Here is a 57323-nt window from a genome sequence, read left to right as displayed (position 1 = left end):
GCTGATCGCCCGGCCCGACGCGTGGGAGCCCCGCTGACCCCCGGCGGGGTCGGACCACACTGAACGCGCCCGGCTGGCGCACCACCGGCGCGCCGGCGGGGTCACGCCGCGCTGAACGCGCCCCGGTGGTGCACGGGCGGGGCACCGTCCCGCCCCGCGCCGAGGGCCAGCGGCGTGGCGATGACGACGGCGTGGTCGCCCGCCGGCACCCGGTGGGCGACGCGGCAGAGCAGCACCGCGAGCGCGCCGTCGACCAGCGGCACCCCGAACGGGCCGGGTGACCAGCCGGGGCACGCGGCGGACCGGTCGGGGCCACCGGCGGCGAGGGCGCGGGCCACGCCCTGCTGGCCGGCGGCGAGCAGGTGCACGGCCACGTGCTCGGCGCGGGCGACGGCGGGCCAGCTCGACGACGCCGTGCCCAGGCAGAACGAGACCAGTGGCGGCTCCAGCGAGACGGCGGTGAACGAGGTCGCCGTGAACGCGGCCGGGGACAGCGCGGGCCGGCCCCGGCGGGCGGGGCGGCCGGGCGTGGTGACCACGGCGACCGTGGCCGCCTGCGGGTGCAGGAGGGCCCGGAGCAGGTCGGTGTCGACCGGCCGCAGCTCGGTGGGCCCGGTCGCGGGCCCGTCCACGGTGGTCATGCCGGCCGCCGCGCGGGACGCCGCCGGTCGGCGTGCCCGCTGAAGAGCCCGTCCCGCTGCGCCATGACCCCATGGTGCCGCCGCCTCCGGCGACCGGTCAACGCCCTACCACAGGATGAGATGCGCGTCGCTTCCCGCTCGTGAATCCGTTTCATGCAGCGTAAACAAGATCCGAACGCCCATCTGTTGACTAGGGATTCTCGATCGGGCCGGGTCCTGCGGCGGCGTCCAGTGCGGACAGACGTGGGTTTCCCGGATCGGCGTTGCGGGCATGTTCGAGTCCGACACGGCAGGGAAGGTCACGAAGGGAGCCCGCGATGGGTCTGATGTTCCGCAAGCGCAAGAAGTACGGCCCGATCATCCTGAACTTCACCGAGAACGGGTTCTCGTCCTGGAGCATCAAGATCGGCCGCTGGTCGTGGAACTCCCGCGCCAAGGCGCACCGCGTCGACCTGCCCGGCCCGCTGTCGTGGAAGCAGGACAAGTCCCGGGCGTGACGTCCCGGGGTGGAACGGGGTGCCGGTGGTCCACCGGCACCCCGTTCCGTGTCTGACCCCCCGCACCCCGCCGGCACGACGGGCGGCCCGGGTTGGCCGAATCGCCGCCGGGGCCCGGAAAGGCGGCGGAGAATCGCCGCATGACGGGGGACGGGACACCGGAACGCACGGGAGAAGACTCGCCGAGACGCCAGCGCCGGGTGGCGACGTTGGCGTCCCTCCTGCTGCTGGGTGCCTACTTCGTGGTGCCCGTCGAGCAGGACCCGAACGGGCTGCGGCTGGCCGCGCGCAGCGTCGCCACGGTCGCGTTGGTGGCCGTCGACGCGTGGCTGGTCACCCACCTGGTGCGCCGGCAGCTCGCCGTGGCCGACGACCCCGAGCAGGTGCAGGTCCGCTCGCTGCTGCAACTCGCGGTAGCCCTGATCGGGGGCCTGCTCGCGTTCGCCCTGGCCGACTACGTGATCGCCCGCAGCGCCCCGGGCGAGTTCGTCAACCTGACCACCCGGATCGACGCGCTCTATTTCACGCTGGCCACCCTCACCACGGTCGGCTACGGCGACGTGCACGCGCAGGGCCAGTTCGCCCGGGTCGCGGTCTGCGTGCAGATGGTCTTCACCATCGGCGTGGTCACCACGGGGGTGTCCATCGTGGTCAGGCAGCTGGCCCGCCAGGCCGGACGGCGCTGATCAGCACGTCCCCGCCGAGCTTGCCGTGCTCCGGGTCGCGGGCCACCGCGCCCGCGTCGAGCAGGTCGGCCACGGCCCGGTTGGCGTCCGCCGCCCGGTAGACGGTCGAGGTGAGGGCGAACCGGCGCAGCTCGGTCACCGTGCGGGGGCCACGGGCCAGCTCGGCCAGGAGTTCCCGGCCCAGCGGCCCCGGGTCCACCTCCGGCCCGACGTCGACGGCCCGCCCCTGCGGGTCGGCCGGGTCGCGGTAGCGGACGCCGGTGGGCCCGTCGGCCGCCCACAGGGCGTCCTTGAACGCCTGGAGGCTGCGGTCCGACCCGGTCGCGAACGCCAGCCGCAGCCCCTCGTCGCCAGCGGAGCCCGGCGGGGGCGGCGCGGCCAGCAGGTCGACCTCGGCCACCAGCGGGAAGCCGGCGGCGTCCAGCGCCGGCCGCAGGGGCGCGTCGGGCGCGGTGACCAGCAGCAGGTCGGCGGGGCGGCCGGACCGGGCGGCGGCCAGCAGCGCCGGCGTCGGTGCCGCGCCATGGGCCAGGGTCAGCAGCGGCGCGCCGGCCGCGCCGGCCGCCTTCAGGGCCACGGGCAGCCGCGCCGGGTCGCCGGGCACCACGTGCACGGCCACCTCGGCGGGCAGCGTCGACTCGACCGCGCCGAGGCGGGCCGGGAGGGTCTCGTCGCCCTCGGCGAGCACGAGGACGGTCAGCCGGAACCCGCGCAGCCGGTCGGCGTGCTCCCCCACCACCCGCAGCGCGGCGTCCGCGCCACCAGCGTCGGTCCCGGCGTACGCCAGGGCGAGGGTGGCCCGCCGCGCGCGGTGCAGCGCTGCGGGCAACCAGGCGTCGAGCTGTCGGACGAGCAACTCGCGGAGGACGGCGTCGGTCGGCATCCTGCCGTTCTACCGCACCGCCCGCCGCGCGGGTGCGGCGATCCCGGTGTCGGCGCGGCGGTCAGGCCGGGACGGAGATCCCGACGCCGCCCCGGGTCTGCCCGCCGTAGCGCTGCCGCTCGCGGTCGAGGTCGAGGCGGCCGATCCGCTTGCGGGCGGTGAGCGCGGCGTCGTCGAGCAGGTCGGCCGGCACCAGCCAGACGATCTCGAACTCCAGCCCGTCGGGATCCTTGCCGTAGAGGCTCTTGGTGGTGCCGTGGTCGGAGCTGCCGGCCAGGGCACCGGCGGCGGCGAGCCGCTGGGCGGTGACGGCCAGCTCGTCGAGGGTGTCGACCTCCCAGGCCAGGTGGTAGAGGCCGACGGTGGCCCGGCCGGCGGTGGAGCGCCCGGCGGCCCGGCCGATCTCGAACAGGCCGAGGTCGTGGTCGTTGGTGGAGCCGGGGGCCTGGAGGAACGCGGCGCCCCGGAACCCGTCCGGGGTCATCGGGATGGCCCGGAAGCCGAGGACGTCGCGGTAGAAGGCGACGCTGCGCTCCAGGTCGCTGACGTAGAGGACGGCGTGGTTGAGGCGGTGGATTCCCATGACCCCACCCTAGCGCGATTTAGTTGAGCGCTCAACAATAGCCCGTATGATGGTGGTCATGACCCGCTGGCTGAACCCCGACGAGCAGCGCACCTGGCGGGCGTACCTGGCCGCCTCGCGGGCGCTGATGGAGAAGCTCGACCGCGAGCTGCAGCGCGACGCCGGCATGCCGCACGCCTACTACGAGATCCTGGTCCGGCTCTCCGAGGCCCCCGACCGGCGGCTGCGGATGAGCGACCTGGCCGACGCCACCGGCTCATCCCGCAGCCGGCTCTCGCACGCCGCCGCCCGGCTGGAGGCGTCCGGCTGGATCCGGCGCGAGGACTGCCCCACCGACCGGCGCGGGCAGATCGCCGTGCTCACCGACGCCGGGTTCGCCACGCTGGCCGCCGCCGCGCCCGGCCACGTCGAGGGGGTGCGCCGGCACCTCTTCGACGCGCTCAGCCCCGCCCAGGTCGACCAGTTGCACCGGATCAGCGAGACGATGCTGGACCACCTGACCGAAGGATGACCGAATCGCGATCGTCGGGGGGTTGTACTTATTGTCGCGGTGCGGCCACGATGGGGCGTGTCCCCCGCCTTCGGTGAATTGACCGGCCAGGCGCACCAGCTGGTGTCCGCCGGCGACCTGGCCGGCGCGCAACAGCTGCTCTCCGATGCGCTGAGCGACGCCGACCCCCGCCCCGACCACGCCTCGCCCGAGCTGGCCGAAGCCGCCGGCCTCCAGGCCCGCGTGCTGGTAGCGCTGGGCGAGCCGCACTCCGCGCGCGGCTGGGCCGCCTTCGCGTACGCGGCGGCGACCCGGCTGCACGGCCGCGACGATCCGCGCACCGTGGCGGCGGCGGCCACCCTCGCGGCGGTGCTGCACCGGGTCGGCAGCTACGCCCGCGCCGCCCGGCTCTACTCCGACGTCATCATCGAGTTGACCGCGTCCGACGGGCCCGAGTCGCTGCGGGTGCTGGCCGCCCACGCCGACCTGGCCACGGTGGAATACGCGCGGGGCCAGTGCGAGGTGGCCCGCGAACGCCTCCAGGACGCCTGGGAGCTGCACCGCGAGGTCTACGGCGACGGGCACCCCAGCGGCATCAAGATGCTGGCCCGGCTCGGGTCGATGCAGCGCGACTGCGGGGAGTTCGCCGACTCCCACGACACCCTGACCCTGGCCCGGGAGCTGTGCCGGCAGCACCTCACCGCCGACGACCCGCTCGCCGCACAGGTGGCGGCCCTGGCCCGCGCCGCCGCCAACCCGGACCACGTCTGCGGGCGCGCGCCCGCCGCCGAGCGGGAGGCCCCCGCCCCCGAGCCCGAGGTGCCCGTCGCGCCCACGGTGCCGGCGGCCCGCGAGGCGACGGCCGCCGAGGGTCCCCCGACGTACGAGCCGGCGTGGCCGCCCCGGGAGGAACCCCGCCCCACCACCACGTGGCCGTCCTACGAGGAGCCCCACCCGAGCGACGACGACGCTCCGGCGTACCGGTCGGCGTGGCCGGCGCAGGAGTCGTGGCCGGCGGAGGAACAGCCCGCCCCGCCCGTGGTGCCCGCCCCCCGGCTCCCCCCGGACGACGACCGCTGGGCGGGCGGGGAGGCCGGGCCCTGGGCCGACGACGACCCGTGGATCCGGCAGCACGCCCGCCCCGACCCGGCGTACGCCGATCCGGGGCCGACCCACGCCGAGCGGGACGACCGGTGGCCGCAGGAGCCGGCCCGGCCGGCGGAGGGCCCCGTGCCGCCCGCGGTGCTCGGCCTCGCGGGCACGGGCGCGGACGCCCCCGCCGGGGTACGCGCCGTGGGCCCGCCCCCGCCCGCGCAGGACCGCGCCCGGCTGCTCCCGGTGCTGGTCCCCCGCCCGCCCGCGCCCCCGCCGCGCCGGCTCACCCCGCTCGTGGTGCTCGCCGGGGTGACCGTGGTGGTGCTGGGCACGGCGGCGGTGGTCGCCGGGGTGGCCCGCGTCGGCGGCACCGAGCCGGAGCCCGGCCCGTCGCCCTCGGCGACCGCCCCGCCGCAGCCCGACCCGTCCGGCGCGGGGCCCTCGGGCCGGTCCCCCGGCGCGAAGCCGTCCGGCAGGTCCCCCGGCGCGAAGTCGTCCGGCAGCCGGTCGGCCAGCCCCCGGGCCGCCGCCTCCCCCGGCAGCCCGCCGGGCGGGGTGAGCCTGCGGGACAACCGGGAGAACATCGCGCTGCGCTGGACGTACCCGGCCGGGGCCAGCGGGCCCGTCGTGCTCGCCGGGGCACCGTCCGGGCGGCAGCCGAACGCGTTCGAGACCCTGCCGGCGGGCACCACGAGCTTCCTGGTGCACGGGCTGGACCGCACCAACGACTACTGCTTCACGGTCGCGGTGGTGTGGTCGGCGGACACGGTCGGCCGCAGCCGCCAGGTCTGCACCCGCCGCCGCTGACCGCCCGGCCGGGCGGGAGAGGCCGGAACCGGAACCGGGCGGGGTCAGGCGCCGATGGCGGCCAGGAAGGCGTCCGCGATCACCGCGTGGCCCGGCAGTCCCGGGTGGACCCGGTCGTCGGCCCAGCGGCTCGACGGGCTGTGCGCCAGCACCCGGTCAAAGGCCGCCTGGGTGGCGACGTGCACCGCGTCGAAGTCCTTGGCGACGGCGGCCACCACCGCCGCGTAGCGGTCGGTCTCGGCGCGCTGCGGCTCGTCGACGTCCGCCTCGATGAGGAACGGGTCGGCCAGCACCAGGCGGCACCCGCTGGTGGTCACGGCCCGGCGCAGCAGGGCGCGCAGGGTGCGCTCGTATTCGTCGATCGGCACGGCCTCGGCCTCCCGGCCGGGGCTGAACCCGCGCCAGATGTCGTTGATGCCGACCATCACGCAGAGCCAGTCGGGGCGCTCGGCGACGGCGTCGGCCTCCCAGCGGGCGGCGAGGTCGCGCACCGTGTCGCCGCCGATGCCCCGGTTGACCCAGGTCAGCCCGAGCTGCGGGTGCCGGGCGTCGACGAACGCGCGGACGAGGCTCATGTAACCGTCGCCGTAGGGGGCGGCGTGGTCGCGCCGGCCGCAGTCGGTGATGCTGTCCCCGATGAACACGATCCGTTGACCGGCACCCAGCAGCATGCGCGCGACTCCGTCCCGACCCGTGGCGCAGCGCCGCCCCGATCGCTTGGCCGGGGGGTCGCCGCGCGGTATCTTTGGCAATTCAGGCACAAAAAAGGAACGGCGTGCAGAATGCCGTTCCTGACGCAATTCTAATTATTAGGGAGAAGGCTTGTCAAGGCACTCCGCGGGTCCCGACGAGCTGCGCAACGACGACGAAACCGGCCACGCTGACGAAACCGGCCACGCCGACGAGATCGGCCACGAGCAGGAGTACGTCTCCATGCTCTACGACCGGCTGGACGGCCTGCGGGAGCAGTCCGCCCGGCGGCTCGCCGAACAGCTACGCGACGGCGGCGGCACCCAGCAGGCCCGGTCCCAGCGCGACAGCGCCGTGAAGATGTACGCCGAGCAGGTCGAGCAGTACTCCGCCGTGGAGAACGGGCTGTGCTTCGGCCGGCTGGACACCGACGACGGCGCCCGCCACTACATCGGCCGGATCGGGATCTTCGACACCAGCGGCGACTACGACCCGCTGCTGATGGACTGGCGGGCCCCCGCCGCCCGCGCCTTCTACCTGGCCACCGCCGCCAACCCGCAGGGCGTGCGGCGACGCCGGCACCTGCGTACCCGGCAGCGGAAGGTGGTCGCCCTCAACGACGAGGTGCTCGACCTGGCCACCGCCTCCCCCACCGCGCACGAGGAGCTGACCGGCGAGGCGTCCCTGCTCGCCGCGCTCAACGCCGGCCGCACCGGCCGGATGCGCGACATCGTCGAGACCATCCAGGCCGAGCAGGACCGGATCATCCGCGCCGACCTGCCCGGGACCCTGGTCGTGCAGGGTGGCCCCGGCACCGGCAAGACGGCCGTCGCCCTGCACCGGGCGGCGTACCTGCTCTACACCCACCGGCGGGAGCTGGCCACCCGGGGCGTGCTGCTGGTCGGCCCGAACGAGACGTTCCTGCGCTACATCTCCCAGGTGCTGCCGGCGCTGGCCGAGACGGGCGTGCTGCTGCGTACCCCCGGGGACCTGTTCCCCGGCGTCAGCGCCCGGCGGGCGGAGCCGGCGGCCACGGCGGCGCTCAAGGGCCGGGCGGAGATGGTGGAGGTGCTGGCCGCGGCCGTGCGGGACCGGCAGTGGGTGCCCGACGAGCCGCTGGAGATCGAGGTCGAGCGGGAGGTGCTGCCGCTGGCCCCGGAGACCGTGCGGGCCGCCCGGGACCGGGCCCGGCGCTCCGGACGGCCGCACAACCTCGCCCGGGCGGTCTTCGACGTCGAGGTCGTGCACGCCCTCGCCGCCCAGGTCGCCGAGCGCATCGGCGCGGACCCGCTCGGCGGGGCCAACCTCCTGGAGGAGGCCGACGTCGCGGAGATCCGCCGGGAGCTGCGCGAGGAGCCCGGCGTGCGGGCCGCCCTGGACCAGCTCTGGCCGGTGCTCACCCCGCAGCGCCTGCTCGCCGACCTCTACGCCGACCCGGACCGCATCGCCGCCGCCACCCCCGGCTGGAGCGACGCCGACCGGGCGGCGCTGTGCCGCGAGCCGGGCGGCTGGACCCCGGCCGACGTGCCGCTGCTGGACGAGGCCGCCGAGCTGCTCGGCGAGGACGACCGGGCCGCCGAGGCCCGCCGGGCCCGCCTGCGCGCCCTGCAACGCGAGTACGCCGAGGGCGTGCTGGAGATCGCCCGGGGCTCCCGGTCGATCGACGTGGAGGACGAGGCGGAGGGCGGCGAGATCCTCGGGGTGGCCGACCTGCTGGACGCCGACCGGCTGCTGGAGCGGCAGCAGTCCAGCGACGGGCTGACCACCGCCCAGCGGGCCGCCGCCGACCGGAGCTGGGCGTTCGGGCACGTCATCATCGACGAGGCGCAGGAGCTGTCGCCGATGGCCTGGCGCCTGCTGATGCGCCGCTGCCCCAGCCGGTCGATGACGATCGTCGGGGACGTGGCGCAGACCGGCGCGCTCGCCGGCACCCCGTCGTGGGGCGAGGCCCTGGAGCCGTACGTGGCGCAGCGGTGGCGGCTGGAGGAGCTGACGGTCAGCTACCGCACCCCCGCCGAGATCATGGCGGTGGCGGCCGGGGTGCTGGCCGAGATCGACCCGCACCTGCGTCCGCCCCGCTCGGTGCGCCGCAGCGGGGTGCCGCCGTGGGAGCGTACGGTCGCCGCCGACCGGCTGGCCGGCGAGCTGGCCGACGCCGCGGTCACCGAGGCCGCCGACCTGACCGACGGACGGCTCGGGGTGATCGTGCCCGCCGGCCGGGTCGACGCGCTGGGCGCGGCGCTGGTGGCGGCCCTGCCCGAGGCGGCCGTCGGCGACCACCCGGAGCTGGAGAGCCGGGTGGTGCTGCTGACGGTGGCCCAGGCCAAGGGGCTGGAGTTCGACACCGTCCTGGTGATCGACCCGGACGGGATCGTCGCCGAGTCGCCGCGCGGGCACAGCGACCTGTACGTCGCGCTGACCCGCGCCACCCAGCGCCTCGGCATCCTCCGCCCCGCCTGACCCGCCCCTCCGGCGTCCTCCGCCGCATGGGCCGGCACTTTGGCGTCCTCCGCCGCGTGGCCCGGCCCCTTCCTTTCGGATCTTGGACAGTTACCGTCTACAACGGACGGTAACTGTCCAAGATTGGCGTGGTGGAGGAGCTTGCGGCGCGGCGTCAGTCCTCGGTGAAGTTGCCGACCTGGCTGGCGCTGCTGGACTGGTCGCTGGTCGCGCCGCCCGCCGGGGTGCTCAGGCCACCCGTGGTCGCGTCGCCCGTCGTGGTCGGGGCGACCTTTCCCGGGTGCCGCTCCGGCTGCCGGGCCACCCGGCGGGTGCTCGCGGGCCCGGCCGTGCCGCCGGTCGTGGTGATCGCGCCCTGGCCCCGGGTGGGGCCGCCGTCGCGCAGCACCGCCGGGTCGATCCGCACGTGCGCCGGGTCGTCCGGGTCCTCGTCCTGGATGACCCGCTGCACGTCGGTCTGCGGCACGGTGACCTCGTCGAGGGCCCCCTCGCCGTAGACGCCGCCGGTGATCCGTTCCTCGGCCTTGCGGGCGGACTCCCGCATCCTGTCGTCCTCACGCACGTCCATCACCTCGCAGAAGTGTCGGAATCTTCCTGCGTGCCCGGCCCGGGGGCGACCAAACGTGCCGGGGCCGCGCGCACCGGCCGCCAGGCCGGGCCGCACCCCGAGCGACAGGCCAGGTCGCACAGGCCCGCACAGGCCGCCCGCGAGCTGCTGCTATCCGGCGACGGGAGGGTGTTACCTCGCCGGGTCGGCCGGGTAGTCGGGGGGTGCCCCCGCCACGAACGTGAACCGTGCCGTGGCCGAAACGCGGTAGCGGGGCGAGGGAGCGCAGTAAGGACTCATCGCATCCTGAGGAGGACAAGATGAGCACGCAGGCTGCATCCACCAGGCCGATGAACCGCACGCAGGAAGCCCCGAACCGGGCGATGAACGACGTGCCGAACCGCGCGATGCAGGAGGCACCCACCCGGCCGATGCCGATGATGCACGACGGGCACCGGGAGCCGATGATGGCGCCGGGCACGGAGACCAAGCAGGCCTTCGCTACCACGGAGTTCTGGGTCTACGTCGCCTCCGTCATCGGCGTGCTCGCCGCGTCGTACCTGGTCGGCAAGAACTCGGTCGGCGTGGACATCTTCCGCGCGCCGCAGGCCTGGTTCTTCATCACGCTGCTGACCATCGGTTACCTCGGTAGCCGGGGCCTGGCCAAGGCCGGCAGCAACTTCCGCAGCGGCGCGGAGCGCAAGGCCCGGCACTGACGCCGGACCAGCTCCGAGCAGCACGGTGGCCCGCCGGGATTCCCGGCGGGCCACCGTCGCGTTTCTTCGCGTACGTGCGGAACTACTCCTCGCCGAAGCCCCAGTCCTCGGCGAAGTCGCCCTCGACGGCGTCCTCGATCATCTCGCCCGCGACCATCCCGCCGACCGCGCCGAGCGCCGCCCCGGCGACGATCCCGCCCATCCCCGGCCCCCGGCTGTGGCCGTGACCGTGGCCGTGCTGCGTCGGGTAGCCGTGCGTGGGGTAGCCGTGCTGCGGCGGGTAGCCCTGCGGGGCCCCGAAGCCCTGGGCGCGCAGGCCGCCGTAACGCGACGTGGTCTCCTGCAGCCAGCCGTCGACCACCTGCGCCCAGTCGACGCGGTCGGCGTCGGCGTGCGAGACGGTGTAGCGGCCGAAGACGTCGTGGCCGGCGCTGAGGAAGCCGCCCCGCTTGTCGCACTCCAGGATCACGTCGATGCCCTGCTGGCTGGTGACGAACGTCAGCTCGACCTCGTTGATGACCTGCGCGTACTGCGGGGCCGCGAAGTATTCGATCTCCTGGTAGAAGGGCAGCGTCTGGTGCACCCCCCGGATGTGGCCGCGCTCCAGGTCGGCGCCCTTGAAGCGGAAGCCGAGCCGGGCGAACGCCTCCAGGATGCGCTCCTGCACCGGCAGCGGGTGCACGGCGACCTGGTCGAGGTCGCTCTTGTCGACGGCCCGGGCCACCGCCACCTCGGTGCGCAGCCCCATCGTCATGCCGTGCAGGCGCTGGCCGTACACGTCGGTGATCGGGGTCTCCCACGGCACCGGGAGCTGGAACGGGATTGACAGCTGCTGCTTCGGGGCGAGCTCGAAGGCCCCGCTGACCGGCATCCGGTGGAACTCCATGATGCCCGCGTACTCGCTGTCGCCGCTCTCGATCTCGACGCGGGTGACCAGACCGACGGCGATCTGCTCGATGGCGGCCGGGGCCTCCCCGCCGACCAGGTTGACCCGGCCGTCGAGGGCCAGGCCGGGCCGGGTGTTCGGGTTCGCCAGGACGGTGTCCACGGTCGGACCGCCCACCCCGAACGCGCTCAACATCTTCTTGAAGACCATCGCCACTCCCGCAGGTGCGCGCTCCACCCTGGAGCGTCGCAGCTCACCGGACCGACCCTAGCCTGCACCGCTGTGAGATGCCTGGGAACACCCCGTACGCCCTGCTCGGCGGCGCCCAGACCCGGGCGCGACTCCCAAGCGCGTGGCCAGGGCGTGAGAAGGGGACCCTTCTCTACCGTATGCGTTAACAAGGGGCCCTTCCTTACACCTCCACCACGACCAGGTCGCCCACCTGCTCGGCGAGCGGGGCGCGGGCGGCCGGGTCGAGCCCCGCGTCGGTGATCAGCACGTCCGCGTCGGCGAGCGGGGCGATGGTGGCGATGCCGATGGTCTCCCACTTGGTGTGGTCGGCCAGCACCACCAGCCGCCGGGCGGCGTGCACCAGCCGCCGGTTGATGCCGGCTTCCAGCAGGTTGGGGGTGGTGAAGCCGGTGCGCGGGCTCATCCCGTGCACCCCGAGGAAGAGCACGTCGACGTTGAGCGTGCTGACGGCGGCCTCGGCCACCGGCCCGGTGAGCGCGTCCGACGGGGTGCGGATGCCGCCGGTGAGCACGACCGTGCGGTCGGCGCGCGGGTCGGCGTAGAGCGCGTCGGCGACCGGGATCGAGTTGGTCACCACGGTCAGCCCCCGCACGTCGGCGAGCAGGGTCGCCAGGGCGGCCGTGGTGGTGCCGGCGGAGAGCGCGATCGCCATACCGGGCTCCACCAGGGTGGCGGCCCGCTCGGCGATGGCCCGCTTCTCGTCGCGCTGGCGGATCGACTTGGCGGCGAAGCCGGGCTCCTCGGCCGAGCCGGGCCCGGCCAGGGTCGCCCCGCCGTGCACCTTGTCGATCAGCCCGCGCTCGGCGAGCGCCTCCAGGTCGCGGCGGATGGTCATGTCGGAGACGCCGAAGCGGGTCACCAGGTGGCTGACCCGCACGCCGCCGCGCTGCCGGATCAGCTCAAGGATGGCGCTCTGCCGTTGCTGGGCGAGCATCGGAGTCCTCCTCCCGGACCACGGCCACCTCGCCCGGGGCGACCTCCAGCTCCCCGGCGCACCGGCCGCCCGCAAGCAGCTCGGTGCCGGTGGCGGCGATCCGGGCCGGGCGGTCGGTGTGGTTGACGACGAACAGCCAGCTCCGCCCGTCACCCCGGCGGCGGACCACCTCCACCCCGGGCGGGGCGTCGGCGGCCGGCCGGACCCCGGCCTCGGCCAGCAGCCGGGCCACCAGGCGGTCGGTGGCGGCGTCGTCGAGCCGGGTGGCCGCGTACCAGGCCGCGCCGGCGCCGACGGCGTTGCGGGTCAGCGCCGGGACCCCGGGCAGGGGCCCGTCGGCGTACGCGGCGACGACCTCCGCGCCGGCCGGGTGCAGCCACTCGGTCCACACGTCGGCGGCGGAGCCGTCGTCGAGGGTGACCCGCTCGCCCTCGCGCAACGGGAAGAACTCCTCGGTGCGGATGCCGAGCAGCTCCCGGAACGCGCCGGGGTAGCCGCCGAGCCGGACGTGGTCGTGCTCGTCGACGATGCCGCTGAAGTAGGTCACCAGGGCGGTGCCGCCGGCGGCGACCCAGCCGTGCAGGGCCTCGGCGTCGGCGTCGCGGACGAGGTAGAGCGTCGGCACCAGCACGAGGCGGTAGCGGGACAGGTCGGTAGACGGGTGCACCACGTCGGCGGTGACGCCGGCCCGCCAGAGCGCGCCGTGCAGGGCGGCGAGCCGGTCGGCGTACGTGACGTCGACGCTGGGGTGGGAGTCCAGCTCGACGCCCCACCACGCCTCGTAGTCGAACAGGATCGCCACGTCGGCGTCGACGCGGCTGCCGCGTACCTCGGCGAGGGCCTTGAGGTCGGCGCCGAGCCCGCACACCTCGCGGAAGACCTTGGTGTCCGCCCCGGCGTGCGGGACGAGCGCCGAGTGGTATTTCTCCGCCCCGGCCCGGGAGGCCCGCCACTGGAAGAACAGCACCCCGTCGGCGCCCCGGGCGACGTGGGCGAGGCTGTTGCGGCGCAGCTGCCCGGGTGCCTTCGCCACGTTGCGGGGCTGCCAGTTGACGGCGCTGGTGGAGTGCTCCATGAGCAGCCACGGCGCGCCACCGGCGACGCCCCGGGTGTGGTCGGCAGCCAGCGCCAGCCCGACGTGCGACTGCGGGTCGGCGGCGGTGAGGTAGTGGTCGGTGGCGACCAGGTCCACGTCGGCGGCCCAGGAGTGGTAGTCCATGTGCTTGCTCATGCCCACCATGAAGTTGGTGGTGACGGGCTGGGCGACGATCCGCTTGAGCAGGTCGCGCTCGGCGCGCAGCTGGGCGCGCTGCTCGTCGGAGGAGAAGCGCAGGAAGTCGAGCTGCTGGGTGGGGTTGGCGAAGGTCGGCGCGGCGCGCGGCGGGTTGATCTCGGCCCAGTCGCCGTAGCGCTGGCTCCAGAAGAGGGTGCCCCACGCCTCGTTGAGGGCCGCCAGGTCGCCGTAGCGCTCGCGCAGCCAGCCCCGGAACGCCGCCGCGCTCACGTCGCAGTAGCAGTGCACGTTGTGGCAGCCCAGCTCGTTGGAGACGTGCCACATCACCACGGCGGGGTGGTCGGCGTAGCGGGTGGCGACGGCCTCGACGAGGGCGAGCGAGCGCTCGCGGAACACCGGCGAGCTGGGGCAGTACGCCTGCCGGCCGCCCGGCCACAGCACGGTGCCGTCGGCGCGGCGGGGCAGCGTCTCGGGGTGGGCGTGGGCCAGCCACGGCGGCGGGCTGGCGGTGGCGGTGGCGAGGTCGACCGAGATGCCCCCGGCGTGCAGCGTGTCGAGGGCGCGGTCGAGCCAGCCGAAGTCGTACGTGCCGGGGGTGGGCTCCAGCAGGGCCCAGGAGAAGATGCCGACGGAGACCAGGTTGACCCCGGCCCGGCGCATGAGCTCCACGTCCTCGGCCCAGGTCTGCTCGGGCCACTGCTCGGGGTTGTAGTCGGCGCCGTAGTAGATGCCGTCGCCCTGCCAGCCGGTGTCGTGTCGATCCCGCATGAGGGCACAGCGTGCCCGCGCGGCTCACCCAAGTCAACACTTTTCAACATCGCGGTTCTTTACAACGTTTACCGCGTCGATCCCCTTGTCACAGCGCGGTTTCGATCGACAGATCGACCCTTGACAGCGCCCGACGGACGAGTAGCTTGAGGCGCCTATGGCCGTTCGTGTTCGCTGATGTGGGTTCACGGTGGATCCGCTGTGGCATTCCCGAACGCCGACCGCCCCACCACCCCCACCACCCCTCCCCCGGGTGCCGCACCCCTTCTCAGCCGCAGGAGGCACCATGTCCCGTCCCCGCACCCAGGCCGAGTACCTCGCCCGGCTCGTACCCCCGTCCGTCGCCGGCCTGCGCCGGCGCTCCCTGCTGGCCGGCGCGGCCGGCACGGGCGCCCTGCTCGGCACCGGCCTGCTCGCCGGCTGTGGCTCGGACTCCGAGTCCGGCGGGGCGGAGTCGAAGACGGTGTCGCTCGGCTCGAACCAGTCCGACCCCAAGCCCAAGGACGTGATCGCCAAGGTCATGGCCGGGTTCCAGACCGCCTCCGGCGTCGAGGTCGCGATCAACACGGTCGACCACAACACGTTCCAGGAGAACATCAACAACTACCTGCAGGGCAAGCCGGACGACGTCTACACCTGGTTCGCCGGCTACCGCATGCGGTTCTTCGCGGCGAAGGGCCTGGCCGGCGACGTCAGCGACGTGTGGGGCAAGCTCTCCGGCTACTCCGACGCGTTCAAGAAGGCGTCGACCGGCGACGACGGCAAGCAGTACTTCGTGCCGGCGTCGTACTACCCGTGGGCGATGTTCTACCGCAAGTCGGTGTGGCAGCAGCGCGGCTACCAGGTGCCGAAGACCCTCGACGAGCTGAACGCCCTCGGCGCGCAGATGAAGAAGGACGGCCTCAACCCGATCGCCTTCGGCGACAAGGACGGCTGGCCGGCGATGGGCACCTTCGACATCCTCAACCTGCGGATCAACGGCTACCAGTTCCACGTCGACCTGATGGCCGGCAAGGAGGCGTGGACCTCCGACAAGGTGAAGAAGGTCTTCGACACGTGGGCGGGGCTGCTGCCGCTGCACCAGGCCGACAGCCTCGGCCGGACGTGGCAGGAGGCGGCCCAGTCGCTGCAGCAGAAGAAGTCCGGCATGTACCTCCTCGGCCTCTTCGTCGGCCAGCAGTTCAGCAACGACGAGCAGGACGACCTCGACTTCTTCACCTTCCCCGAGATCGACCCGGCGATCGGGGCCAAGGCCCTGGACGCGCCGATCGACGGCTACATGATGGCCCGCAAGCCGAAGTCCGAGGCCAACGCCAAGAAGCTGATGGAATACCTCGGCTCGAAGGACGCCGCCAACGTCACCGTCAAGAACGACCCGAGCACGCTGGTGGCCAACAGCGGCGCCGACGTCAGCGGCTACACCGCGCTGCAGAAGAAGGCCGCCGAACTGGTCGGCTCGGCCACCGAGATCGCCCAGTTCCTCGACCGGGACACCCGGCCCGACTTCGCCTCCACCGTGATGATCCCGGCCATCCAGCAGTTCATCAAGGACCCGAAGGACATCAGCGGGCTGCTCACCAGCATCGAGAACCAGAAGAAGTCGATCTTCACCGACTGACGACGGCGAGAGGCGAGGACACGTGTCCGACCTGCCCCTGATCCAAGCGGATCCCGCCGTGTCGTCGCCGGCCGCGACCGCCCGCAAGGGTGGTCGCGGCCGCGGGCCACGGCTCCTGTCCCGCACCGACCGCGTGGTGATCGCGCTGATGGTGCTCGTACCGCTGCTGCTGGTCGTCGGCCTGGTGTGGTTTCCGGCCGTGGCCACGGTGGCGCTGTCCGGCACGAACTGGGACGGCATCGGCCCCATCAGCGAGATCGAGTGGGTCGGTGGCCGCAACTACTCCGACGTGATCAACATCTATCCGCCGTTCGTGCCGGCCGTGCAGAACAACCTGCTCTGGCTCGCGGCGCTGTTCGTGGTCGCCACCCCGTTCGGCATGTTCCTCGCCGTGCTGCTGGACAAGGAGATCCGGGGCAGCCGGTTCTACCAGACCGCGCTCTACCTGCCGGTGGTGCTCTCGCTGGCGCTCATCGGCTTCGTCTGGCAGCTCATCTACTCCCGCGACCAGGGCCTGCTCAACGCGGCGCTGGGCACCAGCACCGACTGGTACGGCGACCCGGACGTCAACATCTGGGCGGTGCTCGTCGCCGCCGGCTGGCGGCACGTCGGCTACATCATGCTGCTCTACCTCGCCGGGCTGAAGGGCGTCGACCCGTCGCTGCGGGAGGCCGCCGCCGTCGACGGCGCGTCCGAGGCCACCACCTTCTTCAAGGTGGTCTTCCCGGTGCTGCGGCCGATCAACATCATCGTGCTGGTGGTGACGGTCATCGAGTCGCTGCGCGCGTTCGACCTGGTCTGGGTCGTCAACAAGGGCCGCAACGGGCTGGAGCTGATCTCCGCGCTGGTCACCCAGAACGTGGTCGGCGAGGCCAGCCGCATCGGCTTCGGCTCGGCGCTGGCGACGCTCATGCTGGTCGTCTCGCTGGTCTTCATCACCGTCTACCTGGCGACCGTCATGAGGGAGAACCGGAAGTGACCGCCGCTGCCCCGACCCGCGTACCGGCCGCCGCCGCGTCCACCCGCCGCCGCCGGCCGCCCCGACCCGCCCGGGTCGTCCTGCACCTCTTCCTGGGCGCGGTCGCCGTCGGCTGGCTGTTCCCGATCCTCTGGGCGGTGCTGACCTCGCTGCGCTCCTACGAATACACCGCCGCCAACGGCTACGTCTCCCTCGGCGGCTGGACCCTCGACAACTACGTCACCGCGTGGCGCACCGCCGAGTTCGGCAAGCACTTCCTCAACTCCGTCTACATCACCGTTCCGGCGGTGCTGCTGACGCTGTTCCTGGCCTCCTGCGTCGCGTTCGTCATCGCCCGGTTCAGCTGGAAACTCAACATCGTCCTGCTCGGCCTGTTCACCGCCGCGAACCTGCTGCCCCAGCAGGCCCTGCTGATCCCGCTGTTCCGGCTGTTCACCGAGGTGCCGCTGCCGCTGTTCATGAGCGACTCGGAGCTGCTCTACGACAGCTACTGGGGGCTGATCCTGGTCAACGTCGCCTTCCAGTGCGGCTTCTGCGTCTTCGTGCTGAGCAACTACATGAAGGCCCTGCCGCACGAGCTGTACGAGGCGGCGATGGTCGACGGGGCCAGCGTGTGGCGGCAGTACTGGCAGGTGACCATGCCGCTGTGCCGACCCGCGCTGGCGGCGCTGGCCACCCTGGAGGTGACCTGGATCTACAACGAGTTCTTCTGGGCCACCGTGCTCATGCGCACCGGCGACAAGTTCCCGGTGACCAGCTCGCTGAACAACCTGCGCGGCGAGTTCTTCACCGACAACAACCTCGTCTCGGCCGGCTCCGTGCTGGTCGCGATCCCCACCCTGGTGATCTTCTTCCTGTTGCAGAAGCAGTTCGTCCGGGGCCTGACGCTGGGAGCCTCCAAGGGATGACGATCGTCCACCTGCGCCGGGCCGCGACCAGCCTGGTGCTCGACGCACGCGGCCCCGGGCTGCCCCGGGTCGCGCACTGGGGCGCCGACCTCGGCCCGCTCGCCGCCGACGACCTGACCGCGGTGGTCGCCGCGACCGTGCCGCCGGTGGCGCCGAGCAGCTTCGACGCCCCGACCGTGCTGTCGCTGCTGCCGGAGGCGAGCGCCGGCTGGAGCGGCCGGCCCGGGCTGGCCGGGCACCGCGCCGACACCGCCTGGTCCACGGCGTTCCACCTCGACGCCCTCGACGTCACCGACGAGCCCGACGGTCCCGCTCGGGTCGCGGTGACAGCCAGCGACCCCGACGCGGCACTGACGCTGACCGTCGAGGTCGAGCTGGACCCGGCCGGGCTGGTGCTGCTGCGGCACCGGCTGCGCAACGACGGCGACACCCCGTACGAGCTGCGGGAGCTGACCGGCGTGCTGCCGGTGCCGGCGGTCGCCACCGAGCTGCTCGACCTGACCGGCCGGTGGTGCCGGGAACGGTCGCCGCAGCGGCACCCGTGGCCGATGGGCGCGTGGGTGCGGGAGGGCCGGCACGGGCGCACCGGGCACGACGCGACGCTGCTGCTGGTGGCCGGCACCGCCGGGTTCGGCTTCCGGCACGGCGAGGTGTGGGCGGTGCACACCGCGTGGAGCGGCGACCACGTCACGTTCGCCGAACGGCGGCCCACCGGGGACGCCACGCTGGGCGGCGGCGAGCTGCTGGGCAGCGGGGAGATCACGCTCGGCCCCGGCGAGTCCTACGCCACCCCCCTGCTCTACGCGGCGTACTCGACCGCCGGCCTCGACGGGCTCAGCGACGCGCTGCACGCCCACCTGCGCGCCCGACCGGGGCACCCGCGTTCGGCGCGGCCGGTCACCCTCAACGTGTGGGAGGCCGTCTACTTCGACCACGACCTGGACCGGCTGCGCGCCCTCGCCGACCACGCCGCCGCCATCGGGGTGGAACGGTTCGTGCTCGACGACGGCTGGTTCGTCGGCCGCCGGCACGACCGGGCCGGGCTCGGCGACTGGTACGTCGACGAAACGGTCTGGCCGGGCGGGCTGCAACCGCTGATCGACCACGTGCGCGGGCACGGCATGCAGTTCGGCCTCTGGGTCGAGCCGGAGATGGTCAACCCCGACTCCGACCTGTTCCGCGCCCGCCCCGAGTGGGTGCTCCAGGTGCCCGGCCGGCTGCCGCCCGCGTGGCGGCACCAGCAGGTGCTCGACCTGGCCAACCCGGGCGCGTACGCGTACGTGCTGGGGCGGCTCGACGCCCTGCTGCGCGACCACGACGGCATCGCGTACCTGAAGTGGGACCACAACCGGGACCTCACGGAGGCCGGCCATGCCGGACGGCCCGGGGTGCACGCGCAGACCGCCGCCGCCTACCGGCTGCTCGACGAGCTGCGCGCCCGCCACCCGGGGCTGGAGATCGAGAGCTGCTCCTCCGGCGGCGCGCGGGTCGACCTGGAGATCCTGCGCCGCACCGACCGGGTCTGGGCCAGCGACTGCAACGACGCCCTGGAACGGCTGGCCATCCAGCGGTGGACCGGGCTGCTGCTGCCGCCGGAGCTGGTCGGCAGCCACGTCGGGCCCGACCGCTCGCACACCACGCACCGGGTGCACGACCTGGGCTTCCGGGCCGCCACCGCGCTGTTCGGCCACTTCGGCGTCGAGTGGGACATCGGCTCGGCAAGCGCCGCCGACCGGGTCGAGCTGGCAGCCTGGGTGGCGCTGCACAAGCGGCTGCGACCGCTGCTGCACGCCGGCCGGGTCGTCCGGGTCGACCACCCCGACCCGGCCGTCTGGGCGCACGGCGTGGTCGCCGCAGACCTCACCCACGCGGTGTACGCCGTGGCGCGCGTCGCCACCTCGGTCGCCCAGGTGCCGGGCGCGCTGCGGTTGCCGGGGCTCGACCCGGCCCGCCGGTACGCGGTCCGGCCGGCGGCCGGCGTGCCGGAGCCGGCGGTGCTGCAGCTGACGGACCCGGGCTGGCTGCCCGGGGTGACCCTGTCGGGCGCGGTGCTCGCCTCGGTCGGCCTGCAGCTGCCGGCCCTGCACCCCGAGCAGACCCTGCTGCTGGAGGTCGACGCGGTCGACTGATCCCCCGTCTTGACCTTCCCCCTCGGGCAGGCCACAGGCTGGTGCCTGCCGGTCGCGGTGACCGGCACGAGGAGGACGCGACGTGGGGCTGCTGACCATCGGAGGGTTCGCCAGGGCCGCACGGCTGACGCCGAAGGCGCTGCGCCTGTACGACGAGCTGGGCCTGCTCCGGCCAGCGGCGGTCGATCCCGAGTCGGGCTACCGACTCTACGACCCGGCCCAGTTGGAGCGGGCCCGGCTGATCGCCTCGCTGCGGCGCATCGGCATGCCGCTGGCCGAGATCGGTGCCGTCTGCGGGCTGCGGCCCGAGGCGGCGGCCGAGGCCGTCGACGCATACTGGCGGCGGGTAGCCGCCGACACGGCGGAACGCGGTCGCCTCGCCACCCTTCTCGTCGGCAACCTGTCCGGAAAGGGGTCCGTCGTGGACCACCACACGCTCGCCGTCCGCCACGCCACCCGGTGCGAGATCGGGGCCGCGCGGGACAGCAACGAGGACGCCGCGTACGCCGACGAGCGGCTGCTGGCCGTGGCCGACGGCATGCGCGGGCCCGGCGGCGCAGCGGCCAGCGCCGCCGCGATCGACGTCCTCCGGGCGCTGGAGCCCGCCGACATGCCGGCCACCGAACTGCTCGCGCTGCTGGCCGACGGGGTCGACGAGGCCCACCGCGCCGTGCGCGGGCTGGCAGTGGACCCGCACCAGCCGGTCACCACGCTGACCGCGCTGCTGCGCTCCGGCTCCCGGGTGGCGCTGGTGCACGTCGGCGACAGCCGGGCGTACCTGCTGCGCGATGGCGAGCTGCACCGGCTCACCCGGGACCACACGTACGTGCAGTCGCTGGTCGACGCCGGCCGGCTGGCCCCGGAGGCGGTCGCCGCCCACCCGCAGCGGGCCGTGCTGGTGCGCGCTGTCGGGGCCGGCGGCGAGCACGTCGAGGCGGACCTGGGGCTGCGCGACGCCCGCGCCGGTGACCGGTACCTGCTCTGCTCCGACGGGCTCTCGGCGGTGGTCGACCCGGCGGCGGTGCGTGAGGCGCTGGGCGGGGCCGGCGGGCCGGACGAGGCTGCGGACCGGCTGGTCGCACTCGCGTACGCCGTCGGCGCGCCCGACAACGTCGCCTGCGTGGTCGCCGACGTCGTCGCGGTCTAGCCCACGCGACTCGGTGGTGCGGAGGGGGTCAGCTCGCCGTGCAGGTCACCGCGGGGGCGGCGGGGGTGCCGGTGGAGCTGCCGATGAAGCCGAAGCTGGTGCTGGCCCCGGCACCGAGCTTGCCGTTGTAGCTGACGTTGGTGGCGGTCACGTTCGACCCGCTGCTGGTCAGCGTCGCGTTCCACGCCTGGCTGATGGACTGGCCGCTGCCGAGCGTCCACTTCGCCGTCCAGCCGTTGATGGCGGCGGAGCCGGCTGTCACCTTGACCTCACCCTGGAAGCCGCCCTGCCACTGGCCGATGATCGTGTACGTCGCCGTGCAGCCGCCGGTGGCCGGCGGGGTGGTCGGCGGGGGCGTCGTGGTCGGCGGCGGGAGGGTCGGCGTCACGGTCGTCGACGGCGTGGGCGTGACGATGCCGCCGTAGACCGACGCCTCCTTCGAGGTCGCCTTGATGCCGTTGGCGCCGTTGAAGATGCGCTGGCCCCACGTGGTCAGGGCGGCCGGGTTGAAGTTGGTGGTCATGTCGAGGTATTCGACGCCGCCGCCGTTGCCGCTCCACGACCAGCCCAGGTAGCCGATGCCGTTGGCCTGCGTGTACGACAGGATGGTGTCCTCGTCGGGGTTGCCGTCGGAGTGGTCGAAGCCGAACTCGCCCACCACGATCGGCAGCTTCGCGGTGCGGAACCGGCCGAGGTAGTCGGAGATCTCGGCGGCCGTGTCGAAGACGCCGTACATGTGGATGGAGAAGACGGTGTTCTTCTGCGGGTCGGCCGCGAACACCGACGCCGCGTTGTCGCGCATGGTGAACGACCAGTCCTGGCCCCAGTTGGGGGCGTCGACCATGATGGTGTGCGCGAGGCCGGCGGCGCGCAGCCGCTTGATCGCGTTGGCCGAGTCGGTGGCCCAGGTGCCGTAGCCCTGGTTGCCGTACGGCTCGTTGCCGATGTTGACGATCACGTACTTCTCCTGGCCGGCGAGGGCGCTGGAGATGCTCAGCCAGTAGTCGACCGCCCGGTCCAGGGTGATCGCGCCGCTCTGCTCGCCGTAGCCGGTGGTGTCGTGCACCTCCAGGACGCAGATCAGCTTGTTCGCCTTGCACAGGGAGATGACGTTGGCGACGTCGGCCGTGTCGTTCTTGGCCCAGCGGTCGCCGCTGGCCAGCACCACCCGCACCGTGTTCGCGCCGAGCGCCTTGATGTTGGCGAAGGAACTGGTCTGCTGCTGGTACCAGGTGTGGGCGTGGTTGACGCCGCGCATGATGAACTCGTTGCCGTTGGCGTCGTACAGCTTGCCGTTGGAGACGGAGAAGCCGGCGGCGGCGTGCGCGGGCTGCCCGAAGGCGAACACGGCGGCGAGGACCGTCAGCAGGGCGACGCCCGCGACGGAGAGACGTTTTCTCATGGCCTTCCTCAGGGAGGGTCAAACCCCGTGCCCGGCGGGGGTGCGGTGGTGGTGACGAAGAAGGCGGCTGGCCCGTCAGCCGCCGTCCGGCTCCGAGACGGCGCAGGCATCAGCGTAGGCCGATCGCTGATGCGGGGCAACCGGTTCAGTGAGTCTTGGCTCAGCGGGGATGTCCTGTGGCGGCTCGCGGGGCAGCGAGCCGCCACAGGTGCGGTCATCCCCACCACAGGATGCGACGCCCCCAGCCTGAACCGGTTAAGGCCGGACCTTACCACCCAGGGCCGCCCCGTCAAGGCCACGACGGCCGTCGAGGGTTGACCGACTCCCACGGGGGTATGCGGAGTGGATCGGGAGAGCGAAGGAGATGCGCCATGGTCAACATCGGCTACACCCTGATGTGCGAGCAGGCCGGGCCGAAGGAACTGGTCGACTACGCGGTGCGCGCCGAGGCCGCCGGCTTCGACCAGCTGGTGATCTCCGATCACTACTATCCCTGGCTCGACTCCCAGGGCCACTCCCCGTACGCCTGGTCGGTGCTCGGCGCGGTCGCCCACGCCACCAGCCGGGCCGAGCTGATGTCCTTCGTGACCTGCCCGATCCGCCGCTACCACCCCGCCGTGGTGGCGCAGAAGGCCAGCACGATCGGGGCGCTGTCGGACGGCCGGTTCACCCTCGGCCTGGGCGCCGGGGAGAACCTCAACGAGCACGTCGTCGGCGGCTGGCCGCACGTGCAGCAGCGGCACGAGATGTTCGAGGAGGCGCTGCAGATCATCCGGCCCCTGCTGAACGGGGAGACGCTGACCTTCTCCGGCAACCACTTCGACGTGCCCGACGCGTACGTCTGGGACCGGCCGGAGCGTCCGGTGCCGATGGCCGTGGCCGCGTCCGGCCGGCAGTCGGCGACGCTCGCCGCCGACTACGGCGACGGCCTCGTCGCCACCGAGCCCGACGCCCACCTGATCCAGATGTACGACGACGCGGGCGGCGCGGGGCAGCCCCGGTTCGGCCAGGTCGCCATCTGCTACGGCCCCGACGAGGCGGAGTGCCGCAAGATCGCACACGACCAGTTCCGCTGGTTCGGCATGGGCTGGAAGGTGAACGCCGAACTGCCCGGCCCGGAGTCGTTCGCCGCCGCGACGGAGTACGTCCGCGAGGACGACGTCGCCGAGGGGATCTCCTGCGGCCCGGACACCGACCGGCACGTCACGGCGTTCAAGAAGTTCGTCGACGCCGGCTTCACCCACGTGGCGCTGGTGCAGGTCGGCGGCGACACCCAGCCCATGTTCCTCGACTGGGCCCGGGAGGAGCTGCTCCCCCGGCTCCGCGAGCTGTGAGGCGGCTGCGGCTCGCCCTGGCCGCGCCCCGGCCCGCCGCCGGACCGGCCGCGGTCGCCGCGGCGGTACGCGCCCTGCTCGCCCCGTCCCTTCGGAAGGTGGCCTGATGCGCATCGGCAACACGGAGATCCGCCCGGCGGGCGGGGGCCTCGGCTGCCTGCTGATGATCCTGTTCTCGGTCGTCGCCTCGATCCTGCTGACCGTCCTGCTCAACCTGATCCGGTAGCCCGGCGGCCCTGCCCTGCCCGGCCCCGGCCCGGCGACCCGCCCTCACGACGGCTGGATCACCGGCCGGCAACGACGCGTCCGGTCCGGCATCGACCGGCGACTCAGCGCAATTCTCGCGGCCAGCGACACCACTCCCACCGTTCCCTTTGCTCTGCACCCACATACGCATCGCTAACGCAGCGCAACCGAGCCGTTCGCCCCGCACAATCCACCACCTTCCCTCCCGCGCAGCTCGCGGTGGGTGCTGCGTCGATGGGTGCAGAGCAAAGGGAACGAGCGCACTTCGGTGGCGCCGCTGGAGAATTGCGCAGAGTGATGCCAGCCGCACCTCGCAACCGATCGCCCACCACCATCACGGAAAGTGATAGCGCCCCAACGATGCCGACAGGGGTGTCAGGGGCGGAGGTTCAGGGCTGCCAGGAGGGCCCGGGTGGCCTCGCGGACCGGGGTCAGGACCGACGCGTTCAGCCAGCGGGCCGCCGGGGTGACCGTGTGCCGCCAGGCGGCGCGCAGGGCGCGGCCGAGTGGGGCGACGGTGTGCCGCCAGGCCCAGCGCAGGGCCAGCCCGACCGGGCGCAGCAGCAGCCGGTGCAGGGCGCGCAGGATGCGCCCGGCGAGCCGCCAGGCATAGGACAGGGCCGTCCAGGCCAGCCGCAGCAGCCACCACAGGCCGCGCCCGAGGGCCGTCAACGCCGGGCCGAACAGCCGCCCCACCAGGCGTACCAGCGGCACCACCAGGTGCCGGATCAGCCAGTCCACCGCCACCACGACCAGTCGCGCCACGGGCCGGACCAGCGTCCGGAGCGCCCAGCTGAGCGGACGCCGCACCAGGTGCCGCGCCAGCCACGTCAGGGGCACCCAGAGCAGGTGGTACGCGAGCCAGGCGAGCGGGCGCAGCACCCAGGCACGCAGGGCCCTGCCCAGCGGGCTGAGCAGCCACCGGTGCAGCAGCCGCCCGGCCCCGACGAGCAGCTCCCACAGCAGCCGGACGGGCAGCACCACGACCAGGGCGACGCCCCGGGCGAACGCGGCGACCAGCGGGGGCGGCGGCTCGGGGCGGGGGGTGGGGCGACCGGTCACGCCGGCGAGCCTAGTGGCCTGCGGCAACCACGCGGCGGCGGCCGGCGCGGCGGCGCGGGCGGCGGTCAGGCCGGGCGCAGGTCGAGGTCGGCGAGCACCGGGTAGTGGTCGGAGGCGTACTCGGTGTCGCCGCCGCGCACGACGACGCAGGACCGGGCCAGCCCGGCCAGGGCCGGCGTGCCGAGGAGATAGTCCAGCCGCATGCCGGAGAACTCCGCGCCGCCGCCGTGCCGCGTCGGCGCGGTCGGCCCCTCGTCGTCGGCGGGGGCGAGCGCGGCGTACAGGTCGACCAGGCCGGCGGCGGCGAGCCGGGCCACCGCCCGGGTCTCCACCGTCCGCCCGTCCCGACGCAGGTGCCGACGCCGGTACGCGGCCGGCAGCCGGGCGACGCGGTCGGTGTGGTCGACGCCCGGGGCGAGGGTGTTCAGGTCCCCGGCCAGCAGCGCCAGCGCGCCCCGCCCCGCGCCGGGGGCCCGGCCGACCGCCCCCGCCAGCCAGCCCGCCTCGACCCGCCGCCGCAGCCCCGAGTACGGGTCGAGGTGCGCGCCGATCATGGTCAGCGGACCGGCGTCGGTGGCCACGGTGACGCGTACCGCGGCGTGGTGGAACGGGCGGCGGACCGGACCGGCCGCGACGACCCGCAGCGGCGGGCGGGCCAGCACCGCCACGGGCTGGCCGAAGCACGACCGGGCCAGGTACGGCTCCATGCCCACGGCGGCGGCGAAGCCGGCCAGCACGCCGCCGGAGTCGAAGCCGCGCAGCTCCTGCGCGGCCAGCAGGTCCGGCCGGTGCGCGGCGACGACCCGGGCCACCCGGTCCAGGCGGCCGGGACCTGTCCGGTCCCGACCGCCGGTCTTGATGTTCCAGGTCATCACCCGCAGCATCGGGTCAGTCGGGGCGGCCGGCGGTGGCCAGCTCGTCGTCCAGCTCGTCGACCTGTTCGGACTCGATCGCCGGCCGGTTGCCCTCGGCGAGGTCGGCGTTGGGGCGGATCACCCAGTAGAGCAGGCCGATCCACAGGGCGCTGAGCAGGATCGCGCCCATGAAGTCGGTCGGGTGGTGCATGCCCCGGTACATCCGGGAGACCGCCACCCCCACCGGCATGACCACCGCGGCGGCCACGAAGATCCAGCGCCACCAGCGGTCGGTGCGGGGGAACACGATGAGGGCGATGGCGAGCCAGAGGCAGATGGTGGCGGCGATGTGCCCGGACGGGAACGACGAGGTGGGCATCTGCCCGTCGAGGTTCTCCACGGGCGGGCGGGGCCGGTCGACGGCGCGGGCGGAGGCGAGGAAGAGGGTCAGCTCGCCGATCATCGCCAGCGCCACGAACAGCACCGGCCGCCAGCGCCGCCACACGGCGAGCACCAGCGGGCAGAAGACCAGCGACACCAGCAGGATCGCGTGGGTGTCGCCGAACTTGCTCCACCACCAGCTCAGGTCGGTCAACGCGTCGGTGTGCCGGTCGGCGAACCAGCGCGGGACCTCGGTGTCGAGGGTGCCGAGGAACGTGTCCTTGGCGTGGTAGCTGACGAACATGCCGAACGCGTACAGCACGCCGAACACCAGCACCCAGCCGACCAGCAACTCGGCGACGGCCGAGCGGGGGTGCTCCAGCACGTGCTCCTCGGCGGGGGCCGGGGCGATGTCGCGGCCCGCCTCCGGCTCCAGGCCCTCGGTCAGCGGCGGCACCGGCCGGCCGCGCTCGCGCCGCCACAGCCGGAAGGCGTACGCGGTGACGCCCAGCCAGGCCGCGCCGAGCAGCCAGCCGCCGAGCACGTCGGAGACGAAGTGCACGCCCAGCGCGATCCGGGTCAGCCCGATCAGGGCCACCAGCACGGCGGCGACGGCGATGGCGGGCTTGCGCCAGCGGGGCGCCATGGCGGGGAGGAAGACCAGCAGGATCGCCCCGTACGCGACGAACGAGCCGAGGGCGTGGCCGCTGGGGAAGCTGTTGCCGGGGGCGCTGGCCAGCGGCACGTCCACCACGGGGCGCAGGCGGCCGACCAGGGTCTTCAGCGACGGGTCGAGGATCAGCCCGCCGACCCCGGTGATGATCAGATAGACGGCGAGCCGGGCCTGCTTGCGGATCAGCAGCCCGAGCACGGCGACGCTGACCAGCCAGATCAGCACGGGCCGCCCGCCGAGGTCGGTGATCGCCTGCAACACGGTGACCAGGGCGTGGTGCGGGGCGACGAGCCCGTTGAACCACTCGGCGGCCTCGTGGTCGGCGTGCTGCAGCGGGCTCCACCGGAAACGCACCAGCATCAGCAGCAGGCCGAAGGCGACCCCCGCGCCGACGACGGCCACCAGCCCGGCGATGCTCCGCTCGGCGAAATGGCCGAGTGGTCGCCGCACCACCTCTTTGACCGCGGTCACCCCGCACCTCCCTTGTCTGCTCTGGCGAGGCGATTTACCCGGTCCGGGCCTCCCGTACACCGGGGGGTGTCGCGGCCAGGTCTACAGGGCGCTCATCTCGCCGGTGTCGTGGATCTCCTCGCGTTCGGTCTCGGGCTGCCACAGGTCCGGCTGGGCGGGCTCGGGCACCCCGATGCGCATCGCTTCGAGCTGGGCGGCGAAGGCCAGCCCGCCGAAGAGCGCCATCCCGGTGAGGTTGGCCCAGAGCAGCAGCGCCATCATGCCGGTCAGGGCCCCGTAGGTCTGCCCGAACCCGTCGCTGAACCGCACGTACGCGGCGAGCAGCAGGCTGGCCAGCCACCACAGGGCGGTGGCGATGCCGGCGCCGAAGAACAGCCAGGACAGGCCGGGCTGCTTGCGGCGGGGGGCGTGCCGGAACAGCAGGGCCACGGCGAGCACGGTCAGGCCGAGGCTCAGCGGCCAGCGGACCACGTCCCACGCGAAGGTGGCGACGTCGCCCCAGGCGTAGTTGAGGCGTACCGAATCGCCCATCGCCCCGCCGCCGACCAGGATGAGGAACCCGGCGAGCGCCGGGACGCCCGCGACGAGCGCGAGGACGGCGGCGCGCAGGTATTTCCACAGGGCCGGGCGGTCCCGCTCGACGCCGTAGATCCGGTTGGCACCGCGCTCGATCTGGGCCATCGTGGTGGTGAGCGCGACGAGGCCGGTCAGCAGGCCGAGGGTCAGCGCCAGCTCGCCGGCGTCCTCGGTGCGCTCGCCGGAGTCGAGCAGCTCACCGACCACCTGCTCGCTCTGCCCCGGGGTGAGGGCGAGCACGGTGTCGGCGACGACCCGGCCGCCCTCGTCGGCGCCGAGGTCGGTGATCAGGCCGGTGAGGGCGATCAGGAACGGCACCACGGCGAGGCAGAGCTGCAACGCGAGGGCGCGGGAGTGACTGAACCCGTCGCCGTAGCGGAACCGGACGAACGCGTCCCGCAGCAGGCGCCAGCCGCCGTGGCGGCGCAGTGTGTGCCAGGCGTCGTCGGCGGAGAGCTCCTCGTCGGCCATGAGCCGGGTCTCGGGCACCATCCTGGTGCTACTCACGGCGGGCCTCCTCGACCAGCTCCTCGCCCCGCTCCCCGGCTGCCTCGGCGTCGGCGGCCAGGTCGGGTGCCTCCTGCGGCTGCGGCACGCAGAGCCAGAGGGCGCGGGGGCGGATCTCGGCCGCCAGCCGCCGCCCCGGAGCGATGAGGTCCCCGTCGAGCTCGCGCGGCTGGGCCCGGTTGCTGGTGACCTCCACCCGGCGGGCGCGGTAGACCTCCATCCGGGGGACGCTGCCCCGGCGGCGCACCAGCGCCCAGCCCATGGCCAGCCAGTGGCGCAGGGTTCGCGGGGTGAGCACGGCGACGTCGAGCCAGCCGTCGTCCGGTTCGGCGTCGGTGAGCAGGGTGACGCCGCCCTGGAGGCGGCCGACGTTGGCCACCAGCACCGAGCGGGCCCGGCGGCGCAGCGGCGGCCGGTCGTCGATGCGGATGGTGACCCGCATCGGCCGGTCGCGCAGGTGCCGGGCGGCCCCCATCACGTACGCCGGCCAGCCGATGCGGGCCTTGGTCGTCTCCGAGGTGGCGTCGAGCATCTGGGCGTCGAAGCCCATCCCGGCCATGACGGTGAAGTAGGCGTCGTCGACCGCGCCGACGTCGAGCTGGCGGCGGCCCTGCTCGACGGCCACCTCCAGCCCGGCGGCCAGGTCGGTGGAGAGGCCGAGGTTGGCGGCGAGCAGGTTGCCGGTGCCCTGGGGCAGGACGGCGAGGGCCACGTCGGTGCCGACCAGCGCGCTGACGCAGGACATCACGGTGCCGTCGCCGCCGCAGGCGAAGACGACGTCGACCCCGGCGGAGACGGCCTTCTCGGTCTGCCCCCGGCCCGGGTCCTCCGGGGTGGTCTCGAACCACAGCGGTGCCGGCCAGGCGGCGGCGCCGAGCGCCCCGTCGACCGTCTCGCGCAGCTCGTCCAGGTCGGCGACCTTCACCGGGTTGACCACCACGGCGGAGCGCAGCCCGCCGGTGTGGTCGGCCGCGCGCGCGTCCCGCGTCGAACGCGTGTTCTGCTCAGCATCCACGGCGTCAGTGTGCGCCACATCGGTGCGGGCGGCGAGCCGGCGACCGGTGAGGTTGCGCGCACCGAAAACAGGTTTACGGGGCCGGGGTGCCCGGAACCGGCCGCGCCGCCGGCCACGGTGCGTAAGGTACGCGTCGCTGGCACAGGGGGACCGAGGCTCGTCGCCCTGCGTTGCTTCGTGCCCGCACCGCCCGACGCCGCCCGCCCCCCTTTGCTCTGCACCCACGGGCGCAGCACAGCGCACGAGCTGTGGATACACGGAATCGCGCAGAGTCACGCGACACCACGGTCGGCCACTATCCGCATACCGTTGCGTGGATGGGTGCAGAGCAAAGGAGGGCGGACGGCAACGCCGCCGCCGGAGAGGCAATCACCCTGAGTGACATGAAGTCGACAGGGTGGGCCGTCGGTGAGCGGGCGAGGAAGAAGAGGCGTGGGAGGGAGTCGGGCCACGGGCCACAGGCGGCGGGCGGCGGGCCGCGGGCGGGAGAAGTGCGAGGGGAGGGAACGAGGAGAGGCGAGGGGAAGGGGAAGGACGAGGGGAACCGCGAGGCGAGGGAAGGTCCGGAGGACCGGGTGGACCGGGCGGGGCGGCTAGGCCGCGGCCCGCAGGGCCAGCTCGACCCGGCGACGCAGGTCGTCCAGGTCGAGCCCGGCCTCGGTGAGCACCAGCGCGGCCGGACCGCCGCCCTCGCGCAGCAGCCCGAGCAGGATGTGCTCGGTGCCGATGTGCCGGTGCCGCAGCCGCAGCGCCTCGCGCAGCGAGAGCTCCAACGCCTTCTTCGAGCGGGGCGAGAACGGGCCGCCGGGCCGCTGCCGCTGCCGCCATCCCCACCGGCGGCGCGGGGCGGGCACCGCCGCCGCACGCAGCGCGTCGGGACCGAAGGACTCCTCGATCCGGGCGACGATCGCGGCCAGGTCGATGCCGATCTCGCGCAGCGCGGCGGCGTCGGCCTCGGCGAGCCCCGCGTCGCCCTCGGCGGTGTGCCGGGCCACGGCGGCGCGCAGGTCGGCGGCGCGGACGCCTGCGGCGGACAGCACCCGGCTCGCCAGGTTGTCGGGGTCGGCGAGGACGGCGAGGAGCAGGTGCTCGGTGCCGATGGGGCGCCGCCCGGCGGCCCGCGCCTCGTGGGTGGCCTGCTTGACCACCTCGCGGGCCCGGTCGGTGAACCGTTCGAACATCATTCCTCCCAGGTGCTCGGGACCGCCGGTCGCCCGGCGTGCTTCTTGTGGACCGCCTGCCGGCTGACCTCCAACGCGTCGGCGATCTCCTGCCAGGACCAGCCCTGCCGTCGGGCGTTGTCCACCTGGACCACCTCCAACCGTTCGAGCAGCCGGCGCAGGGCGCGCACGGCACGCAGGCCGACCCGGGGATCGGTGCTGCCGGCCGCCGCCGCGAGTTCCGTCGCGTGACTCATGGTGTCAACATACGTTGACAGCAAGGTTGCGTCAACCAGAGTTGACAGCGGCGCCGGCCGGGCCGGCGCGATACCGGCCCCCGCCGGGCCGTCGGCCACTACGCTCGGTCGCAGGGATCGGACCCGCCGTGCGCGCTGTCGGGGGAGGTGAGGCCGGATGACCCCACCCGCCGACGCGCCCGTGGTGGCCGCACTCGGCTCGCCGGAGTCCGCCGGGCAGGTCGTCCGGCTGGCCGCGCGGGAGGCCGCCGGTCACCGCCGTCCGCTGCGCCTGCTGCACGCCTTCAACTGGTCGGCGGCGCTGGAGGCCCCGTCGGTGACCGGCCCGCGCGCCCGGGCCGAGGAACTGCTCGAACAGGCCGCCGCAGCCGCCGGCGAGGCGGAGCCGGCGGTGCCGGTCAGCGGCGAGATCGTCGAGGGCGCGCCGGTCGCCGCGCTGGTCCGCCGCTCCGAGTCGGCGTTCCTCGTCGTCATCGGCGACGGCGGGATGGCGCGCTGCGGCGCGTGCATCCCCGCCGACGCACCGGCGGTGCAACTCGCTGCCCGGGCCGGCTGCCCGGTGCTGGTGGTCCGCCCCGAGCCGCCACCGCAGGGCCCCGTCCTCGTCGGCGTCGACGGTTCGGCCAGCTCCCGTACGGCGCTGGCGTTCGCCTTCGGCTGCGCCGCCCGCCGGTCCGCCCGGCTGCTCGCCGTGCGGGTCGTCGAGCCGCCGCCCGAGGACCGGCCGCCCGACACCGCCGGCACCCCGCCGGGCACCGACCCGAACGGCCCGCACGGCCGGCACGACGCGTACGACCGGCACGGCCTGGGGACCGCGCACGCCGAGCTGGCCGACGTGGTGGCCCGGTGCGGACGCCGGCACCCGGAGGTGTCGGTCGAGTGCCACGTCGTGGTCGGCGACCCCGGCGCGGTCATGGTCGAGCAGTCCCGCTCCGCGCAGCTGACCGTGGTGGCCGCCCGGGGCGACGAGCCGCTGCGCGGGATGCTCGGCGCGGTCAGCCAGTCGCTGCTCTACCACTCCCCCGCGCCGGTCATCGTCGTGCGTGGACTGGTTTCCACCGCACCGGGCGGGGCATGACGTCCCCACGGTCCGGGACCAACGGCCCTGATCGATCTCCGCCCGCACCGCGAAGCTGGACGTGGCCGGGAAAACCCGGCACCCCGGATGCGAACGTCCCCGATCCGCGAGAGGCTAACGCAGCATGGACACCGCTGTAGACCTGCACAGCCCCCTGACCGAAGACGAGCTGCGCCGGCTGGACGCCTACTGGCGTGCCGCGAACTACCTGACCGTCGGGCAGATCTACCTGCTGGACAACCCGCTGCTGCGCGAGCCGCTGCGGCCCGAGCACGTCAAGCCCCGGCTGCTGGGGCACTGGGGCACCAGCCCGGGCCTCAACCTGCTCTACGCGCACCTCAACCGGATCATCGTCAACCGGAAGCTGCCGACGATCTTCATCACCGGCCCCGGTCACGGCGGTCCCGCCCTGGTGGCCAACACGTGGCTGGAGGGCACCTACAGCGAGCTCTACCACTCGGTGAGCCGCGACGAGACCGGCATGCAGCGGCTGTTCCGCCAGTTCTCCTTCCCCGGCGGCATCCCGAGCCACGTGGCACCGGAGGTGCCGGGTTCGATCCACGAGGGCGGCGAGCTGGGGTACGCGCTGAGCCACGCCTACGGCGCGGCGTTCGACAACCCCGACCTGCTGGTCGCCTGCGTCATCGGCGACGGCGAGGCCGAGACCGGCCCGCTGGCCGGTAGCTGGCTGTCCAACGTCTTCCTCAACCCGGCCCGCGACGGGGCGGTGCTGCCCATCCTGCACCTCAACGGCTACAAGATCGCCAACCCGACGGTGCTGGACCGCATCCCCACCGACGACCTGCTGGACATGATGCGCGGCTTCGGCTACCAGCCGTACGTCGTCGCGGGCGACGACCCGGCCACGGTGCACCAGACGCTCGCCGCCACCCTCGACCGGGCGGTCGACGAGATCGCCGCCATCCAGCGCCGGGCCCGCTCCGGCGCACCCGTCGAGCGCCCCCGCTGGCCGATGATCATCCTGCGTACGCCGAAGGGCTGGACCGGCCCGGCGGTCGTCGACGGCAAGCAGGTGGAGGGCACCTACCGCGCCCACCAGGTGCCCATCGCCGAGGTGCGCGACAACCCGGAGCACCTGGCCGAGCTGGAGCGCTGGCTGCGCAGCTACCGGCCGGAGGAGCTGTTCGACCCGACCGGCGCGCCCGTCGCCGAGTTGGCCGCGCTGCCGCCGACCGGTGACCTGCGGATGAGCGCCAACCCGGTCACCAACGGCGGGCGGGTGCTGCGCGACCTGGAGCTGCCGGACTTCCGCCGGTACGCCGTCGACGTCCAGCAGCCCGGCGAGCCCGCGGTCGGCGCGACCGGCGTGCTCGGCGCGTGGGTCCGCGACATCATCACCGCCAACCCGCGCACCTTCCGCCTCTTCGGCCCCGACGAGGTCGCCTCCAACCGGCTCGGCGCGGCCTTCGAGGTCACCGACCGGGCGTTCGTCGCCAACCGGGTCGACGGCGACGACCACCTCTCCCCCGACGGCCGGGTGATGGAGGTGCTGTCGGAGCACCTGTGCCAGGGCTGGCTGGAGGGCTACCTGCTGACCGGCCGGCACGGCATCTTCACCAGCTACGAGGCGTTCATCCACATCGTCGACTCGATGGTCAACCAGCACGCCAAGTGGCTGAAGGTGACCCGGAGCATCCCGTGGCGGGAGCCGGTGGCGTCGCTGAACTACCTGCTGTCGAGCCACGTGTGGCGGCAGGACCACAACGGCTTCTCGCACCAGGACCCGGGCTTCATCGACCACGTGGTCAACAAGAAGGCCGAGGTGGTCCGGGTCTACCTGCCGCCGGACGGCAACACCCTGCTCTCCACCATGGACCACTGCCTGCGCAGCCGGCACTACATCAACGTGGTGGTGGCCGGCAAGCAGCCCGCCCCGAACTGGCTGACCATGGACGAGGCGATCCAGCACTGCCGGCGCGGCCTGGGCATCTGGGACTGGGCCAGCACCGACGACGGCGAGGAGCCGGACGTGGTGCTCGCCTGCGCCGGTGACGTGCCGACGCTGGAGACCCTGGCCGCCGCCGACCTGCTGCGCCAGCGGCTGCCGGAGCTGAAGGTGCGGGTGGTCAACGTGGTCGATCTCATGCGCCTCCAGCCGCCGTCGGAGCACCCGCACGGCCTGCCCGACAACGAGTTCGACACCATCTTCACCCGCGACAAGCCGATCATCTTCGCCTACCACGGCTACCCGTGGCTGATCCACCGGCTCACCTACCGGCGCGCCAACCACGACAACCTGCACGTGCGCGGATACAAGGAGGAGGGCACCACCACCACGCCGTTCGACATGGTGATGCTCAACGACCTGGACCGGTTCCACCTGGTCATCGACGTGATCGACCGGGTGCCGGGGCTGGCCGCGCGCGCCGCGCACCTGCGCCAGGAGATGGTGGACGCCCGGCAGGCGTGCCGCGACCACACCCGCGAGTACGGCGAGGACGACCCCCGGGTCGTCGAGTGGCGGTGGATCCGGGAGACCGACACCGAGCTGGGGAGCGGACAGTGAGCGGTGACGAGATCCTCGTCGGCTACGACGGTTCCGCCGACGCCACCCTCGCCCTGAACTGGGCGCTCGACGAGGCGGAGCACAGCGGCCGGCCGATCCGCCTGGCGTACGTCTTCGAGTGGGTGACCGTGGCCGGCTGGGTCGGCCCCGGCGTGGCCCCCGGGATCTGGCCCGACGACACCGCCCGCCGGCAGGTCGAGGAGCTGGTCGCGAAGGCCGCCTCCGACGCCGCCGCCGCGCGGCCCACGGTCACCGTGCACGGGGAGGTGTTCGACGGGCCGCCGGCCCTGGTGCTGGAGGAACGCTCCGCCGAGGCGGGCCTGCTGGTGCTCGGCAGCCGCGGCCACGGCGGGTTCGGTGGCCTGCTCGCCGGCTCCACGGCCGTGTCGGTGACCGCCCACGCGCACTGCCCGGTGGTGGTGGTCCGCGACGGCGACACCCCCGCCGGGCGCACGGGCCGGGTGGTGGTGGGCGTCGACGGGTCCGACACCTCGCTGCTGGCCCTCGGGTTCGCCGTCGAGCGGGCGGCCCAGCGGGGCGTCCCGCTGCACGTGGTGCGGGCCTGGGAGCCGTCGGCCGACCGGGACCTGGGCGCCGACGACGCGGCGGCGGCGGAACGGGCGGCGCTGGACGGGCCGCTGGCCGGCTGGCGGGAGACGTTCCCCGACGTCGCGGTGACCGTCGACGTGGTGGCCGGCCGCCCGGCCGGCGCGCTGGTCGAGGCGAGCCGGGACGCCCAGCTCGTGGTGGTCGGCAGCCGGGGCCGGGGCGGGCTGCGCGGCATGCTGCTCGGCTCGGTCGGCCAGCAGCTCCTGCACCACGCCCACTGCCCGGTGGCGGTGGTCCGCGAACGCTGACGCGCCCGCGTCAGTCGGGGAGGGAGAAGTAGTCCTCCTCTTCCTGAGCCAGGTGCAGGCGCAGGACGGCGTCGAGGCCGTACAGCGCGGCGAGCAGGTCGGTGACCTGGTCGCCGCGCAGCGGCCCGTCGCCGGCCTGGGCGAGGTGCCCGCCGATCCGGTCGACCAGCCGGCGGATCTCCACGTGTCCCCGGCTCATCGTCGAGGTCGCCTCGTCGCTGCCGAGCGGCCCGGCCAGCGCCGGGTAGAGCTGCCGCTCCTCGGCGGCCTCGTGCGGCAGCACCCGCCCGGTGAGCCGCCCGTGCACGTCGCGCAGGGCGGGCAGGCAGTCCGGCGAGTCGGGGTGCGTGGCGATCAGGTCGGCGGTGTCGCGCAGCGTGGCGAGCACGTCGCGGACCGCGGCGTGCTCGCCGGCGTACCGGTCGAGCAGTTCCCGGGTGTCCGGCGGGACGTCCCGGCGGCGCAGCCCGCCGCCGAGGGCCCGCAGCGCGTTGAGGATCACCACGACGTCGATGCCCTCCTGCAGGAACGCCCCGGCCACCGGCGGCAGCTTCCCGACGGCGGCGACCAGCATCGCCGCCACGGCCAGTCCCATCCCGACGACGGCGCTCTGGGTGGCGATGCGGCGGGCGTACCGGGCGATCTCCACGGCGTCGGCGAGCCGGTCGAGCCGGTCCACGGTGAGCACCGCGTCGGCGACGTCGGCGGAGGCGGTCGCCCCGGTGGCGCCCATCGCCACCCCGACGTCGGCCTCGGCCAGGGCGGGGGCGTCGTTCACCCCGTCGCCGACCATCACGGTGACGGCCCGGCGGGACTCCTCGCGTACCCGGGCGGTCTTCTCCTGCGGCGTGCACCGGGCCAGCACGTCGTCGACGCCGACGGCCTGCGCGACCTGGTCGGCGGTGCCGGGCCGGTCGCCGGTGACCATGATCAGCCGGGTCAGCCCGGCCTCGCGCAGCCGCCGCACGGTGCGGCGGGCGTCGGGGCGCACCGGGTCCTCCAGCAGGATCGCACCGAGCGGCTCCCGCTCGTCGCTGACCCAGACGGCCGACCGGCCGGCCAGTTCGGCGCGCTCGGCGGCCCGGGCCGCCCACTGCGGCAGTTCCCCGCCGAGCTGGCCGACCCGCACCAGCCGCCCGTCGACCCGGCCGGTGACCCCGCGCCCCGGCTCCTCGGTGACGTCGGTCGGGTCGGTCAGCCGCAGGCCCCGCTCCCGGGCCTGCCGGACCAGGGCGGCGGCCAGCACGTGCGGGGAGAGCTGCTCCACGGAGGCGGCCAGCCGCAGCACCTCGTCCCGGTCGCCGCCGGGGGCGACCACCGTCTCGGCGGCCCGGGGCCGGCCGGCGGTGAGCGTGCCGGTCTTGTCGACCAGCAGGGTCCGGGCCCGGCCCAGCAGCTCCAGCGAGCCGCCGTCGCGCACCAGCACCCCGCGCCGGGCCACCCGGGACAGCCCGGAGACGATCGCGATGGGGGTGGCCAGCAGCAGCGGGCAGGGGGTGGCCACCACCAGCACCGCCACGGCCCGCACGAACTCGCCGGAGAGCCACCAGGCCAGCCCGGCCAGGACCAGCGTGAACGGCACGAACGCCGCCGCGTACCGGTCGGCCATCCGCACCATCGGGGCCTTGCGCGCGGTGGCCTCCTCGGCGAGCCGGACGATCCCCGCGTACGTGCTGGCCGCCGCGCTCTTCGTCGCCCGCAGCCCGAACCCGGCCCCGGCGTTGGCCACGCCGCTGGCCACCTGCTCGCCGGCCGCCCGCTGCACGAGCCGGGACTCGCCGGTGACGACCGACTCGTCGAGGGTGGCGGCCTCCTCGACGGTCCCGTCGACCGGCACCACGTCGCCGGGGCCGACCACCAGCCGGTCGCCGACCGCGACCCGGTCCAGCGGGACCGTCTCGATGCCGCCGCCGGGGACCCGCCGCCGCGCCGTGCGCGGGGCCCGTTCCAGCAGGGCCCGCAGGTCGCGGGTCGCCCTGCGCTGGGCGTACGCCTCCAGCGCGCGGCCGGTGGCGAGCATCAGCGCGATCACCGCGCCCGCCAGGTACTCCCCGACGACGAGCGCGCCGGCCAGCGCGAGGACGGCGATGACGTCCACCCCGAACTGCCGCCGCCACAGCTGACGCAGCATGGACCAGGCCGCCGGGGCCAGCGCGGTCACGGTCGCCGCCGCCCACAGCCAGTCCGCCCAGGTGCGCCGGCCGGCGAGCCACAGCCCCGCCCCGGCCAGCACGGCCAGCGTCAGCGCGGCCAGCGGCGCCCACTGCAGCCCGCGCGCCCAGCGCTGCCGCACCGGCCGCTCCGGTACGCACTCCCGCGCCTCGGTGCCCACCTGCGGATCCTCTCAACGGGCGGGGTCGGCGAGGAGGCCAACCACCGAATCACGCCCGCCGCCTGTCATGATCGGCGGAGGCGAACTACCCGGACGGGACGGGACCTGCGTACCGTGCGTCCGGGGGTGCCGGTGCCGCAGGATGGAGCGGCAACCCCGCCCGGGGCACCGCGCGGTGGGGCACGATGGGCTGAGACGAAAGGTCGTGACGATGAGCCACGAGACGCCGGCGACGGACCGCCCGCTGACCACCGCGCTCGCGGAGGCCGCCGCGACGGCCGGCCACGCGCCCTCGGTGCACAACACCCAGCCGTGGCGCTGGCGGGTGCTGCCCGACGCGCTGGAGCTGCGCGTGGTGCGGGACCGTCAGCTCGCCGCCACCGACCCGGAGGGGCGGCTGTCGGCGCTGAGCTGCGGCGCGGCGCTGCACCACGCCCGGGTGGCCCTCGCCGCCGAGGGCTGGGCGTTCGTGGTGGAGCGGCTGCCCGACCCGGGCGATGCGGAGCTGCTGGCGCGGGTCGGCGACCTCAAGCGCGTCGAGGCCGACCCCGACGCCATGCGGGTGGTGCAGTGCATGCAGGTGCGGCACACCGACCGCCGCCCGGTCGGCGACGAGCCGGTGCCGACGGCCGCGCTCGGCGACATCGCCGCGGCGGTCGCCGCCGAGGGCGCGCGGTTCCAGGTGCTCAACTCCGACCAGGTGATGGAGCTGGCGGCGGCGGCCTCGCACGCCGCGAATGTGGAGGCGGAGGACTCGGGGCAGCGCGAGGAGCTGGAGTACTGGACGAGCCGGGTGGGCACCGGCACGGGCCTGCCGCCGGAGGTGCTGCCCGAGCAGGCGCAGCAGACCACCGTGCCAGGGCGGGACTTCGGCCGCCCGGGCACCCTGCCGATCGGGCCGGGCCACGACCGGGCGGCGGCATACGGGGTGCTCTTCGGCGACGAGGACGAGCCGGACAGCTGGCTGCGGGCCGGGGAGGCGCTGTCGGCGGGGTGGCTGACGGCGACCCGGCTGGGCGTGTCGATGGTGCCGCTGTCGGGCGTCGTCGAGGTGGAGGGCACCCGGCAGACCCTGCGGCAGGTCCTCGCCGGCCTCGGATACCCGTACCTGGTGCTGCGGATGGGCATCGCGGACCCGGCGCACGCCGGCCCGCCGCACACCCCCCGGCTGCCCACCGAGCAGATCGTCGACACGTCCGCGGTGCGCGGGCAGGGCGCGTGATCAGGCGACCGCACGGGTGATCGAGGCTGGGCCGGTGCGTTCGCCGGGCGATACCATCGCCGGGTGAACGCACCGAACCCGAGGCACGAGCCGGTCGCGCCGTCGCTGGGGTTGAGCCCGCTGTCGCGGGTCCGCCTCGACGAACTGCTCCAGGAGATGCTGGACCGCGTCGGCGAGGTGGTCACCAGCCGGGAGCGGCTGCGGGCCCTGCTCGACGCGGTGGTCGGCATCGGCACCGATCTCGACCTGCGCAGCACGCTGCAGCGGATCGTGGCGGCGGCGTGCGAGCTGGTCGGCGCGAAGTACGGCGCGCTCGGGGTGATCGGCCCCGACCGGCTGCTGCACGACTTCATCACCCACGGCATCGACGCCGAGCTGCACGCGAAGATCGGCGACCTGCCGCACGGGCGGGGCGTGCTCGGCCTGCTCATCGACGAGCCCCGCCCGGTGCGGATGCCCGACATCACCAAGCATCCCAAGTCCTACGGTTTCCCGCCGCACCACCCGCCGATGCACAGCTTCCTCGGCGTGCCGGTGCGCATCCGCGAGCAGGTCTTCGGCAACCTCTACCTGGCCGAGAAGCAGGGCGCGGCCGAGTTCACCGAGGACGACGAGGAGATCGTGGTGGCGCTGGCCGCCGCGGCCGGCGTGGCGATCGAGAACGCCCGGCTGTATGCGCTGGCCCACCGCCGGGAGCGCTGGCTGGCGGCCACCGCCGAGATCACCTCGGTGCTGCTGGGCGAGGTGCGGCGCACCGACGCGCTGGCGCTGGTGGCCCGGCGGGCCCGGGAGGTCGCCGAGGCGGAACTGGCCGTCGTGCTGCTCTACGACGAGGACGCCGGCCAGTTCACCGTCGAGGTGGTCGACGCCGCCGACAAGCCGGCCCGGGGGCCCGCCGACGGGGCCGGCGAGCCGGTCCGGGGGCTGGTGGGCGCGGTGCTGCCGGCCGGCGAGACCAGCTTCGCCGAGTCGGTCACCGAGCGGCGGCACACGCTGGTGGAGAACCTGGCCGAGGCCGCGCCCTGGCCGACACCGGTGACCGCCGGGCCGGCGGTGGTCTCCCCGCTGGCCGCCGCCGACACGCTGCACGGCGTCCTGGTGATCGCCTACCCGCCCGACCGGGGCGGGGCCACCGACAACGACGTGGCGCTGCTCGGCAGCTTCGCCGGGCAGGCGGCGCTGGCCATGGAGCGGGCCCGGGGGCAGGAGGAGCGGGAGCTGCTGGTGGTCCTGGAGGACCGCGAGCGCATCGCCCGGGACCTGCACGACGTGGTCATCCAGCGGCTGTTCGCCACCGGCCTGCAGTTGCAGAGCGGCGCGATGAACGCCCGCCCCGAGGTGGCCAAGCGGATCAACGCCGCCGTCGACGACCTCGACGCCACGATCCGGGACATCCGCCGCACGATCTTCGAGCTGCGCACCCCGATGAGCGCGGCGCTGCGCACCGAGATCCGCGAGGCGGTCGACGTGGCCGCCGGGTCGCTGGGCTTCCGGCCGTCGCTGGAGCTGACCGGCCCGATCGACAGCGCCGTTCCCGAGCCGGTCCGCCCCGACCTCACGGCCGTGCTCCGCGAGGCGCTGTCCAACGCGGTACGCCACGCCGAGGCGAGCCGGGTCGCGGTGGGCGTGCGGGTGGAGGGCGGCTGGGTGACGGTCACGGTCGCCGACGACGGCAAGGGCTGCGACCCGGCCGCCGCGCGGGGCGGCCTGGTCAACCTGCGCGAGCGCGCCGAACGCCACGGCGGCGAGTTCGAGGTGCGCCCGGTGACGCCCCACGGCACCGAGCTGCGCTGGACGGCCCCGCTGCGCGACGACTGACCCGGCAGGTGCCGGCGGCCGGTCAGTGCGCCTTGCCGAGGAGGCGGGTCGCCAGGACGGCCGCCTGGGTGCGCCGCTCCAGGCCCAGCTTGGCCAGCACGCTGGAGACGTAGTTCTTCACCGTCTTCTCGGCGAGGAACATCTTGCCGGCGATCTCCCGGTTGGTCAGGCCCTCGGCGACGTACTCCAGGATGCGCCGCTCCTGCTCGGTGAGGGTCTTCAGCTCGCGGGGCTGCTCCACGCCGCTGCGGATGCGCTCCAGCACCCGGGTGGTGATCGCCGGGTCGAGCAGGGACTGGCCGGCGGCGACCCGGCGCACCGCGTCGACCAGGTCGGTGCCGCGGATCTGCTTGAGCACGTAACCCGACGCGCCGGCCATGATGGCCGCGAACAGCGCCTCGTCGTCCTCGTAGGAGGTGAGGATCAGGCCCTTGATCGACGAGTCGACGGCGCGGATGTCGCGGCACACGTCGATGCCGTTGCCGTCGGGCAGCCGGGCGTCGAGGATCGCCACGTCGGGCCGCAGCGCGGGGATGCGGCGGGCCGCCTCCTGGGCGGAGCCCGACTCCCCCACCACCTCGATGTCGCCGCTGTTGGTGAGCAGGTCGGCAAGGCCACGACGGACGACCTCGTGGTCGTCGAGCAGGAACACCCGGATCATCCCTCGTTTCTACCCCCTCGGGCCGGGTGCCCGCACGGGCCGAAGGTCCCTACCGCCGCCGCGCGGCGGTGGGCTGGGGGTCCCGGCGCAGACGGGACGTCCGGCCCTGCCCGCCGACCGCCCTGGTCACGCACCGTGGAGGAGGACCAGACGGGGCGGCACGACTGCCACGGGAGGGGATCATGATGGAGACCGGCTTCACCGTCGAGCAGCTCAGGACCGCCGCCACCGACGCCGTGCGGGCGCCGTCGCTGCACAACAGCCAGCCGTGGCGGTTCCGGCTGCGCGACGGCGGGATCGAGGTGCTGCTGGACCGCGGGCGCCGGCTGCCGGCGACCGACCCGAGCGGCTGGGGCGCCCGGATCGCCTGCGGGGCGGCCCTGTTCAACCTGCGGCTGGCGCTCGCCGTCGCGGGCACCCCGGCGACGGTGCGGCTGCGCCCGTACCCGACGGAGCCCGACGTGCTGGCCCGGCTGGTCCCGGACGTGCCGCGCCGCCCCACCCCGACCGAGCAGATGCTGTACGGCGTCATCCCGCACCGGTTCAGCAACCGGGCCCCGTTCTGGCCCGATCCGGTGCCGGCCGACGTGCGGTGGCGGCTCGGCGAGGCGGCCCGCGCCGAGCAGGGCTGGCTGGAGATGGTGATCGGGGTGAGCGCGGTGAACGCGTTCGCCGAGGTCGCCCGCAGCGCCAACCGGGTGCTGGAGCGCGACCCCGCCTACCGGGCCGAGCTGGCCGAGTGGGTGCGCAGCGCGCCCGCGCCCGACGGGGTGCCGGCCGCCGCGGGCGGCCCGCTGGGCGAGCCGCAGGACCTGCTGCCCAGCCGGGGCTTCGGCGGGCGCAGCCGCGCGCCGGGCCGGGACTTCGAGCCGGAGCCGCTGGTGGCGGTGCTCGGCACGGCCGGCAACACCACCACCGACCAGGTGGTGGCCGGGCAGGCCCTGCAGCGGGTGCTGCTCACCGCCACCGACGCCGGGCTGGGCGTGTCGATGATGTCCCAGCCGATCGAGGTGCCGGGGGCGCGGGAGGCGCTGCGGCTGTCCCTGGGCCGGTTCGGCACCCCGCAGATGGTGATGCGGATCGGGTACGGCCAGCCCGGCTCGCCGACCCCCCGCCGCAGCGTCGACGAGGTGCTGGACGTGCCGGTCGGCCAAGCGTGAGGCGACGGTCGCCGGGGTGCGCGTCGCACGCCGGCGACCCCCGCCCCCGCCTGTGCGCACGGTGGTACGGTGCCGGCCGATGGCCAGCTTCGCGATACTCGGGCCGCTCGAGGTGGCCGTGGCCGGGCGGACGGTCACCCCGCGCAGCGGCAAGCAGCGGGCGCTGCTGGCCGTCCTGCTGGTCAACGCCGGCCGGGACACCGGGCTGGACCAGCTCCTCGGCGCGCTGTGGGGCGACGCGCCGCCGGACACGGCCGTCGGGCAGGTGCAGACGCTGATCTGGCGGCTGCGCGGGGTGCTCGGCGACGCCATCACCACCCGCCCCGGCGGGTACCGGCTCACCGTCGCCGACGCCGACCTCGACGCGCGCGTGTTCACCGCCCGCGCCACCGAGGCCGCCGCGCTGGCCCGGGCGGGCCGGGCGGCCGAGGCGGCCCGCCGCTACGGCGAGGCGCTGGCGCTGTGGCGCGGCCCGGTCCTGGCCGACGTGCGCCTGCCGGGCGACCCGCACGCCGCCGGGTTCCCCGCCGCAGTGGCGGAGCTGACCGAGCTGCGCCTGGCCGTGGAGCGGGACCGGGTGGACGTCGAGTTCGCCCTCGGCCGGCACGCCGAGCTGATCCCCGCCCTGCACCGGATGGTCGACGCCGAGCCGCTGCGGGAGGAGCTGCGGGAGCGGCTGATGCTCGCGCTGCACCGCACCGGCCGGCGGGCCGAGGCGTTGGAGACGTACCGGCGGGGCCGGGCGGCGACCGTGGCGGAGCTGGGCCTGGAGCCCGGCCGGGGGCTGCGGGAGCTGCACCGGCGCATCCTCGACGGCGACCCCCTGCTGGACGCCGCCGAGCCCGCCCCGGCGGCGCCGCCGCCCGCGCCCCCGGCGGCCCAGTTGCCGATGGACGCCGCCGACTTCGTCGGCCGGCACGACCTCGCGGCCCGGCTGGCCGCGCTGCTGGCTCCGCCAGCCGACGGCCCGGCCACGGACGCCGGGCAGCCGGCCGCGCCGCCCGTCGTGGTCGTGTCCGGCGCGGCCGGCAGCGGCAAGACCACCCTCGCGGTACGCGTCGCGCACCTGGTGCGGGACCGGTTCGGCGACGGTCAGCTCTTCGTGGACCTGCGCGGCGGCGGCGAGCCGCACGACCCGTCGACGGTGCTGGGCCGGTTCCTGCACGCCCTCGGCGAGGACCCCCGGGCGGTGCCGGCCGACACCGACGAACGGGCGGCGCTGTTCCGGGCCCGCACGGCCGGGCGACGGCTGCTCGTGGTGCTGGACAACGCCGCCGGGGAGAACCAGCTCCGGCCGCTGCTGCCGGCCGAGCCCGGCTGCGCGGTGCTGGTGACCGCCCGCCGCCGGCTCACCGCCCTGCCCGGCGCGCACCACGTCGACCTGGGCGTGTTCGCCGCCGACGAGGCGGTGGACCTGCTGCGGCACGCGATCGGCGCCGACCGGGTGGCCGCCGAGCACGCCGACTGCGTGCGGGTGGCCGAACGCTGCGGGTACCTGCCGCTGGCCATCCGGATCGCCGGGGCGCGGCTGGCCGCCCGGCCGCACTGGCCGGTGGCGAAGCTGGCCGGGCAGCTCGCCGACGAGCGGGCCCGCCTCGACGTGCTGCGCACCGGCGACCTGGCGGTGCGCTCCAGCCTCGCCACCAGCTACCACGAGCTGGACCCGACCGAGCGGCGGCTGCTGCGGCTGCTCGGCGGGGTGGACCTGCCCCGGGTGCCGGGCTGGGCCGCCGCCGCGCTGCTGGACCGGTCGCCGGCCGAGGGCGAGGAGCTGACCGAGCGGCTGGTCGAGGCCCGCCTGGTGGACGCCGACGGCGGCGGCTACCGGCTGCACGACCTGGTTCGGGCGTACGCGCGGGAACTGCTGGACGCCGACGGCGCGCCCGGTGAGCGCACGACCGCGCTGGGGCGGCTCACCGGCGGGTGGCTGACGCTGGCCGACGAGGCGTACCGGCGTACCGGCGGGGGTTTCCGGCGGGGCGTGGCCGGCGCCGCCCCGCGCTGGTCGCGGTGGACGGCCGCCGAACGCGACGCCGTGCTCGGCGACCCGGTGGCCTGGTTCGAGGCGTCGCGGCGGATGCTGGTGGCGACCGTGCGGCGGGCGGCGGCGGCCGGTCTGGTCGAGCCGGCGTGGAACCTCGCCAACACCCTGGGCCGGCTGTTCGAGCTGCGCGAACACCTCGACGACTGGGCGGGCGCGACGACGGCGGCCCTGGACGCCTGCGTGGCCGCCGGCACCGACGCGGGCCGGGCCTGGCTGCTGCGGTCCCTCGGCGAGCGGCACCTCAACCTGGACCGCCTCGACGACGCGCTGGCCTGCTTCGACGCGGCGCTGGCCGGGTTCGACCGGCTCGGCGAGCGCAGGGGGCAGGCGCTGGCGCTGCGCGCGGCGGGCACCGCCTACCGGCTGCGGGGGCGCGACGCCGAGGCGATGGCCGCGCTGAGCCGGGCGAAGGCGATCACGGTGGAACTCGGCGACCGCGCCGGCCAGGCGCAGGTGCTGTTCGGTGTCGGCGCGGCGCACCGGGTGGCCGGGCGGCCCGGGCCGGCGGAGGCGGCGTTCCGGCAGGCGCTGGCCATCTTCGGGGAGCTGGGCGACCGGTTCGGGGAGGCGTACACGTCGACGAGCCTGGCCCTGGTGCTCGGCGGGCGCGGCGCGGACGCCGACGCCGAGGCCCTGCTGGGGCGGGCCCTCGGGCTGTGCCGGGAGCTGGGCTACCGGCGGGGCGAGGCGATCTCCCTGGGGCACCTGGGGGAGCTGCACCTGCGCACGGGCGCGCACGAGCGGGCGGTGGCCGAGCTGACGGAGGCGGTCGCGGGGGCCCGGGAGGTCGGCGACGGCATCGGCGAGCTGATCGCGCTGCGCCGCCTCGGCGCGGCGTACCTGGCGCTGGGCCGGTTGCCGGCGGCCCGGTCGGCGCTGCGCTACTGCCTCGCCCTGTGCCGCGAGCACGGCGAGGACGGCGAACGGGAGCGGGCGCTGCGCCTGCTGGGCGAGGTGCGGGCGGGGTGAGAGCCGCCGTCGCGCTCGCGCGAGCGGGGTGAGAGCGGGCTGAGAGGGCCGGCGAGGCGTCCACCGGGGAGGGTGGGCGGCGGGCGCGTGCCGTGCCCACCGGACCTGGGGAGGCTCCACCATGACCGACCGTTCCATCCCCGCCGGGGACCGCCCGGGGCTGTCCCGGCGCGGCTTCCTCGGCGGCGTCGGGGCGTCCGCCGCCGCGCTGACCGTCGGCGGCGTCCTCGGCGACGCCCGGCCCGCCTCGGCCGCCTACTACATGAAGTGGGGGGCCGTCGTCTCGCCGGGCGACGCCAGCAACAACATCGACTTCAGCCGCAAGGTCGACATCCTGCGCCGGATGCGCCCGCAGACCGCCCGGATCTCGATGTTCTGGGGCGACCCGTACAACCGGCGGTTCAGCGACGCGCAGCTCGACTCGCTGCGCGGCACCGGGCTCACCGAGATGATCATCCAGTCGTCGGAGGACCCGGACCCGAACCTGGCCCGCCACCAGCTCAGCCTGATGCTGCCCTACATCGACGCGCACCCGAACACGCTGTTCGTCTGGGAGATCGGCAACGAGCCGGACTGGCACCAGCCGAACAACCCGTGGCTGGCCCGGTGGAACCGGCTGGCGACGATCCGCGACAACAAGCCGTCGCAGGACCGGGGCAACCTGCTCTGGGCGGTCAACATGCCGGCCGGCCGGTGGGCCGGTGACGGCAGCGGCTTCACCTTCGGCAGCTCCGGCAGCTGGTTCGACGCGTTCGTGCGGGACACCGGCGACGGGCTGGGCGGGATGCTCTCCGGCCCGTACCAGCCGGACGTGGTCACGGTGCACTGCTACAGCTCGACGTACCTGAAGCGGGGCGCGGACGGCGGAGGCGAGCGCAACCCGTACAAGATGGTCGACTACGTGCGGGGCTGGAACAACCGGATCAGCATGAAGGTCACCGAGGCCGGGATCGACGGCTACAAGTCCGACCGGGGCTACCGCTACGTCAGCTTCGGCTCGTCGGTGGCCAACGAGACCGCCGGGCAGATCGACAGCGTCTGCTTCTACGGCATCCCGCCCGCCGAGCGGGAGTACGGCATCGGCGAGGGCGAGGCCGACCAGATCGGCACCCACCCCTGACCGCCCGGACCGGGGCCCCGCCGCCGGCGGCTGACGTTGCGGAGTCGGCCTGCGGCGGGCCCCGGTCCGTGGCGCAACAGCGCCCGTGGCGGGGTCACCGGGACCAGCCCCGCCACGGGTGCGGCGGGTCGCGGCCGTCGGTGTGGGACGGCCGCGACCCGCCGACCACCGTTGGGGGGTACGCCGCCGGCGGGTGCCCAGAGGTGGCTACGCCGTCGGCGGCGACGCGCGGGCCGGCTGGCACGGCCAGGGCGCGGCGCACGACCGGCACAGCCAGGCCGGGCGCATCGGCAGGTGCGGGCGGCCCATCAGCGCGTCCGCAGGCAGCGCATCCGCAGGGCGATCGCGCGAGCCTCGGCGTCGCGCAGCGGCAGGAACCACAGGAACCGCTTGACGATCTCCGGCGGCTCCGGCCCCTCCGGCCTCCCGCGCAGGTCGCGGCCCCGGCCGAGGAACCCGAAACGCTCGCGAGTTCAGAGATCTTGGTACGAAATGGCCCCTCTGGGGGCTGTTTCGTACCAAGATCTGCGCCGGTCTCCGCTCTGCGGCGTTGTGTGAGGTCTCGTGGCTGCCCGGGGACACGCGCTGCGCTTGTCCCCGCTCACACTGACACCGGCTCGAGGCGGCGGAGGCGGACTTCCGCGCACTACTCGTCGAGGATCTGCTCCCGGAGGATGTCGGCGTGCCCGCAGTGCTGGGCGAGTTCGCGCAGCACGTGCAGATAGACCCACCGCAGCGGCAGCGGGCCCCGCCGGTTGCCACGCAGGATGTCGTCCAGGTCCAGGGACGACGTCGCCCGGCGGGCCGCGTCGCAGGCTTCGCGGTGCGCCTGCTGGACGCTGGCGATCGTGTCACCGTCGTCGAGGAGGAACGAGTCCTCCGAGGCCGCGGGGAGGCCGAGCTCGACGCGCGGCCGGCACGTGATGGCCTCGTCGAACCAGACCCTCTCGACGAAGGTCGCGTGCTTCACCAGGCCCAGCAGCGTCGTCCGGGACGACACCAGCGACCGGCGCGCCTGTTCCTCCGTCAGCCCGTCCAGGCAGTGGTTGAGCGCACTGCGGTGCTCGTCGATGAACGCCTCGAACTGGGCACGGGCCGGCTGTGCGATGACCTGTTCGGCGAAGGTGGGCGGCAGGGAAGGCATGGCCGAAGCATTCCAGATCGTCGCGCCGCAGAGGACCACCGGGACGAACGACCACCGGAAGCACCGGTCAGCCGGCCCGGTACGAGAGGTAGCGGCCCTCCGGCCAACTGTGGAAGTTGTTCAGCTCGGACGCCTGGCCGCTGCAGTCGGGGGTCTGGTAGCCGGGGACACTGCCGAAGCCGCCGCTCCAGGCGAGCATCCAGGTCGCGTCGGCCGGGACCGGACGACAGACGCCGTCAGGGGCGGCCTGCCTGCCGACGATCTCGGTCGGGTAGCTCGAATAGAAGACCAGGCCCGTGTCGGGGCTCTGGAACGGCTCACCGGCGGCTGCGGGCGACGCCGGCAGCGCCACGGCCAGCGTGGCGACCAGGGCTGCGACGAGACCTGCGGCGGCGGGCTTGACGGAGCTGCGCATGGCGTCCTCCCGGTAGGGCGTTCGGGGAAGGGACCGGAGCCCGGTGCAATCCGAACTCAAAACGACCCTCATCAATGCAACGATTGACCGGGGAAGTCCCGCGTGTCAACCACGGGGCGGCGCTGATCCGCAAAGTAGGCGGCGCTTTCCGCATCCGCCGGATAGTAGGACTCGATCGCGATCTCGTCGATCGTGACGTCCATCGGCGTGCCGAATGTGGTGATGGTCGAGAACAGCCGCAGCTCCCGTCCGCCGATGCGCAGGATCATCGGAATCACGACGTCGGTGTCGATCCGTTGGCTCGACGCGTCCTCGGGTGCGGTTGCCAGCAGCTCCTCGTAGAGTGCGGCGACTTCAGGGTCGGGGGCGACGGCGAGCTGGCGGGAGATCCGGGCACGGAACACCGCGCGCACGTCGGCCAGGTTCACGACCATGCGGGCGAAGCCGCGCGGGTCCAGCCCCAGCCGCACCAGGTTGACCGGCGGTCGCAGCAGGTCGGGGTCCACCTGCGCGAAGAACGGATCGACGGCGCGGTTGGCCAGCACGATGTTCCACCGGCGGTCGAAGACCACCGCCGGATACGGCTCGTGCGCGCGGAGCACCCGCCGGACCGCGTCGCGGGCCGCCGACAGCGCGCCGTCGTCGAGGGGACGCTCGGCGTACCGGGGTGCGAAGCCCCCGGCGAGCAGGAGCCGGTTGCGGTCGCGCAGCGGCACGTGGAGCTGGTCCGCGAGGCGGAGGATCATGCCGGCGCTCGGCTTGGACCTGCCCGTCTCGACGAGGCTGACGTGGCGAGCCGAGACGTCGGCGGCGATCGCGAGATCCAGTTGGCTCAGTCCCCGGCGTCGCCGCCACTGCCGCAGGAGATCCCCGACCGTGTGCACGATCGCCAAGCGTACGCGTCGCCGCGCCGGACGCCATGAAATCCGATTTCATCGACAACCGGAGTGACCACGGAAACACTGCGTCCATGACCACACGGAACAACAGTGCGCAGAACAAGAGCATCGTCCAGCGGGCGCTCGCCGGGCTGGTCGAGACGGGCGACGTCGACGCGCTCGCCCAGTTCCTGAGCGACGACTTCGTCCACCACAGACCGGGCTCCGTGAAGTCGACCAGGAGGGAATGGCTCGCCGCCGTCCGCGCCGCGCTGGTGCCGCTCGTCGGCATGCAGGTCGAGATTCATCAGGTGCTCGCCGATGGCGATCACGTCGTGGTGTACTCGCGGCGGTGGCTTCCCGATGCGGGGCCGGAGATCGCGGTCGTCGACATCTGGCGGATCGACGCCGGGCTGATCGCCGAGGGGTGGGAGATCATCGAGCCGACGGCCCAGGTCGCCGCCAATCTGGCGTGGTGGGAACCCGCTCGGCGGTAGACGACGCACGGCGCGCCGCCGGACGGCGATCCGTCCGGCGGCCTTCGTGGTCAGCCGGCGGCGGCGAGCAGGGCGGCCTCCCGCTGCGGGTCCAGGCCCACCGGCGGGCGGGCCGGGCGGCCGGCGCGCGGCGGCACGCCACCGACCGCGCGCAGCCAGGCCCAGGTGTCGGCGACGGTCTCGGCCACCGGCCGGCAGGTCAGCCCCGTCGCGTGCGCCCGCTGCACGCCCCGCTCCTGCAACCAGCGGTACTCGTGCCCGAGGGGGACCCAGATCGGCAGGTCGTTCCACGGTTCCACCCCGGCGGCGAGGATCGTGTCCGGGTCGGTCCAGCGCAGCCGGGCGGCCGAGCCGGTGGCGGCGACGCAGGCGTCGAGCAGCTCACCCATCGTCGCGTGCCCGGTCCGCGACAGCACGTTGTACGCCCCGCCGTCGCCCGCCACGCCCCGGTCCAGCAGCCACGCCGCCAGGTCGCGGACGTCGACGTACTGCAGGGGCAGGTCGACGGGGCCGGGGGCGAGCACCTCGCCGCCCCGGGCGACCCGGTGCAGCCACCAGGGCAGCCGGCCGATGTCCTCCCCGGGGCCGAGGATCAGCCCGGCGCGGGCCAGCAGCGCCCGGTCGCCGAACACCGCCGCGGCGGCCCGTTCCCCGCCGGCCTTGAACTGCGCGTAGGAGCCGTCGACGGCGTCGGGCTCGGCGGCGACGGTGGGCGCGTCCTCGCCGACGCCGGGCGGAACCGGCCGGGCGTAGACGGAACCGCTGGAGACGTACCCGAACCAGCCGGCCCGCTCGCGCAGGGCGCGGGCGGCGTCGCGGACCGCGCGGGGCGCGCCGTCCCAGGTGTCGACGACGAGGTCCCACTCGCCGTCGGCCAGCGCGGCGAGGCCGCCGGGCGCGTCCCGGTCCCCCCGCAACCGGTGTACGCCCGCCGGCAGCGCGCCGCTCACCCCCCGGTTGAACACCGTCACCGACCAGCCGCGGCGCACCGCCTCGGCTACCGTCGCCCCGCCCACGAAGCCCGTCCCGCCCAGCACCAGGAGTCTCATCGTCCCACCCTGCCCCGGGCGGCGGCCCGGCCGCGACGGGTGTTCACCCCCAGCGGATCTGCCGACAGCAGAACCCGGGCGCCCTCCCCTACTCGCCCAGGGCGGCGAGGAGCTGCTCGCCGTAGCGGGCGAGCTTGGCCTCGCCGACGCCGTTGACCCGGGCCAGCTCGTCCAGCGTCGACGGCGGGTCGGCGGCGATCTGGCGCAGCGTGGCGTCGTGGAACACCACGTACGCGGGGACGCCCTGCTCCTTGGCGGTGGCCGCCCGCCAGGCGCGCAGCCGCTCGAACACGGGCTCGGCCCCGGCGGGCAGCTCGACGACGGCCGCCGCCCCGGGGCGGGTCTTCGCCGCCGACCGCGCCTTCGGCGGCCGCACGGTCTCGCGGCGCATCGGCACCTGCCGGCGGCGGCCCAGCACCTCGGCGCTCGCGTCGGTGAGCACGAGGGTGCCGTAGTCGCCCTCGACGGCGAGCAGGCCCTGGGCGAGCAGCTGCCGCACGACGCCCCGCCACTCGGCCTCGCTCAGCTCCTCGCCGATGCCGAACACGGACAGCACGTCGTGGCGGTGCTGGACGACCTTCTCGGTGCGCCGGCCGAGCAGGATGTCGATGCACTGGCCCGCGCCGAACTTCTGGTTGCGTTCGCGGTGCAGCCGCAGCACCGTCGACAGCAGCTTCTGGGCGGCGATCGTGCCGTCCCACGACTCCGGCGGCTCCAGGCAGGTGTCGCAGTTGCCGCACGGCCCGCTGGCCTGCCCGAAGTAGCTGAGCAGCCGCACCCGCCGGCACTCGACGGTCTCGCAGAGGGCGAGCATGGCGTCGAGGTGGGCGGCGAGCACCCGCCGGTGCGCCGCGTCGCCCTCCGAGGAGTCGATCATCTTGCGCTGCTGCACGACGTCCTGCAGCCCGTACGCCAGCCAGGCCGTCGACGGCAGGCCGTCGCGGCCGGCGCGGCCGGTCTCCTGGTAGTAGCCCTCCACGGAGCGGGGCAGGTCGAGGTGGGCGACGAACCGCACGTCGGGCTTGTCGATGCCCATGCCGAACGCGATGGTGGCCACCATGACCAGGCCGTCCTCACGCAGGAACCGCTTCTGGTTCGTGGCGCGGGTGGCCGCGTCCAGCCCCGCGTGGTAGGGCAGCGCGGCGACGCCGTTGGCGACGAGGAACTCGGCGGTCTTGTCGACGGAGGCGCGGGAGAGGCAGTAGACGATGCCGGCGTCGCCGGGGTGCTCGGCGCGGATCAGGTCGAGCAGTTGCTTGCGGGGCTCCCGCTTGGCCACGATCCGGTACTGGATGTTGGGCCGGTCGAAGCTGGCCACGAAGTGCCGGGCCGCCGTGAGATCCAGCCGGGTGGCGATCTCCTTCGCGGTCTCGGCGGTGGCCGTGGCGGTCAGCGCGATGCGCGGCACGTCGGGCCAACGCTCGTGCAGCATCGACAGCGCGAGATAGTCGGGGCGGAAGTCGTGACCCCACTGCGCCACGCAGTGCGCCTCGTCGATGGCGAACAGCGCGATGCGGCCCCGGTCGAGCAGCCGCAGCGTGCCCCCGCTGCCCAGGGCCTCGGGGGCGAGGTAGAGCAGGTCCAGCTCACCGGCGACGAACTGGGCCTCGACGAGGCGGCGAGCGTCGGGGTCGAGGGTGGAGTTGAGGAAGCCGGCCCGCGCCCCGACGGCGGTGAGCGCGTCCACCTGGTCCTGCATGAGGGCGATCAGCGGGGAGACGACCACCGCGACGCCGTCGCGCACCAGCGCGGGGATCTGGTAGCACAGCGACTTGCCACCGCCGGTGGGCATGAGGACCAGGGCGTCGCCGCCGCCGACCACGTGGTCGATGATCTCCTGCTGCTCGCCCCGGAAGGCGTCGTAGCCGAAGACCCGCCGGAGCACGCCCAGCGGAGTCTCGGCGAGCGTGTCGCTGGGGGAAGTCATCCGGCGAGTCTACGAGGGCGCCCCGACACCGTCGCCGGACCCGGCCGGCCCGGCGGCGAAGTAGCCCGCCGGATCCCAGCCGCACAGGTGCACCCTGCCCTCGTGGTCGCCGGTCAGCGCCCGGCTCCCGTCGGCGCCGCTGACCAGCAGGGTGGGCCCGTCGGCGGAGGCGTGCAGGGCCCGGATCTCCCCCTGGTTGGGCCGGTGGTGTCCCACCGACGCCCGGGTGTGATCGTCATCAGGGCGGACTCCGACGTCTGTACGCCGGCACTGGTTGCCGTGACGGTTACCCGCACGTGCCCGGTCCTCGCCGCGGTCAGGACTCCCGCCGGGGTGACGCTCGCACCGGCGGTGTTGGTGTCCATCGGGGCGATCTGGTAGCCGTACGTCGCTGTCGGGTCCGCCGGGAACACACGCGCGGACAGCTGCGTCCCCGAGGACGCCTGGTCGAGGCTGACTGCCCGATCGCCGAAGTTGACCCGCGACGGGTAGGCGTTCGGGAACGCCGAGCCGGTGGCGTCCGGTGCGCCGGAGGTCACCACGACCGGGAACGTGGTCGCCCTGCTCTCCCCGTTGGCGGTGGCCCTGGCCGTGATCAGGACGGCACCGGTGGACACCGGTGTGACCGAGCCGCGGGCGTCGACCGTGGCGACCGACGGGTCGGAGGAGGTGTACGTCACCGTGAGCGCCCGGTCGGACAGGTTCCAGAACGTCATGTCGTGCCTGGTGACCGACAGTCGCGTGTTGATCCGGTTGTCGGGGGTGTCCAGGCTCAACTCGGTGGCGTCCGGCTGGGCCGAGACCACCTCGACGCCGGGCGTCCGGCGTCCGGTCACCCGCAGCTTCACCGACTTCAGGTCCGCGTCGGCCGAGCTCGGCCCGGCCAGGATGGTCCAGTCGCCCGTGGGAAACACCTTCTTGTGCTTCACGTCGTCCCAGAACCACAGGTCACCGGCGTCGATGGTGACCTTCACCGTCTTGGTTTTCGCAGCGATCAGGCCGCTCTTGACGAAGCCCTTCAGCTGCTTGAGCGGGCGTTGGCTGCCGTCGGCGCCCTGCGGGGCTCTGGCGTAGACCTCCACGACAGCCTTGCCCGGGCGATTGGCGGCCCGGTTCGACACGGGCACCGAGACCGTCACCGATTCGTCGGGAGTGATCTTCGAGGACGACAGTCTCGGGGTGCCGTAGCCGAAGGGCGAGTAGGACAGGCCCTGACCGAACACATAGTGGGGAGCCGCGCAATCAGGACCGACCTGGTAGTAGAGGTAGGTCCGGCCGCACCTGGCACCTTCCGCCCTGGTCATCCGGTAGTCCTCGATCGCGCGGTCCGGAGCGGCCGCCGGCCCGAGTTGTGCGTCGACGTCGGAGTACCAGGTCAGCGGCAGCTTGCCGGAGAAGTTGGCCACCGCAGTACGCCCGTCCTCCAGCGCCACCGCGTCGTTGAACAGCAACTCGGCCATCGCCTTGCCCTGGTACATGCCGTTGAAGGACGACCAGACGATCGCCCCCACGCTCGGCAGGTCCTTGAACGGGCTGACGTCGACCATGGTCTTGGCCTGGATCCACACCGCGATCTTCTTGCCGTACTTCTGTGCGAGCGGGGCGATCGAGTCCCGGATCAGCTCGGCCTGCATGCGCGGCAGGACGACTGTTGCGCGGTCCGTGCCCTCTCCGCCGTCGTTGTTCCGGTGACCGACGACGACCACGACATTGTCGGCCTGGGAGATCTGGTATTCGGCGGTCGCCGCGTCCGCTACGGGATCGCAGGGGCTGCTGGCGCACACAGAGGTGGTGATCGCGGTGCCGTCGGCGTCGAGGACGTCGGGGAACACCGCAAGGTGGCTGGACAGGAACGGCGTGGTGGAGCCCGCGGTCACGGCCGAGGGAGCCGCCCCCGTCCGCTCGGCCAACGCCTGGGCGAAGGTCGTGTCGACCGCCGTGGGCCCGGAGTAGGAGCCCGACTGGAAGTTGTTGAGGGTGTCCACGTGCCCGAGGGCGACGGTCTTGCCGGACGCCGCGCCCGCGAACGGGAGCGCTCCGCCGGCGTTCTTGAGCAGCACGGGCGCCTCGAGGGCAGACTCGTGCGCGACCGCACGGTGCGCCGGCGAAGCCAGCTTCACATCGGGATCGCCGGCCTCCGACAGCGAGTAGGAATCGCTGTTCCACGGGACGGAGGCGACGGGATCGAACTCACCCAGCTGGAACCGCGCGGTGAAGGCGCGCACGAGCGCGATGTCGACGTCGGCCTCGCTGACGAAGCCTTGGCTCTGAGCTGCCGGGAGTCCGCTCGCCGTCGGGTAGTCGCCGCCCGAGCAGTCAAGATCGGTGCCGGCCTTGAGCGCCCAGGCGTTGCCGAGGGTCTTGCTGATCTGCGTCTGCCCGCCGAGTTGGACGGGCTGCCACGAGTGTCCTGACGTCCCGGTTCCGTGCACGCGGGTGATCGCATCGCAGTCGGAGACGACGAAGCCGTCGAAGCCGTACGACCTGCGCAGCATGGTCTCGATGGCGTACCGGCTCGCCGCGGCCGGCGTCCCGGGCGTGCCGCCGGGTGTGACATTGTCGCGGGGACTCCACAGGGTGGGGTAGCTCGATGCGGACGGGTAGTCGGTGGTGTAGTCCTCCACCACGGAGAAGGCGTTGTAGGCGGCCATCAGCGACCGCGCGCCCGCCTCGCCGGCCGAGGCCGCGAAGGGCGGCAGGAAGTACTCGTGCATCGAACGCTCGGTGATGTTCGACGTGCCGAAGTCGCGGTTCGCCTCGGAGTTGTTCGCCAGGTAGTGCTTGGGCGTGGCGACCGCCTGGATGTAGTCGGCCGCTCCGGTGGGAACCGTGTCGGGACGTGACGCCGTGTCGCCCTGTAGACCGGTCACGAAGGCGCCGGCCACCTGGCCTGCCAGGAAGGGATCCTCGGTGTAGGACTCGTCCGCCCGCCCCCACCGGGGGTCGCGGTTGAGGTTCTGGTTCGGCGACCAGTAGGTCAGGCCGTGACAGGCACCACCGGCGGGGTCGGGGTTCGTCACACCCGGCGGGCAGGACGTGTTGTAGGTCACGCGGGCCTCGTCAGCGATACCGCCGGCGATCTCCCGGGTGATGCCCGGATTCCACGTCGATGCGATCGAGGTGCTCTGCGGGTACTGCGTGTAGTTGCCGTTGCCGGGGACGGTCGGGAAGTAGATCCCGTGGTTCGCCTCTCCCCAGTATCCGTACGACTTCACGCCGAGCCGGTCGATCGCCTTCGGCTTCGGACGCCAGGTCGCATGCGGCTGCATCGCTATGAGCTGGTCGTACTTCTCCTCCAGCGTCATGCGCGAAACCAGGTCCGCCGCACGGACACTGAATGGCAGCGAGGTGTTCCGGTACGCCGGCGTGTCCTCGGCGGAGGCCGAAGCCGGCCGCGCGAACGCGGCGAGCCCGCTCGCCGCCACAGCCCACGCCAGCCCGAACGCCAAGGACCTGCGTCCTGGACTCCTGGCGCCTCTGCCGTGCCCCCTTGCTCGCGAGGGCGCAGAACTGGTCTTCACCATCGAGGGTCCCCTCCCCTTTACGTTGAAGAACTCGAATTTATCGATGGTTTCGCAGTGTCGATGCCCCATACCGTCACGGCGGGGAGTGCGGCCGGACGGCCTCAGCGCAGCGTCGACCGCCTCTGGATCAGCTCGAAGTCGATGACAATCCGCCGGGGCGCCGGCCGCTCCTCTCGCGGCACGCCGTCGAACTGAAGCTGGATCCGCTCTTCCAACAGCGCGACCGCCCGGTGTGCGATCACGTCGCGTCCGGGATCGATGGTGCTCAGTGGAGGTCGGGAATAGTTCGCCTCGTCGATGTTGTCGAAGCCGATCAACAGGACGTCCTCGGGAACCCGTAGACCGCGGTCCTGAAGGGCAGCAAGCGCGCCCAGCGCGAGTGTGTCGGTGAACGCCACAACCGCGTCGGGTTCGACGCCGCTGTCAAGGATACGAGCGATCGTCGCCGCGCCGGTGGCGTGGAAGTAGTCGGGTACACCGATGACTGCGCGTGGGTCGACGTCCAACCCCCGCGACCGGAGGGCGTCCCGGAAGCCCTGGAACCGCAGCGTCCCGCTGCTCGGCGACGGGTCGTCCTTGACCCCCAGGGGAACCACCGTGGTCGCTCCGCGGTCCAGGACGTGCTCGGTCGCCGCACGTGCCCCCTCGACGTTGCTCATCGTGACGTGGTCGACGCCGCCATCGAACACCCGCTCACCCAGGAGCACGAGGGGGAAGTCGACGTCGAACAGCGAGAGGTCGTTCTGGCCCAGCGCGAGCGGGGAGTACAGCACGCCGTCGAAGCGCGACCGGTAGCTGCCGTCCAGGACCCGCAACTCGCGGTCGCGCTCGGCGTTGGTCTGCTCGATGAAGACGGTCAGGCCCCGCCTGGACGCCTCTCGCATGACGGCGTCCGCAAGTTCGGCGAAGTAGACACCGCGCAGCGCCGGCAACACCAGAGCGATCGCCCCCGTGCGGCCCCGGCTCAGGTTCCGCGCCGACACGTTCACGTGGTAGCCCAGCTCACGGATCGCATCGTCCACCCGCTCGCGGGTCTCCGGACGCACGTACTGATAGCCGTTGAGGATGTTGGACACCGTCTTGATCGACACACCGGCGAGGCGGGCGACGTCGCGCATCGTCGCCGACCCGTTGGTCTTGCGTGCCACAGCCCCTCCCGCCGCTCATGAAATGGTCGGCCAGCGCACAAGTCTGCCCCCGTCACGCCCCCCGG

The 57323-nt window shown here is 74.1% G+C and carries 47 protein-coding genes (1 of these 47 running past the window's edge); 22 read left to right on the top strand and 25 right to left on the bottom strand.

The window, feature by feature from the left end; genetic code table 11:
* On the top strand, positions 1 to 37 hold the 3' end of the coding sequence (locus tag ACVMYR_RS26715; RefSeq protein ID WP_043962626.1) for an RrF2 family transcriptional regulator. It extends 419 nt beyond the left edge of the window; the window shows 37 of its 456 coding nt (coding positions 420-456); its start codon lies beyond the left edge, outside the window; the stop codon is at positions 35 to 37.
* A 64-nt stretch (positions 38 to 101) separates the two neighbouring features.
* On the opposite strand, the gene ACVMYR_RS26710 is transcribed toward ACVMYR_RS26715, so the two are convergent.
* Positions 102 to 641, bottom strand: coding sequence for a flavin reductase family protein (locus ACVMYR_RS26710; RefSeq protein ID WP_091286462.1), 540 nt, complete (start codon positions 639 to 641; stop codon positions 102 to 104).
* A gap of 317 nt (positions 642 to 958) precedes the next feature.
* Here ACVMYR_RS26710 and ACVMYR_RS26705 point away from each other — a divergent pair, with 317 nt between their 5' ends.
* Complete coding sequence (locus ACVMYR_RS26705) at positions 959 to 1138, top strand: DUF4236 domain-containing protein (protein WP_007075522.1); 180 nt, start codon at positions 959 to 961, stop codon at positions 1136 to 1138.
* 140 nt (positions 1139 to 1278) lie between these two features.
* Positions 1279 to 1824, top strand: coding sequence for a potassium channel family protein (locus ACVMYR_RS26700; protein ID WP_077936920.1), 546 nt, complete (start codon positions 1279 to 1281; stop codon positions 1822 to 1824).
* Here the strand turns inward: ACVMYR_RS26700 and ACVMYR_RS26695 are convergent.
* Both ACVMYR_RS26695 and ACVMYR_RS26690 read right to left on the bottom strand, forming a co-directional pair.
* On the bottom strand, positions 1790 to 2707 hold the full coding sequence (locus ACVMYR_RS26695; protein ID WP_457123050.1) for a hypothetical protein: 918 nt from the start codon (positions 2705 to 2707) through the stop codon (positions 1790 to 1792). The two genes, ACVMYR_RS26700 and ACVMYR_RS26695, sit on opposite strands and share 35 nt — an antisense overlap.
* Positions 2708 to 2768: 61 nt before the next feature.
* Positions 2769 to 3290, bottom strand: a complete 522-nt coding sequence (locus ACVMYR_RS26690) for a VOC family protein (protein WP_043962622.1) — start codon at positions 3288 to 3290, stop codon at positions 2769 to 2771.
* Positions 3291 to 3339: 49 nt separating this feature from the next.
* On the opposite strand from ACVMYR_RS26690, the gene ACVMYR_RS26685 reads away from it, so the two are divergent.
* On the top strand, positions 3340 to 3801 hold the full coding sequence (locus ACVMYR_RS26685; RefSeq protein ID WP_077936924.1) for a MarR family winged helix-turn-helix transcriptional regulator: 462 nt from the start codon (positions 3340 to 3342) through the stop codon (positions 3799 to 3801).
* A gap of 57 nt (positions 3802 to 3858) precedes the next feature.
* Positions 3859 to 5682, top strand: coding sequence for a tetratricopeptide repeat protein (locus ACVMYR_RS26680; RefSeq protein WP_457123049.1), 1824 nt, complete (start codon positions 3859 to 3861; stop codon positions 5680 to 5682).
* Positions 5683 to 5726: 44 nt separating this feature from the next.
* Here the strand turns inward: ACVMYR_RS26680 and ACVMYR_RS26675 are convergent, their stop codons facing one another.
* The gene (locus ACVMYR_RS26675) at positions 5727 to 6353 is read right to left on the bottom strand and encodes an SGNH/GDSL hydrolase family protein (protein ID WP_396793327.1); all 627 of its coding nucleotides are present in this window, start codon (positions 6351 to 6353) and stop codon (positions 5727 to 5729) included.
* A 262-nt stretch (positions 6354 to 6615) separates the two neighbouring features.
* On the opposite strand from ACVMYR_RS26675, the gene ACVMYR_RS26670 reads away from it, so the two are divergent.
* Positions 6616 to 8832, top strand: coding sequence for a HelD family protein (locus ACVMYR_RS26670; RefSeq protein ID WP_457123120.1), 2217 nt, complete (start codon positions 6616 to 6618; stop codon positions 8830 to 8832).
* A 154-nt stretch (positions 8833 to 8986) separates the two neighbouring features.
* Here ACVMYR_RS26670 and ACVMYR_RS26665 read toward each other — a convergent pair whose 3' ends face one another.
* Complete coding sequence (locus tag ACVMYR_RS26665) at positions 8987 to 9394, bottom strand: hypothetical protein (protein ID WP_077936918.1); 408 nt, start codon at positions 9392 to 9394, stop codon at positions 8987 to 8989.
* 305 nt (positions 9395 to 9699) lie between these two features.
* On the opposite strand from ACVMYR_RS26665, the gene ACVMYR_RS26660 reads away from it, so the two are divergent.
* Entirely contained in the window at positions 9700 to 10095 is a 396-nt protein-coding gene (locus ACVMYR_RS26660) for a hypothetical protein (RefSeq protein ID WP_043962619.1), read from the top strand.
* A gap of 82 nt (positions 10096 to 10177) precedes the next feature.
* Here the strand turns inward: ACVMYR_RS26660 and ACVMYR_RS26655 are convergent, their stop codons facing one another.
* The 3 genes from ACVMYR_RS26655 to ACVMYR_RS26645 form a co-directional block, all read right to left on the bottom strand.
* A complete protein-coding gene (locus tag ACVMYR_RS26655) occupies positions 10178 to 11191 on the bottom strand; it encodes a sporulation protein (RefSeq protein ID WP_396793325.1) in 1014 nt (337 codons plus the stop codon).
* Between the two features lie 202 nt (positions 11192 to 11393).
* Entirely contained in the window at positions 11394 to 12167 is a 774-nt protein-coding gene (locus tag ACVMYR_RS26650) for a DeoR/GlpR family DNA-binding transcription regulator (protein WP_091286446.1), read from the bottom strand.
* The gene (locus ACVMYR_RS26645) at positions 12133 to 14169 is read right to left on the bottom strand and encodes a beta-galactosidase (protein WP_457123048.1); all 2037 of its coding nucleotides are present in this window, start codon (positions 14167 to 14169) and stop codon (positions 12133 to 12135) included. Before ACVMYR_RS26645 ends, ACVMYR_RS26650 begins: the two co-directional genes overlap by 35 nt.
* A gap of 286 nt (positions 14170 to 14455) precedes the next feature.
* Between ACVMYR_RS26645 and ACVMYR_RS26640 the strand changes: the two genes are divergently transcribed.
* From ACVMYR_RS26640 to ACVMYR_RS26620, 5 genes are all read left to right on the top strand, one after another.
* The gene (locus tag ACVMYR_RS26640; RefSeq protein ID WP_353898897.1) at positions 14456 to 15787 is read left to right on the top strand and encodes an ABC transporter substrate-binding protein; all 1332 of its coding nucleotides are present in this window, start codon (positions 14456 to 14458) and stop codon (positions 15785 to 15787) included.
* A gap of 22 nt (positions 15788 to 15809) precedes the next feature.
* Positions 15810 to 16766 (top strand): carbohydrate ABC transporter permease, encoded by a 957-nt coding sequence (locus tag ACVMYR_RS26635; RefSeq protein WP_077936910.1) that lies wholly within the window; start codon positions 15810 to 15812, stop codon positions 16764 to 16766.
* A complete protein-coding gene (locus ACVMYR_RS26630; RefSeq protein ID WP_077936909.1) occupies positions 16763 to 17674 on the top strand; it encodes a carbohydrate ABC transporter permease in 912 nt (303 codons plus the stop codon). The genes ACVMYR_RS26635 and ACVMYR_RS26630 overlap by 4 nt, the downstream gene beginning before the upstream one ends.
* Positions 17671 to 19803 carry an alpha-galactosidase gene (locus tag ACVMYR_RS26625; RefSeq protein ID WP_457123047.1) on the top strand — a complete coding sequence of 711 codons (2133 nt, stop codon included), beginning with the start codon at positions 17671 to 17673 and terminating at the stop codon, positions 19801 to 19803. Before ACVMYR_RS26630 ends, ACVMYR_RS26625 begins: the two co-directional genes overlap by 4 nt.
* 82 nt (positions 19804 to 19885) lie before the next feature.
* Complete coding sequence (locus tag ACVMYR_RS26620) at positions 19886 to 20950, top strand: MerR family transcriptional regulator (RefSeq protein ID WP_457123046.1); 1065 nt, start codon at positions 19886 to 19888, stop codon at positions 20948 to 20950.
* Positions 20951 to 20978: 28 nt separating this feature from the next.
* Here the strand turns inward: ACVMYR_RS26620 and ACVMYR_RS26615 are convergent, their stop codons facing one another.
* Entirely contained in the window at positions 20979 to 22352 is a 1374-nt protein-coding gene (locus ACVMYR_RS26615) for a cellulase family glycosylhydrolase (protein WP_396793061.1), read from the bottom strand.
* 371 nt (positions 22353 to 22723) lie between these two features.
* On the opposite strand from ACVMYR_RS26615, the gene ACVMYR_RS26610 reads away from it, so the two are divergent.
* A complete protein-coding gene (locus ACVMYR_RS26610) occupies positions 22724 to 23686 on the top strand; it encodes a TIGR03557 family F420-dependent LLM class oxidoreductase (RefSeq protein WP_457123045.1) in 963 nt (320 codons plus the stop codon).
* Between the two features lie 621 nt (positions 23687 to 24307).
* On the opposite strand, the gene ACVMYR_RS26605 is transcribed toward ACVMYR_RS26610, so the two are convergent.
* The 7 genes from ACVMYR_RS26605 to ACVMYR_RS26575 all read right to left on the bottom strand — a co-directional run bounded on the left by ACVMYR_RS26605 (position 24308) and on the right by ACVMYR_RS26575 (position 30888).
* Positions 24308 to 24994, bottom strand: coding sequence for a hypothetical protein (locus ACVMYR_RS26605; RefSeq protein WP_457123044.1), 687 nt, complete (start codon positions 24992 to 24994; stop codon positions 24308 to 24310).
* A 65-nt stretch (positions 24995 to 25059) separates the two neighbouring features.
* Complete coding sequence (locus ACVMYR_RS26600) at positions 25060 to 25878, bottom strand: endonuclease/exonuclease/phosphatase family protein (protein ID WP_457123043.1); 819 nt, start codon at positions 25876 to 25878, stop codon at positions 25060 to 25062.
* A 4-nt stretch (positions 25879 to 25882) separates the two neighbouring features.
* A complete protein-coding gene (locus ACVMYR_RS26595; RefSeq protein WP_457123042.1) occupies positions 25883 to 27373 on the bottom strand; it encodes a phosphatase PAP2 family protein in 1491 nt (496 codons plus the stop codon).
* An 81-nt stretch (positions 27374 to 27454) separates the two neighbouring features.
* On the bottom strand, positions 27455 to 28456 hold the full coding sequence (locus ACVMYR_RS26590; protein WP_077936898.1) for a YihY/virulence factor BrkB family protein: 1002 nt from the start codon (positions 28454 to 28456) through the stop codon (positions 27455 to 27457).
* Positions 28449 to 29408: a diacylglycerol/lipid kinase family protein gene (locus ACVMYR_RS26585; RefSeq protein ID WP_457123119.1), complete on the bottom strand. Its 960-nt coding sequence runs from the start codon at positions 29406 to 29408 to the stop codon at positions 28449 to 28451. Before ACVMYR_RS26585 ends, ACVMYR_RS26590 begins: the two co-directional genes overlap by 8 nt.
* A 656-nt stretch (positions 29409 to 30064) precedes the next feature.
* Positions 30065 to 30652: a Clp protease N-terminal domain-containing protein gene (locus ACVMYR_RS26580; RefSeq protein WP_457123041.1), complete on the bottom strand. Its 588-nt coding sequence runs from the start codon at positions 30650 to 30652 to the stop codon at positions 30065 to 30067.
* The gene (locus ACVMYR_RS26575; protein WP_043962604.1) at positions 30652 to 30888 is read right to left on the bottom strand and encodes an HTH domain-containing protein; all 237 of its coding nucleotides are present in this window, start codon (positions 30886 to 30888) and stop codon (positions 30652 to 30654) included. Before ACVMYR_RS26575 ends, ACVMYR_RS26580 begins: the two co-directional genes overlap by 1 nt.
* A 157-nt stretch (positions 30889 to 31045) precedes the next feature.
* Here ACVMYR_RS26575 and ACVMYR_RS26570 point away from each other — a divergent pair, with 157 nt between their 5' ends.
* From ACVMYR_RS26570 to ACVMYR_RS26560, 3 genes are all read left to right on the top strand, one after another.
* Entirely contained in the window at positions 31046 to 31966 is a 921-nt protein-coding gene (locus tag ACVMYR_RS26570; RefSeq protein ID WP_457123040.1) for a universal stress protein, read from the top strand.
* A 124-nt stretch (positions 31967 to 32090) separates the two neighbouring features.
* Positions 32091 to 34493, top strand: a complete 2403-nt coding sequence (locus tag ACVMYR_RS26565) for a phosphoketolase family protein (RefSeq protein WP_077936894.1) — start codon at positions 32091 to 32093, stop codon at positions 34491 to 34493.
* Complete coding sequence (locus ACVMYR_RS26560; RefSeq protein ID WP_077936893.1) at positions 34490 to 35350, top strand: universal stress protein; 861 nt, start codon at positions 34490 to 34492, stop codon at positions 35348 to 35350. Before ACVMYR_RS26565 ends, ACVMYR_RS26560 begins: the two co-directional genes overlap by 4 nt.
* Before the next feature lie 10 nt (positions 35351 to 35360).
* Here the strand turns inward: ACVMYR_RS26560 and ACVMYR_RS26555 are convergent, their stop codons facing one another.
* Positions 35361 to 37682, bottom strand: coding sequence for a heavy metal translocating P-type ATPase (locus ACVMYR_RS26555; RefSeq protein ID WP_457123039.1), 2322 nt, complete (start codon positions 37680 to 37682; stop codon positions 35361 to 35363).
* A gap of 211 nt (positions 37683 to 37893) precedes the next feature.
* On the opposite strand from ACVMYR_RS26555, the gene ACVMYR_RS26550 reads away from it, so the two are divergent.
* Complete coding sequence (locus ACVMYR_RS26550) at positions 37894 to 38904, top strand: Acg family FMN-binding oxidoreductase (RefSeq protein ID WP_457123038.1); 1011 nt, start codon at positions 37894 to 37896, stop codon at positions 38902 to 38904.
* 111 nt (positions 38905 to 39015) lie between these two features.
* Positions 39016 to 40722 (top strand): GAF domain-containing protein, encoded by a 1707-nt coding sequence (locus ACVMYR_RS26545; protein WP_457123118.1) that lies wholly within the window; start codon positions 39016 to 39018, stop codon positions 40720 to 40722.
* A gap of 22 nt (positions 40723 to 40744) precedes the next feature.
* On the opposite strand, the gene ACVMYR_RS26540 is transcribed toward ACVMYR_RS26545, so the two are convergent.
* The gene (locus ACVMYR_RS26540; protein ID WP_043962597.1) at positions 40745 to 41383 is read right to left on the bottom strand and encodes a response regulator; all 639 of its coding nucleotides are present in this window, start codon (positions 41381 to 41383) and stop codon (positions 40745 to 40747) included.
* A gap of 185 nt (positions 41384 to 41568) precedes the next feature.
* Between ACVMYR_RS26540 and ACVMYR_RS26535 the strand changes: the two genes are divergently transcribed.
* From ACVMYR_RS26535 to ACVMYR_RS26525, 3 genes are all read left to right on the top strand, one after another.
* Complete coding sequence (locus tag ACVMYR_RS26535) at positions 41569 to 42543, top strand: Acg family FMN-binding oxidoreductase (protein ID WP_457123117.1); 975 nt, start codon at positions 41569 to 41571, stop codon at positions 42541 to 42543.
* A gap of 79 nt (positions 42544 to 42622) precedes the next feature.
* Entirely contained in the window at positions 42623 to 45556 is a 2934-nt protein-coding gene (locus ACVMYR_RS26530) for an AfsR/SARP family transcriptional regulator (RefSeq protein WP_457123037.1), read from the top strand.
* Positions 45557 to 45677: 121 nt separating this feature from the next.
* Positions 45678 to 46676 carry a twin-arginine translocation signal domain-containing protein gene (locus ACVMYR_RS26525; protein ID WP_043962596.1) on the top strand — a complete coding sequence of 333 codons (999 nt, stop codon included), beginning with the start codon at positions 45678 to 45680 and terminating at the stop codon, positions 46674 to 46676.
* Between the two features lie 646 nt (positions 46677 to 47322).
* Here the strand turns inward: ACVMYR_RS26525 and ACVMYR_RS26520 are convergent.
* The 3 genes from ACVMYR_RS26520 to ACVMYR_RS26510 all read right to left on the bottom strand — a co-directional run bounded on the left by ACVMYR_RS26520 (position 47323) and on the right by ACVMYR_RS26510 (position 49119).
* Entirely contained in the window at positions 47323 to 47820 is a 498-nt protein-coding gene (locus ACVMYR_RS26520; protein WP_077936887.1) for a DinB family protein, read from the bottom strand.
* A gap of 67 nt (positions 47821 to 47887) precedes the next feature.
* Positions 47888 to 48235 (bottom strand): hypothetical protein, encoded by a 348-nt coding sequence (locus ACVMYR_RS26515; protein WP_431896415.1) that lies wholly within the window; start codon positions 48233 to 48235, stop codon positions 47888 to 47890.
* A 71-nt stretch (positions 48236 to 48306) separates the two neighbouring features.
* The gene (locus tag ACVMYR_RS26510; RefSeq protein ID WP_077936903.1) at positions 48307 to 49119 is read right to left on the bottom strand and encodes a helix-turn-helix domain-containing protein; all 813 of its coding nucleotides are present in this window, start codon (positions 49117 to 49119) and stop codon (positions 48307 to 48309) included.
* Positions 49120 to 49205: 86 nt separating this feature from the next.
* Between ACVMYR_RS26510 and ACVMYR_RS26505 the strand changes: the two genes are divergently transcribed.
* A complete protein-coding gene (locus ACVMYR_RS26505; protein ID WP_396793089.1) occupies positions 49206 to 49610 on the top strand; it encodes a nuclear transport factor 2 family protein in 405 nt (134 codons plus the stop codon).
* A 50-nt stretch (positions 49611 to 49660) separates the two neighbouring features.
* Here ACVMYR_RS26505 and ACVMYR_RS26500 read toward each other — a convergent pair whose 3' ends face one another.
* The 4 genes from ACVMYR_RS26500 to ACVMYR_RS26485 form a co-directional block, all read right to left on the bottom strand.
* Positions 49661 to 50659, bottom strand: a complete 999-nt coding sequence (locus tag ACVMYR_RS26500; protein WP_077936885.1) for an NAD-dependent epimerase/dehydratase family protein — start codon at positions 50657 to 50659, stop codon at positions 49661 to 49663.
* Between the two features lie 88 nt (positions 50660 to 50747).
* Positions 50748 to 52586 carry a DNA helicase RecQ gene (gene recQ, locus ACVMYR_RS26495; protein WP_077936884.1) on the bottom strand — a complete coding sequence of 613 codons (1839 nt, stop codon included), beginning with the start codon at positions 52584 to 52586 and terminating at the stop codon, positions 50748 to 50750.
* Positions 52587 to 52699: 113 nt separating this feature from the next.
* Positions 52700 to 56110, bottom strand: coding sequence for a glycoside hydrolase family 3 C-terminal domain-containing protein (locus ACVMYR_RS26490; RefSeq protein WP_431896412.1), 3411 nt, complete (start codon positions 56108 to 56110; stop codon positions 52700 to 52702).
* Positions 56111 to 56211: 101 nt separating this feature from the next.
* Positions 56212 to 57258, bottom strand: coding sequence for a LacI family DNA-binding transcriptional regulator (locus tag ACVMYR_RS26485; protein WP_198956492.1), 1047 nt, complete (start codon positions 57256 to 57258; stop codon positions 56212 to 56214).
* Between the last annotated feature and the right edge of the window lie 65 nt (positions 57259 to 57323).

This window comes from Micromonospora sp. PTRAS2, assembly GCF_054052245.1.
The sequence above is the reverse complement of the archived record's forward strand: the minus strand, read 5'-3'. Positions and strand labels throughout refer to the sequence as shown.

Coding starts and splice junctions, on each gene's coding strand:
- ACVMYR_RS26505 (WP_396793089.1), top strand. CDS start 49,206: ATGACCACACGGAACAACAGTGCGCAGAACAAGAGCATCGTCCAGCGG.
- ACVMYR_RS26640 (WP_353898897.1), top strand. CDS start 14,456: ATGTCCCGTCCCCGCACCCAGGCCGAGTACCTCGCCCGGCTCGTACCC.
- ACVMYR_RS26575 (WP_043962604.1), bottom strand. CDS start 30,888: ATGAGTCACGCGACGGAACTCGCGGCGGCGGCCGGCAGCACCGATCCC.
- ACVMYR_RS26600 (WP_457123043.1), bottom strand. CDS start 25,878: ATGCTGCGGGTGATGACCTGGAACATCAAGACCGGCGGTCGGGACCGG.
- ACVMYR_RS26550 (WP_457123038.1), top strand. CDS start 37,894: ATGAGCCACGAGACGCCGGCGACGGACCGCCCGCTGACCACCGCGCTC.
- ACVMYR_RS26655 (WP_396793325.1), bottom strand. CDS start 11,191: ATGGTCTTCAAGAAGATGTTGAGCGCGTTCGGGGTGGGCGGTCCGACC.
- ACVMYR_RS26660 (WP_043962619.1), top strand. CDS start 9,700: ATGAGCACGCAGGCTGCATCCACCAGGCCGATGAACCGCACGCAGGAA.
- ACVMYR_RS26685 (WP_077936924.1), top strand. CDS start 3,340: ATGGTGGTCATGACCCGCTGGCTGAACCCCGACGAGCAGCGCACCTGG.
- ACVMYR_RS26705 (WP_007075522.1), top strand. CDS start 959: ATGGGTCTGATGTTCCGCAAGCGCAAGAAGTACGGCCCGATCATCCTG.
- ACVMYR_RS26615 (WP_396793061.1), bottom strand. CDS start 22,352: ATGAGAAAACGTCTCTCCGTCGCGGGCGTCGCCCTGCTGACGGTCCTC.
- ACVMYR_RS26580 (WP_457123041.1), bottom strand. CDS start 30,652: ATGTTCGAACGGTTCACCGACCGGGCCCGCGAGGTGGTCAAGCAGGCC.
- ACVMYR_RS26565 (WP_077936894.1), top strand. CDS start 32,091: ATGGACACCGCTGTAGACCTGCACAGCCCCCTGACCGAAGACGAGCTG.
- ACVMYR_RS26490 (WP_431896412.1), bottom strand. CDS start 56,110: ATGGTGAAGACCAGTTCTGCGCCCTCGCGAGCAAGGGGGCACGGCAGA.
- ACVMYR_RS26690 (WP_043962622.1), bottom strand. CDS start 3,290: ATGGGAATCCACCGCCTCAACCACGCCGTCCTCTACGTCAGCGACCTG.
- ACVMYR_RS26530 (WP_457123037.1), top strand. CDS start 42,623: ATGGCCAGCTTCGCGATACTCGGGCCGCTCGAGGTGGCCGTGGCCGGG.
- ACVMYR_RS26675 (WP_396793327.1), bottom strand. CDS start 6,353: ATGCTGCTGGGTGCCGGTCAACGGATCGTGTTCATCGGGGACAGCATC.
- ACVMYR_RS26535 (WP_457123117.1), top strand. CDS start 41,569: ATGGAGACCGGCTTCACCGTCGAGCAGCTCAGGACCGCCGCCACCGAC.
- ACVMYR_RS26570 (WP_457123040.1), top strand. CDS start 31,046: ATGACCCCACCCGCCGACGCGCCCGTGGTGGCCGCACTCGGCTCGCCG.
- ACVMYR_RS26710 (WP_091286462.1), bottom strand. CDS start 641: ATGACCACCGTGGACGGGCCCGCGACCGGGCCCACCGAGCTGCGGCCG.
- recQ (WP_077936884.1), bottom strand. CDS start 52,586: ATGACTTCCCCCAGCGACACGCTCGCCGAGACTCCGCTGGGCGTGCTC.
- ACVMYR_RS26695 (WP_457123050.1), bottom strand. CDS start 2,707: ATGCCGACCGACGCCGTCCTCCGCGAGTTGCTCGTCCGACAGCTCGAC.
- ACVMYR_RS26670 (WP_457123120.1), top strand. CDS start 6,616: ATGCTCTACGACCGGCTGGACGGCCTGCGGGAGCAGTCCGCCCGGCGG.
- ACVMYR_RS26520 (WP_077936887.1), bottom strand. CDS start 47,820: ATGCCTTCCCTGCCGCCCACCTTCGCCGAACAGGTCATCGCACAGCCG.
- ACVMYR_RS26540 (WP_043962597.1), bottom strand. CDS start 41,383: ATGATCCGGGTGTTCCTGCTCGACGACCACGAGGTCGTCCGTCGTGGC.
- ACVMYR_RS26625 (WP_457123047.1), top strand. CDS start 17,671: ATGACGATCGTCCACCTGCGCCGGGCCGCGACCAGCCTGGTGCTCGAC.
- ACVMYR_RS26515 (WP_431896415.1), bottom strand. CDS start 48,235: ATGCGCAGCTCCGTCAAGCCCGCCGCCGCAGGTCTCGTCGCAGCCCTG.
- ACVMYR_RS26525 (WP_043962596.1), top strand. CDS start 45,678: ATGACCGACCGTTCCATCCCCGCCGGGGACCGCCCGGGGCTGTCCCGG.
- ACVMYR_RS26700 (WP_077936920.1), top strand. CDS start 1,279: ATGACGGGGGACGGGACACCGGAACGCACGGGAGAAGACTCGCCGAGA.
- ACVMYR_RS26645 (WP_457123048.1), bottom strand. CDS start 14,169: ATGCGGGATCGACACGACACCGGCTGGCAGGGCGACGGCATCTACTAC.
- ACVMYR_RS26650 (WP_091286446.1), bottom strand. CDS start 12,167: ATGCTCGCCCAGCAACGGCAGAGCGCCATCCTTGAGCTGATCCGGCAG.
- ACVMYR_RS26610 (WP_457123045.1), top strand. CDS start 22,724: ATGGTCAACATCGGCTACACCCTGATGTGCGAGCAGGCCGGGCCGAAG.
- ACVMYR_RS26500 (WP_077936885.1), bottom strand. CDS start 50,659: ATGAGACTCCTGGTGCTGGGCGGGACGGGCTTCGTGGGCGGGGCGACG.